Raw genomic sequence first — 40,743 nt, 5'->3', positions numbered from 1 at the left:
GGCCGGTGGGGGCCTGGGCGGGGTGGACGCGTTCGTGCTGTACGAGCGGGGACGCGTCGAGCAGCACGTGGTGCACGAGTTGGACCGTGTGGAGGCCCGAAGGACGGAGCGGGAGATGCAGCTGATGGCCCAGCGCTACGCCGTCTATGCGCAGAACACCGCTGCGCCGGTGCCGTTTGAGCAGTTCGTCGAGTACATGCGGAGGCTGACTGGTGGCCAGTGACCCGACATGCTGGTGGCAGCCGACCGTGGAATGTAGTCCCGAGCAGGCACTTGCCCTGGAGCGGGCGGCCGGGCAGCAGCAACGGTTCGCCGACATCGACGCCCTGGCGGCCAGACTGCTGGCCACAGGGCTCGCCGGACGGCCGGTGGCCATCGTCGTCCCCGGCCGAGGACGCCACACGCCGGACACCGCCAAGGTGACGGCCCTCACCCGGGAAGAGGAAGTCTTCTGCGCCAACGCTTTCGGGGTCCAGGAGCAGCAGCGGCTCGGGGCGTGGTACCTGCCCCAGAAACTCTCGGTCAAGGCAGGGGCAGTCAATCTGCCGTATCTGCTGCGTGAACGCCCTGGCCACGCTCTGACGCTGGCCGCCGATGACACCGCCCGCCTCACCGCTGTGGAGGACTGGGACACGGTGCTGCTGTGGGCGCTGCTGGTGCCGCTGTTCGAGACACTGCTTCAGCCCATCCGGCTGCGGGCGGCAGGAGAGATCTTCCCTCGCACAGAACAGCAGCGGTTCTGGACACTCATCGAGGAGCGTTACCGGCTGCTGGGCATCGACGAGAGCGCGCTGGAAGCCTTCCGCTTCGGCGGCGGCTGGCACCAGCTGGACCGTGCGGGACAGCAGCAGGCCCGCCTTCGTTTGCTGGACACCCTTGCCGCCGCCGACCTCGTGCAGCTCGCCGCACGCCACCGGATCCAGCGGTTGCAAGGGCTGATGGCTGGTTTCGCCAAGAAGGCCAGGACGGGAACAGCCCTGGCGCGCCGGGTGCTCACCAAAGAGCTGCAGCCGGTCGTCTCCGCGTACTTCGGGGGCGACTGGCTGGCTGTGCTGGATTACCTTCAGGCTCCCCCTCACCCGGATGAGGAGATCATCACCGCTCTGCCCGAGCCGCGTCTGTACGTCGGCATGGCCACGCAGACGGCCGGCATGGCTGCCGAGGCGGGCATCGCGGAAGACGAGGTCCATGCGATGCTCGCGGCCTTCCTCGGCGGCGGCAGTTCTCTGTCTCCGGTGGAGGAGCGGGCTGCGGCCCTGCGCGGCTGGTGGGCAGGCTTCGACCAGGCGCATGCCGGCCAGCCACGGGGAATGCCGTCGTTGTGGGGGCTGGTCGATCAGGATCTGATGAGTCTGAACCCAACCGAGCAGGGGCTGACCCCCCAGTTGTACCGGCAGCGTCTGCCCGCCGATGTCCTCGAACGGGTGGGGCGGCTGTGGGAGACGGTGACGCTTGCGCGGTATCCCGGCAGCATCGTCAGCAACCCGCGCCCGCACCAGACCATGGCCGAAGCTCTCGGTCCCGCGGCCGAGTTCTGGCACGGCGTGGGCCTGACCGCCTGGTTCGTGTGCGAAGGCCCCTACTCCCGCACCACCTTGGACCGCGTCGACCGCTACTACAGCAGGCCGCTGGCCGCCCTGCGCGCGGCCGGATGCCCGGTCGACACCGCCTTCTTCCGCGAACTGCAAGCCGCCGAACAACTCCTGGGGCCGGAGGAGGAGATCACGGACAGCGAGGACAGTACGGTCGAGACCCCGTACGGGCAGATGACGTTCACCTCCAGCATGAGTCACGGCGCCCGTCGGGACGGCTTCGAGCGGGTACGGGACCTCATCACACGGCACCGGCGGGCCTGGGCGGAGCAGTATCTCGGTGCCTTCGTGGAGGGCCGCTGGCGCTCCGAGTTGGAGGAGGTCGCCCACCAGCATCACCGCTTCGTCGCCGCCAAGGGGCGTCCCCCCACGCTGCCCCAGTTCGCCCGGTTCGCGACCACGGCAGCCAACCACTGGACGGGCGGCGACCTGGGGGCGCTGTACACGGCCATCGGAGAGCCGGCGTCTTCCCCGCAGGAGCGGCCCGCCCGCCTGCTGGCCGGCGACGGCTACGACTTCGCCCGCCGGGTGTACCAGGAGCTGGGCGGCAAGCCCGTCGACCACGACGCCTGGGTTAACAGCCCGGAGGAAACCCAACGGCAGTGGCAGCTCAGCCGCCTGGCCACCGAAAGCCTGCGCCACCTTCAACTACAGGAAGCACTCGGGCGGCCGCCGACCGCCAAGGAGTTCGGCGCTCAGCGACTGACCTGGCCCTGGCCTGGCGAGGAAACCGAAGGCTGGCCCATCCTCCAGCATGTCATCGCGGCTCTTACTGGTACCAGCCTGCCGCCGATCGCACCCCCCTCCCCCGCCGTCCCGGCCCGCAACGGGGAAAACGCTGCTGGGCAGTTGCTGGCCAAGGGTGCCAACACGGCCGTGGCCACGGAGCCGACGACGGTCCGCATCACCTGCACCGGCGCACCCGTCGATGTCTCCGCTGTACTCCTCGGCCGCAACGGCAAGGTACGCAACGACCACGACCTCGTCTTCTACAACCACCCCCACCACGACGGAGTCCGCGTCGGAGGAGACACCGTCACCGCCGATCTGAGCCTCATCCCCGACGACATCACCACCATCACCGTCATCGTCAGCATCGACCTCGACGCCCAGCCCACCACCGTCTTCGACCAGCACACCCAGTGGCAGGCAGACATCATCCAGGCCTCCGGCACCCAACTGGCCTTCGCGCCGGGGCCGTTCTCCTCAGGCGAGACCGTCACCATCGCAGTGGAGCTCTACCGCCATACGAACGGCTGGAAGGCCCGTGGCGTCGGACAGGGCTACAACACCGGCCTCGCGGGCCTGGCCACCGATTACGGCATCAACGTCGAAGCCTGACGCCCCCGATCTGGTACGCGAAGCCGTCGACGACCAGGTCGGTGCGGCCGCCGCCGTCGATCTCGCGTGCGAGAGCCGCTGCTGGTGCCCAACCTTCCAGGTGTTCCCGGGCCAGCTGGATCTTGCACACACGATCTCCCCTTGGGTTTCCGTTCCGTCCCGGTACGTCAGGGAGGTTAGGGTGACCGCGACGCGCACCATGGGGGGTGCCAAGTGAGCAAGGCACGCTGGAGGTGAGCATGGGGCTGCGCCCGACACACCTTGGCTACGCCTACCAGGACCTGCTCACCGCGCTGCGGCTGGTGGACCTGGCGGTGGGACGTGCGAATTCCCTGCTGGTCGACACGAAGATGTTCACCGGGGACCGATTCGATGACATCACGTGCGAGTGGGGCACCGGCAGCCGCGAGCGGCTGCAGATCAAGCACACGGATCACGACCGCGCGTTGTCGCTGGAGAGTTTCACGAAGGACAAGCGAGGCCTACGCCTGGATCTGCTCTTCTCCTCCATGGACCACGACTTCACCTCGGATCCGGATGCCTCGCACCGCCTCGTGGTGCGCGACACGGAGCCGGAGGATCCCGAGCTGACCCGGGTGCTGCGCCCGATCCACGCGAGCACCGATCCCGGGCCTGCACTGCACGGCTTGAGCAGCAAACGGTTCCGTTTCGACGCCGCTGCGCTGCGTGCACACGCTCCGTGGAAGGAGATACTCGCCCAGGTCAGTGATGACCTGCTCAACCGCGCTTGCGCGTCCCTGGTCGTCGACACGGATCTTCCGGCGTGTTCGCTCAACATTCGCGAGCCCGGGCCAGCCGAGGCGGCCTTGCTGCACCGCATCACCGAAGAACTCGGTGCCGGACGGCCGCCGAACCGGCACCGCACGCCCGAGGAAGTGGCGCTGGCCCTGATCGAGGCGGCCAAAGCGGCGCGCAGCCGGGCGGGGACCGTGATGGTCGAGGACCTGCTTCCTCGTCTGAGTCTGGAAGTCGACTTCGGAGCGGTCCGTGAGGGGCACCCCGTGGACCGTGCCACCGAGGTGAGACGTCCTACGGTGCTCACGGGCGTGGTCGCGGCTGTGAAGGACGCTGCTCAGCAGGGGGGTGTCGTGGTGGTCACCGGTGCTCCCGGTATCGGCAAGTCGTGGTTGTGTGAGCAGCTCGGGGATGCGCTGCGGGAGACCTGGCTGGCGGTGCGGCATCACTGCTGGCTCGGCGCTGCGGACATCGACCGTGAGCAGCGTGTGCTGACCGAGGTCGTGATCGGCAGCCTGCTGAAGCAGCTGGGGACGGCCGTTCCGGAGGCGCTGGCGCAGGTCAGGCCACGCTACGCGGCCACGCCGGAGACGCTCACGGCCGCGGTCACTGCCGCGCGCGGCCTGGCACCGGACCGGCCGATCGCGCTGATCGTGGACGGTATCGACCATGTCAGCCGGGTTCTTGGATCCACCACCGGCAGCGCCTTTCGTCCGCGGGTGGACCCGGCGGCCTCTCTGGTCGCGGACCTCTCTGCCCTGGAACTGCCGCACGGTGTCGTGATCGTCCTGGCCAGTCAGCCCGGCCCTCACCTCGAGGCCGTCGACGCCGGTGCCTCCCGTCTCACTGTTGCCCCGCTCAACTGCGCCGAACTGCATGCTCTGGCGGACCGTCTGGGCGTGTTGACGGCCCTGGCGTCTTCCCCTGTCGGTGAGGGGCTTGATCCCGCTGCGCGGGCGGAGGCCGCGGTCGCACTGATCGAGGAGCGCTCTCGAGGCAACGCCCTGTACGCCACGTATTTGTGCCGGCAGGCCGTTGGTCCTGCCCCGGGCCTGGGAGCGGCGCCGGCGCCGGATGGTGCCGGCAATCCTCTGGAGAGGTTGCGGACGGTGCCGTCGTCGGCGCACGACCTCGACGACTACTACGCCTATCTGCTGGCCGGTCTGACCCCCGGGCAGCGTTCTGCTGTCAGCATGCTTGCGGTCTGCGACTTCGCTGTGACCGCATCGGAGCTCGAGGAGATCTTCCCGCTGCCCGGAATGCAGCTCGGTGCCGCGCTGACCAGCGTGGCGCCGATCGTCGCGCAGCAGCCGGGCATCGGCGGACTGAAGATCCATCATGAGAGTTTCAGCCGCTTCATCCGGCGGATCGACGGTGACCACGGGTGGGTCGACCAGGTACGGGTCCGGGCTGCCGAGTGGCTCTCCGAGCGCGGGTTTTTCACGGACCCTCGCGCCTTCCGGCACCTGCCCGAACTTCTGTCCGCTCTGGGCCGCGACGACGAACTCGCTCTGCTGATCGGGCCCGATTTCCTCTCCCGCGCAATTGCCGGGCTGCAGCCCCCGCAGGCCGTCGTCCACACCCTGACCGTGGCCGCACGGCGGGCGGCGGCACGCAACGACTGGCCCACGCTGGTGCGTTGTATCGAACTGACCCGGGCGCGGGCGACCTACGAGGACGAGGGCCTGCCGGGCTCCCTGGTGCCGTATGCGGATGTGCTGGTGGCGCTGTCGGGAGCCGACCGCGTGGCGGCAAGCCTGATGTACGAGGGTGTGACCACGATGGCGGCGCGGTGGGGCCTGCAGCTGTGTGCGGCGGTCGACCGGGCGGGTTACGCCGCCCCATGGGAGGCGTACCTGACGGCCTGGGACGAGGCACGCAAGGATGAGAGTACCCACTACGGTTCCGACAGCGACGAGTCCGTCTTCCTTGCGGAGTTGCGCGGACGGATCCGGCTGCCGGACCGCGATACCGACCGTTCTGCCCCTGAACGCCCGCTCGCGCGGCGGGTGGCTGAATTCCTTGACCAGGAGAACCCGCCGCCGTTGGAGCCTGCGCTCGATGTGCTGCTGGACTGTCTCGGTTTCGTTCCGCTGGTGGAGAGCGTCGAGCTCATCGACCGTTCCGACCGGCGCACCGCACTTCTGCTGTATCTGGCCGATGCCCGCGACAGCGCCGGCGGCGAACTGCCGTCGGCGCGCACGCTGGCCACGGCGGCCTGGGCGAGCGGCCCGTGCGACCCGCGGCGTCTGCTCCGTCATGGTCTGACAACGGCGGACCTGGCCGAGGAGGTCTTTTCCGGAGATATCAGCGCTGTTCTCACTGAGGCAACTCGCGAGGTGCTGACCGACCGTGCCAGCGGCCTGTCGGAGCCGGTGAGCAGGTGGCTGGCACTGCTCACGGTGGCGCACGCAGCCGATCCGCAGGCGCCCGTCCGGCTGCTCCCCCTTCTGGACGGCGAAGGTTTCTACCGTGCCTGGCTGCGCTTCACTCTCGCCACTGTCGGCCTGCACCGTGATATCGAGGCGGGCGCCCTTTCGGCCGAAACCGCGTCCGCCACCGTGCGTGTAGCACTCGAGCAACTGGCCCAGCACGCGCACGCGTTCACGGGCCAGCCGCGGGCCTGCGATCTTGCGGACATCCATCGGCAGGTGCGGCAAGTGCTGCACGACGGTGTCGCGCTGCTGCGGGGCAACGACGTCGCGCTGGGCATCACCTCCTTGCAGACCGTCAGCCGCGGCACCACCACCTCCCTCATGGGCATGGCCGGAACTGGCCCTCTGGTCACCACGGAGCTGCTGTCCCTGCTCACGGCGAGCGTCGGCCAGGCCGGGGCCGATGTCGTGCGCGAGCTCATGGGCACGCTGCGCACAGCACAAGCCGAGAGCCGTGCGTTGTACGCGGAGGACGCCGACTTCGAGCTTGAGATGGCCCGCGTGAGTCTCGCCTGCGACGACCCACACGAGGCGCAACGCTGCTGGGAACGCGCCGCCCGCGACCTGGCCGCCTACGGCAGCCACAAGGACATCACGATCGAGGAGCTGCTCGATCCGCTGCCCCAGCTGGTGCAAGCCGATCCCGTCCAGGCGCGTGTGCGGCTGGCGCGTACGCAGCCTCTTGTCTATCTCGTCGCGGACCGCACCGACGGGCGGGGGACGGCGGGAACGCCTGCCGAGTGGTGGCGCTTGCTGACGCGCCTGGATCCGCAGGCTGCCGCGCAGTTGGGCGCCCAGGTACTGTTGACCGAGCCCGGACTGCCCGATAGCCGGGTGGACGCGGCCCACCACCAGCTGCTGACCACCCAGGCGGACAGGGCCGATCCCGTCGTCCTGGCCGCGCTCCGCATCGCGGCAGGGCCCGGAGGCCGCAGCATCGACCAGGACATCGCCCTGCTCACACGGCTCGCCGACCTGCCCGCCGACGACGCGGCACACACACTGCGTCTCCTGCCGGTGCTGGCCAACGCGATCACTTCCACCTACGACGACCAGACCCTGTTCGCCGTGTCGCACAATGCCGGAGCCGAGCCCACCGCTGCGCTGCGCACGGCGGCACAGCGCTGTGGCGGCGAAGGCGGCCCGCCCTGGACGCCCCGTCCCGTGCCCACCAACAATTCCCGCAACTGGTCGGGCCCCGAGAAGCGCCCCACCACAGGCGCCTACCTGCACGCCCAGCAGCGCCCGACGCTGCCGGAAGGTGCCGCCGGCGTACTTGCCGCAGTCCGCGACCGCAACAGCAAGGCATACGACGCCCCCTCGGGCCCGCGGTGGTCGAGGGACGCCCTGGCCAACGCGGTCGGCTGGCGGCTACTGGAGATCCTTGACGGCCAGGGAGCCGAAGCCGCCATCCAGCTCCTGCACCGCATCGCCGACGAGATGACCCCCTCCAGCCCCCTTGAGCTCTTGGCGGACCTCGCCTCGGGATTCCAGATGCGCCAGGACACCGACCCCAATGTCCTGGGCCCGCTCGCGGCCACGGCGGGCATGCTCGCCTACACCAAGACGCGCGGCGGCGGTGGCTGGCGCTCCTTCGCCGGCAACGACCGGCTGGATCTGTGGCGGCAGGCGCATGCCGCAGACGCCGACACCGCAGCCCACAATCTCGCAGACCAGGTGACCCACGCCGTTACCGAGGGGTCCTACCACCGCACAATCGGCGTCAGCCTGGCCCTGGTCTCGGCCTTCGCCGTTCAGCCCCCGCACGCTTCGCCCACGGCTGCCAGCGCCCTCGCCTGCTGGGACGCGGCATACGAGGTCATCGCCCACCGCCTGCCCGGCCGCGCCCGCCTCGACCACGGCGCCTACCTCCCTGTGCCCGAGCAGACCACCCAGCACGACATCGACACGGCGCTGTGCCGGCTTGCGTTGGCCACGCTCGCCCTGCCCGAACGCGGCGACAAACGCCGCGCCCTAATCGCAGCGACGGTTCTCCTGGCCGGCCGCCCCGGCCCGGCCCGGGCTGCACTCGCACACGTCCTCTCCTTCAGCCTCGGCGCTGGCCCCCTGACCTGGCTCCTGACCGTCCTGCACAGCCACCTGCCTGACGGGCCCCTGGATGCCGCCCTCCTCGACCAGCTCGTGACGCTGTGCGGCAGTGACATGCTGTCCGTCCGCGCCGAGGCCGCCGCCGTCCTGGCCCGCGCCGGCCACCAGCCGCCCTCACCGCCAGCGACTGCGGCCCATCCGATACTCGTACGCGCCGTTGCCGCCCTCTCCGACCCCAAGGAGAGCGCATGAACGACCCGCGGCAATACGCGGCCGACCTCGTCGACAACTATCTGGGTGATCGCCTCGATGCCGCCGGCAACCCACCCGGGCTTCGTGAGACCGTCATCGACCTCGTAGCCGATGCCTTCCCGGACGTCGAAACGCTGATGGGAACTCAGCTGAACCTGCTGACCAATGGACACCGCAGCCAACTTCCCGATGCCTACCTCGCCGACCACGCCTCCGCCGAAGACGCCCTGCAGCACGCCGCCGCCGGCCTGCGCGCCGCACTCGCCCAAGCCGGACAGCTCGGCAACGCCCAAAACTTCGAACATCACGCGGCCGCACGACTGCGTGACGACCCCCGGGCAGCCCTGCGGGCCGAACTCGCCCGCGTTCCCCGCCCCCTGACCCGTCCCGAGGCGCTGGTGTGCTCGCTCGATCCAGCACCCTGGTTCAGCGACAGCCATCAAGCGGACAAACCGTGGCCGACGCCCGGCTTCGCTTCGCTCACAGGCCTGCGCATCCTGCCGGGCGGCGCCGCAGCCCTTGCTCGCGTGGACGACGGCCCCCATGCAGGCTGGGTACAGATCGGCCTCTTCGAGCGGCAGCGCACCCCTGCACGCCGCCATCCAGATCGGCCCGCCCGCCAACTACAGATCATCGTCGGCCTGGAGGCCCTCAACGGCGATCCACCGCCTGACACGCTGCCCGTCTCCCAGGCCCCCCGGCAGCTGTGGACCCGTCCGTGGCGTCGGCTGGGACTCGGCTTCCCGCGGGCCGAGTCGGCAGCCGCGCACATCAGCGCCGCGGACCAGGCGCTCATGGCGCTCACCACCGCCGGCAGCACCAGCATGGTCGACGCGCCCCGCCGCCGAAGCGGCCTCGGCCTACCTCCTTACATACTTGCCCCCGCCGCCAGCGTCGTGGCCGCACTCGACCTTGAACCCACGAACGGCATCTGCGGGTTCAGCCTCAGCGACACCGCCGGTGAAGCACTGATCTGTCGTCAGTGGCACGGTCACCTCGTCCACGACGGAAGCTACGAGCCTCTCCTGCCCGTGGTCGCAGGAGCGGACCTGCTCATCCGTCCTGACCTATTTACCCGCTTGCAGGACACGATCGGTGCTTCCCGCTGCCGAACAGGCGTCAGCATCCACCACATGTCAGCAGCCGAAGGCGACGCCACCCACGACGACGAGGACTGAGCACCGCGTGGGCGGGGCCTACAGGAACACGCCGTGGGTGGACGAGGCAATGACTGACGACCCCGCCACCCCTGGCCCCCACCCGCTACAGATCCCCGTGCGGATCCACGCGGTGGGGCCGGGCTGGCGGGGCTGCTGGAGCGTCTGCAAGAACAGATCAACGAGGCCTTCCCCAGCTACCGCCTCCCCGGCCTCAAAACAGGGCGTCTGGATGCACCAACCACCTGGCTGGCACGCCGCAGGTGTCTGCGGCCCGGCCAGTGCGCACATCGTGTGCGTGGTGCCGGATGCTGCTCATCCGCGTCGGCGGCCGGGCTGCGCCTGGGAACCGATGGTGTGGTCGGCCAGGTGGTCCAGGACTGCGTGATTGGCCTCCCAGCCGTCAGCGACTTTGGAAGCGGCTCCGGGGTGTGCGGGGGCGTTGAAGGGGTGGGCGTCCAGGAGTTCGGCGATGCCGGCGCGGGCCACGACGATGCAGGCGTGGCGATGGCGTGAGGTGAGGACGCACAGGCGGCCGGCTTCCAGGTGGAAGGCGGAGGCGTCGCCACGGCCGGAGAGGGGGTGCAGGGCGATGGTGACGCGGAATTCGCAGCCTTGGAGCCGGTTGGCGGTGTCGACGGTGATGCCGTGGAGCCGGGGGTAGTGGCGGGCCAGGAGCGCGCGGATGTCGTGGGTCTGGCTGCGGTGGGCGGTGCCGATGGCGATGTCGCCGGGCTGCAGGGTGTGGCCTTCGGGGTTTTCCTCGCAGATGGTGATGGCGCGCCGGGTCAGCATCCGCTCGGCGATGCCGAGGGTGGCGTGGAAGGCTTCGGCGTCGTGCCGGCCGGCGATGCGGGCCGGTAGTTCGAACAGTGCCCATCCGGTTCGGGCGGCGTGTTCGATGGCCTCGTCGGTGGGGGTGCGGATGTCGAGGGGGGAGAACGTGAGGGTGCGGTCGGCTTCGCAGCTTGCGGCGTGGAAGGGCGTAAAGGGGTAGAAGGCGTTGCTGATCGGGAGGACGGCCGAGGGCGGCAGGCGCCAGGACACGGGCAGGCAGTGGACGGGCAGGTCGGGATTGTTGGCGAGCAGGACGGCGATCGCACTGTTCACGGGGTCGTGAGGCAGGCCGTGGAAGCGGTCGGTGTCGGCTTCGGAGAAGGGGTCGAGCTGGCCGGGGTCTCCGACGAAGAGGGCCCGGTCGAAGAGGCCTGCGGTCAGCAAGAGCGTGTCGGAGCGCATCTGGTAGGCCTCGTCGATGATCGCCCACGGCCATTGGCGGCCTCTGACCGTGGCCCATTTCATAGCGGTTCCCACGATGACGTCGGCCGTCGTCTCGAGGGGTTCGATGCGGGTGGCGATCCGGATGCTGGGATGTGTCTGCAGGTCGTGTGGGAGGGTGTGATCCGTTGCGGTGAGCCGGGCGGTCCGCAGGTGCGGGTGGTGCCGGGTGAATCGCCGCACGAGGTGGTCAACCTGGCTGTTGGTCTGGGCGATGACGACGCAGGGGGCGCCGGGTCGCGTGAGGGCGTCGGCGGCCTGGGCGACCAGGGTGGATTTCCCGGCGCCGGGCGGGGAGTCCACGACGAGTGCGCGGTGGGTGAGGGTGGGCAGCTGCTCCAGGACGGTGCGGGCGGTCTGGGCCGTCTGCTGCTGCGGGTGGGGCGGTGTCACTGTTTCTCCTCGTCCCCGTCGCCGTCGCTGTGGTCCGGCGGGTCGGCAGGAGGCCCGCCGTGGGTCCAGGGCGTCTGGTCTCGTGTAGGGAATTCCGGCATCCGGTAGGGGGCGGGTGCGAGGGTGAACACGAGGAAGACACCGGCTTCGGGCAGGACGGCGTGGTTGGGGCGGGCCACGGTGCCCATGCCGGCGGTGATCTCGAGTTCGACGAGGGTGTCGCCGTCGCCGGGCGTGACCTCGCAGATCTTGTAGAGGGCGTTGGGGTGGGTGTGGCAGGCAAGGAGCTGGCCTAGTTCCATGGGCACGGGGTCCGCGGTGGACACGGTGAGCCGGGGCCGCCATAGGGTCCGTCCGGTGGGTCCGCGCAGGGTGTGCTCCGGGTCGACGGTGGCGACGGGACCGCCGAAGGCTTCGCCGGTGGTGCGCAGTTCGGCCCGTACGAAGGGGTCGTCGGTGGCGCGGTCGGCGGCGAAGGCGGCGGCTGCGTGTTCCATGCGGGTCAGGCGGACGGCGGCGGCAACGGCGTGGTCGCGGGCTGGCCGGGGGCGTCCGTCTTGGGCCAGGTGGAGGCATTCGTCGGTGAAGGCGGTGCGTTCGTGGCCCCAGCGGCGTGCGGTGCCCCTGGCTTCGGGAAGGGCCTGCAGGAGCGTGTAGGCCTGCCACATGAGCTCCCAGGTGGGGTGCAGGTGGGCGCTCAGCAGGTGGTCGAGTTCTTGCAGGGTGCGGGTCTGCTCCTGGCCCGAGTCCCGTCGCCGGGCACGGGCGTAGGCGTCGAACAGGGGTGCCAGGTGGTCGTTGTCGAAGGCGGCGTCGGTGGCTGGTCCTGCCGGGCGGTGGGTGGCGGGGTCTTCTGCCGTGCGTGCGGCGTCGCGTCCCGAGACGGCATGGCGGGGCGGGTCGATCCAGGCCAGCAGGGTGGCCAGGTCTTCGTCTTCCTGGGGGCTCTGGCCGCTGGCCCAGTGCATGGTGAGGAAGCCGGTCATGGGGATGAGGGCGGCTGAGCCGGCCAGGTCGGCGCGGTCGGTGAGATAGGTGAGCCAGTGTCCCAGCCGCTGGACGGCTTGGGAGCCGGGAGTCTGGTCGTCGACGCTGCGGAACCTCAGGTCGTCTCCGAGGTCTTTCAGGTGCTGCACGGTCTGGGGGTTGGGGACGAGGATCTGGGGGGCGTCGGTGTAGCGCCGGCGGGCCGGTCTGCTGGAGGTGGCGGGCAGGTGTTCGCTGTGCCGCTGGCAGGCTTCGATGTAGGCGGTGACGGCGTCTGCCAGGGCGGCGAGCATGGGGGCGGTGCTGCCCGAGGGTGGCGCGAGCAGGAGCTGGGGGCGGTGCGGGTCGGTGCCGAGCATGACGGCCAGCGGACGTGCAGCGGGGCCGGTGCGTTTCAGCGCCAGCAGCATCAGCGGCTGGTCGCTGAGGTGGAGGTGGCGCAGCTGGCTGGTGCGTTGGGCGTGGCCGGTGTGGGCGGCGCGCATCCGCAGGAGTGAGGTGAGCCGGATCATGCGGTGTCCGTCCGGAGGTCTGCGTGGACGCGCTGTGCGTGGCGCAGGGCCCGGGTGATGTCGTGCTGGTCCTGCGAGGGGTGCAGGTGCCCGTCGGTGAGGGCCAGGGCCGTGGCGATGGTGTCGATTCCCGCGAGGTCGTCGCGGACTGCGGTGCCCAGGGCGGCGGTCCTGCTCTGGTTTCGGGCTTCGGTGCGGCAGTGGAAGGCCAGGTCGCAGTGGTTGCGGCAGCCGGGGGTGTAGTGCGGCCGCGCGGTGGCGAGCGCGTCCGCGAGTTCGTCGCGGGGCCGGGTCGGTCTCTGGTCGGGGCCGGGCGCCAGGTCGAAGGTGGTGTTGGGGGGAAGCCTGTCCAGCAGTTCGGGCAGGCGCCTCAGTCTGCCGAGGTGGCGGCTGAGGTTCTTGATCTGTTTGTGGGCGCTGAAGGGCGTGGCGGTGGGGTGGCGGGTGAAGTTGCGCGGGTTGACCAGGATCACGGTGTCGGAAACGCGGTCTGGCGGGAGGCCGTCGTCGGCGAGGAGTTCTCGCAGGGCCAGGACGTAGGCGGCGGCCTGGGTCAGTGCTGCGTTGGCCTTGATGGGGTCGGGCTGTCCGTGGATGACGGGGAAGGATTTGATCTCCACGATGTGGAAGAGGCCATCGCGCTGGAAGGCGATGACGTCCGGCTCGAGGTAGACCTGGTGGCCGGCGACGGTCAGACGCAGTACGGGGTGGTCGAGCAGGGTGCGAGGGGTGTCTGACCTGCGGTGTGCTGTGCTGAGGATGCGGGAGCGGGTGTGGGCGCGGCGCAGTGCCAGGGGGGACCTGTCGTCGTCGCTGCCGACGCTGTTGACGTCCTCGTAGGACACCTCGGACGGGGTCAGGCCCAAGGCGTGGCGGAGTAGCGGTACCAGGGGGGCTCCTGCTTGGGCGGTGACCTTGTGTTCGAAGGCGAGGCCGTAGTCGAGGGCGAGCCGGGATTTCCTCAATGGCCGCGGCAGGCCCAGGTGGGCGGCGAGGGCGTCTTTGTCGATGCCGGCCGCGTCCAGCAGGGAGCGGCGGTCGCAGCTCGGATTGGTGGTTAGCGCTGCCAGGGTGCGTGCGTTGTGCGGGAGGGGCGGTGCGGTTCCGCGTAATGCGCCCAGTCGTGCGTCGAGCGAGGTCACTTGGTTCCTTGGAGGGCAGAGCACAGCCGTGCGGGTTGCGGGGCTGTTAAGCGGTGCGGCGCATGCGGGTGACGTTGCGCAGGGTGTTGCCGAAGAGCTGCTCCGCGTCGCCGAGTTGCTGGCGTGCTCGCCGGGCGGCTTCGGCGCGGGTGTCAGCGTCGTCGTCGGCGTGGATTTCCAGTTCGGCTGCGGCTGCCTGGCGCAGCGCGTCCAGATCGAGCGGGCCGCGGGTGGTGTAGCCGTGGATGTTGCGGCTGTAGTGCTGGAGGAGTTGCTGGACGTGCGGCGACGGTTGGGGTTCGCCGGGGCGGTGTTCGGCGGCGTCGGCGAGCCGCAGAGCCGAGGTGAGGAAGTGGACTCGCTGGGTGAGCGGCCCCACCAGGCGCTGTTCCAGCGGCCAGGTGCTCAGGGCGAGCAGGGCGCGGGCTGGTGAGAGCAGGTCGGAGGTCACAGCGGCGCAGATGTAGTAGGGGCGTGCGTAGGGAGCGGATCGGAAGGAGCGTTCCTCGTCGCGGCGCAGGGTGGTCAGGCGTGCCGTGTTCAGCGGGCCGGAGAAGAACGCCTGGTGGACCTGGCTGAGCAGTTTGGGTGCGGCGGGGACGGTGAGGAGAGTGAGCGCCTGCTGGATCTGGTCGCGCACCGGCAGGGCGCTGTCATCGTGCTCTGAGGATGCCGGTGCTGCGGGCTCGGCCTCTGTCTTGTCCGGGCCGTCGTCCAGACCGCACAGCACGTCCCAGGCGCGTTGAGTGCGCGTCAGCTCCTTGCTCAGGAGGCTCGCTTGGGTTTTGTCGTGCTCCGCGAGCGCTTGCCGGATCGCTTCCTGCAGCTGCTGCATGCGTTTCTCGAGAGCGACCAGATGCTCGTCCATGCCTGCATGCTAGCAGTGACCCATGACGACCAGATTTCTTCCTGTGTTTTTGGTGTAGTGTTCCGGGCTCGTAAGGCACCACCGGTGCCCTCCTACGCCTCGCTTCCCAGAAGGGCGCACGGGCATGAGACTGCTCCACACCTCCGACTGGCATTTAGGCCACGTCTTTCACGGGCATCCACGCGACGAGGACTTCGACGCCGTCCTGGCCGAGATCGTGGCCATCGCCCAGGAGAGCCGGCCGGACCTGATCGTCCACAGCGGCGATCTGTTCCACCACTCCCGTCCCGGCATCCGGGCGATGACGCGCGCCATGGGCACGCTGAGCGAACTCGCCGCCGTCGCCCCCACTGTGGTCCTGGCCGGCAACCACGACTCCCCCGCGTACTTCGAGTTCTTCGGTTCCATGACCGGCCCCTCCCGAGGCCGGGGCCTGTTCTTCGCCGACCAGTTCCGCCCGGCGCACGAGGGCGGCGTCCTCACCTTCGACGCCTGCGGTGGTGAGCAGCGAATCCGCCTGGCGGTCCTGCCGTTCGTGCATCCGAACCGGTTCTGGCAGCGTTCCGCGACCGACACGTCGTACGCCGACTACGCCGAGGGAATGCGCGGGCTGCAGGCGGAGCTGATGACGGCCATGCACGAGGGGTACGACCCAGACCGGGACATCCTGCTGTTCGCAGCCCATGTGTACGTCACCGGCGCCACACGCTCCCCGGGCGAACGGGCCGTGGACGACGACTTCGAGACCGGCCCCGAGAATCTTCCGGAGGTCTCCTACGCCGCTCTCGGACACATCCACCGCCCGCAACCGGTGCGGGGCGCCAAGTACACCGCCCGCTACGCCGGCAGTCCGCTCGCAATCGACTTCGGTGAAGCCGACCAGTTCAAGAGCGTCGTGATCGTCGACGCCGAACCCGGACGGCCGGTGCGGGCCCTGCCTCGCCGGCTCTCGAGCGGACGGCGCCTGACGCAATTCACCGGAACCCTCGACGAACTCAGGGCGTCAGCTGCCCAGTACGACGGGACCTTCCTCAAACCGGTGATCGTCGGCGAGGAACCAGACATGCTCGTCAGCCACAAGATCGCCGAGGTCGTCCCGCACGCGATCCTCATCAACCCCGCACCGGCACGCGAAGCGGACGACGACACGGTCATGGACAGTGACCCCGGCGAAGAGCCGGAGCTCCCCGACTCCTTCCGCGCCTATCTGGCACGCGAGGGGCTGAGCGGCACCGTTGCGGAATCCACCGTCACCGCATTCACCCACCTTCTCAACGAGCTCGACGACGAGACGCTGCCCCCGGTACACGCCGAGGAAATGCTCCGCGCTGCGCTGGAAGACACCTGGACGGAGGCCTCGTGAAGCCCAGCCGGCTCATCGTCAGCGGAATGCGCAGTTACCCCGGTACCTGCACCATCGACTTCACCGGGAAGCGTCTGCTCGCCATCCTGGGCCCCACCGGGGCCGGCAAGTCCACTCTCCTCGAAGCGATCATCTTCGCCTTGTACGGGGCGAACTCGTGGTCGAACAAACCCGAGGAAGCCTACGAACTGATCAGCAACGGCTGCCCCAGCATGCACGTGACGTTCGAGTTCTCGGCGAACGGCCGCCCGTGGCGGGTGCGGCGCACTCTGTATGCGAACCGAAAAAAGCCGCAGGCCCTCCTGGAGTCCATGGCCGAAGACGGCACCGACCTGCGGGTCGACAACATGCGCGCGGTGACGGAAGCCGTCACCCAGCTCATCGGGCTGGACTGGAAGGGCTTTGTCAGTACGGTCCTGCTGCCTCAGGGGAAGTTCGACACCCTGCTCAAGGCGAACAGGGGCGACCGTGCCGGCATCCTGCGGCACGTCTTCGGCATCAACGAACTGGAACGTGTCCGCAAGCACGCCGGCGTACGGCTGGATCGCCTGAGCACGAGCATCCTCGACGCCAGGAGCGCCCGGGCGGAGCTCCTGCGGAATCCCCATGCTGTCGCCACACAAGCGGCGCTGGATGTGGAGCGTACGCGTGGCATCGCGGCCAGCCGGCGCGAGCGGCTGGCCGCTCTGCGCGCGGCACAGGGGCGGGCCGTCGGGCACAAGCACCGCAAAGCCGGTCTGGACAAGGCCGCGCGGCTGCTGCGTGAGCGCAGCGTTCCGGATGCGGTTGTCACACTGGCCACGCTGGCCAAGGTGACGACGGAACTCGATGCCGAAGCCGCAGTGCAGGAAGCGGCCGGGCGCGATCTGAGCATGGAGCTCGACGCTGCACAGGCCGCCCTGGACAAGGCCGCGCAGGCCGGTGACACGGTCCGATCCCTGTCCGGCGCGGTGACTGTGCTGTCCGGCCTGCCGGGCCGCACAGCTGGGTTGGACGCCGTCGCGCAGCAGCTTGAACTGGAGCAGCTACAGCACAGCGAACAAGAGCAGGAGCACGAGCAAGCACAGCAGGAGCTGGCCGAACGCGAGGAGCGCTTGGCGGCCCTCGTCGAGGACGCCGGCCTGGCGCAGCACACCGTGACTCAGGCCCGCGCGCACACCGACCAGGTCCAAGAAGCCGTCCGGGGTGCGCTGCAGGAAGCCGCCGCTGCGGCGACACATCTGCAGTCGGCCAACACGACGCTCGCAGCGGCCGAGGAGCAACGCGGCCGCGTCGACAGGCTGGAAGCCGAGCTGTGTGAACTGCGCGGGGCACGGGACGCGGCCCAGGACGACCTAGCCGCGCTGGAGCGCGGCGATGCCGCCCACATGGCAGGTTCGGCTCTGGTGCCGGGGGATGCCTGCACGGTCTGCACCCGGCCCGTCCCGAGCAACTTCACTCCCCCGTCTCCGTTGGACGGCAAGGCCCTTGGGAAGGTCAAACGTGAGGTCACCAAATACTCCAAGGCCGTGAACACGGCTGTGACCGCCGCGGCGGAGGCAACAGCCCAGCTGAGCACGGCCGGACACACGGCTCAGAAGCATCAGCGTGCGCACCTGGCCGCTCTCGAACGCATGGACGCTGCACTGCTCCAGCTGCAGGAGCTGGTAGACGCGATGCGACCGGACGTCGTGCCCGGCGCGGCCACCGCTCTGGACACGCTGAGCCGGCAGACGGCCGCGCAGGCGCGTGTCCTCACGGGCGGCGACCCCAAGAGCCGGGCCCACATCACCCGTGCGGTCAAAGCACTCGTGCAGCCCTTGCGCGACGCCGAAGCAGAAGCGCTCGCCGCCCACACGGGCGCCCAGGCAGGGTTGGCGACGGCACAGGCCGAGAAGGAGGCGGCCCAGGCCGGCCTCAATCGCCAGCGCGGCCGCTTGCAGCGTGAACGCAGACGGCTGGAGAAGGCCCGACTGCAGTACGAGAGCGACCTGCAGACCCTGCTGACCGAGGTCACCAGCCTCCCGGCCTCGATCCGGCCCGCCCAGGAAACGCCGCAGGCCCTGCCCTCCTCGACGGACATCGCCTCATCGCTGGAGACAGCCGGCCAGCGCCTCGCACGGCTCGAACAGACGGCACAGGCTCACGACGAAGCACAGCAGGCCCTCACCGAGCACGCCGAGCACCGGCAGGCCCTGGAGGGACGGCGCCAGCGCAAGGTTGAGATTCCCGTCCGGAATCTCCTCAAGAAACTGGAGCGTTGGGCGGACACCGCCACCGATACCGAAAGCCTCCTCGGCGGCGAGACGTCCAACGAACTGCCTCCGACCCCGGACGGGGCCGACCTGGCCATGGTCGACGCCTACCATCTGGCCCTGTCCTCGCTGAGCCAGCAACTGACAGGCGCACTGAAGCAAGCCCGGCAGCGGGCCGCCGACGAGATCCACGCGTTCGGGAAGGAACTCACCCTCCAAGCCGACGCCGCCCACAACGAAACCGACCCTGACCCGGGCTTCCCCGTACCGGAGAAGAGCGACCTGCTGGCACCTGCCGTTCTCGACCCGCTCAGCCGCAAGACGAGCGATGCGGAAGCGGCGCACGACAAGGCCAAGTCCGACCTGCGTACCGCGCAGTCCCAAATCCCCTACGCCGAGGCTCTGGACGCTGCCATCACCGCTGCGGACGAGCAGGCCGTGGTGTGGCTGAGGGTGAGCGAACAGCTCACCGACACGAAGTTCCTCACCTATCTGACCAAACAGCGCACCCATTCGCTGCTCCGCCACGGCAGCCGCATCCTCCAGCAGATCTCCACCGGGCTCTATGCGTTCACCGAGGACTTCAAGATCGTGGAGTCAGCCACGAATCTCACGCGCGGCCCGGAGACTCTCTCCGGCGGGGAGAAATTCCAGACCTCCCTCGCGCTGGCGCTGGCCCTCGTGGAACTGCACAGCCGCAGCAACAGCAAGCTGGAAAGCCTGTTCCTGGACGAAGGGTTCGGCTCGCTGGACTCCGACCGCCTGGACGACACCCTTTCCGTGCTGCGCAGCAGTGTCACCCGGGACAAGATGGTCACGGTCATCAGCCACCTGTATCCGGTGGCCGAAGCCGTCGATGACGTGCTGTTCGTCGACAAGACCGCCCAGGGTTCCACGGCCGACTGGCTGACGGAGCAGGAGCGCACCGCAGTCATCCGTGACGGGGTCCGGCGCCTGCTGGAACACACCTGATCAGTTACCGGGCCGGCCACCACAGTTGCCGAGGAGCCCGTCTCCCGGCCCCGGACGTCCTCTTCGGACGCCGGTGACTGCGCGTGCGGCGACCGGCAGGCCCGGTACTTCCTTCCCGCCCCGCCACAGGGGCGCCTCTGCATGGCGGCCCGGCGCTGACTAGAGCTGGCTCGGCGCCGACCGCAACCGTCCACCCGACGGAACGGCGGGCGCCGCTCCTCCCCGGTAGCCCGGCGCAGAGGTGCTCCTAGGGGGCAGTCGGGCCGTCGACGGACACGCCTCTTCCCAGCGAAGTTGCTGACGCCCGCACCCGGCGCGGGCTCACGGCTCCGCCGTGCCCGCCCTGCTGGCATGACGGCGCGTCACGGCTCTGACGGCGCCCCGCGGACCGCCCGCGCCGTCCTTTCCGAGCGGTCGCCAATACCCCGCAGAAGCAGGGCACTTGTGCCCTCCTCTGCGCTTCGTATCCATGTAAGGAGCAGACCGCATGAGTGACTCTTCTAACGGCACGCAGGATGCTGGCACTGCGGTTTTCACCGCCCGCTCGGGGCGGCTGGCCGCGCTGCCGCGGCTGCTGTCGCTGGACCGGAGCGGCGAGCTGACCAGTGCGCATGTGCGGCTGGTCGCCACAGCCGTGGGCCGTTCGGAGCGGGCGGTGTGGCGGTGGGTCGCCACGGCGCGCGCAACCGGCCGCGTTGGCGCAGCGTCCCGGACGCGGTTCAGTGTCACCCCGGAGCTGCGGCGGCTGCTGGTGCTGTGGGGAGGCAACGCCTCCGCCGTGCACCGCGAGCTGCAGCAGCGGACCCTGGCCGATCCCCAGTTGCCACCGGCTCCGTCGCTGTCGACGATCCACCGGGCGCTGCGCCGGGACCTGTCGCCCGGGCAGCGGGCCGGGCTCGCCAAGGGCGAGGCCGCCCGGCGGGCGTTCGATGTGTTCGGGCAGCGCCCGGCCACGCACCGTAACGTCGCCTGGGAGGGCGACCACAAGTGTGTGCCGGTGCGGGTGTTGCTCGAGGACCAGCTTGTGCAGCCCTGGGTGACCTGGTTCATCGACTGTCACACCAAAGTCGTCACGGGAGTGGCCGTGACGCCTCATGCGCCCAGCGCAGATGCGGTGCTGGCGGCCCTGCGGATGGCCCTGGACCGGGCCGAGCCCTTCGGCCCGGCCGGCGGTCTGCCGGGTCTGATCCGGGTGGACCGCGGCAAGGAGTTCCTGTGTGCCACCGTGGCCTCCGCCCTGGGCGCCTTCGCCGTGCCCGTCGTCGATCTCCCGGCCTACAGCCCGTATCTGAAAGGCACCATCGAGGCGCTCAACGGCGCGGTGGAGGACATGCTGTTCGTCTCCATGCCGCGCTACGTGCACCGGCAGACGCTCGTCGGCGGGCGTACCGCGGATTCGGACGAACCCGCCCTGTCTTTCGAGGCGTTCGTGGAACTGCTGCTGAAGTGGGTGCGCTGGTGGAACACCGAGCACCGGCCCAGGGCGCTGGGCGGCCGCACCCCGATGGAGGCGTGGCGCTGCGACGCCACTCCCCTGCACGACGTGCCCGCCGGGCAGCTGGCCCATTTCGGGCTCGAGGACGACGGACGCACCCGCACCATCACCACGCAGGGCGTGCAGTGGCGCAACCGCCACTACATCGCCCCCTGGATGGTCGGCCAGGCAGGCGTCCGTGTCGCGGTGCGCCACCTGCCCCACCACGACATGACCATCGAGGTCTTCGGCCTGGACGGCGTGCACCTGGGCAGCGCTGTTCTGGCCGAGGCGGCCAGTGAGGAGCAGGTCCGCAAGGTTCGCAATGCCCGCACCGCCAAGGCGCGGCAGCTTCGCGCGGACATGAAGGCCGCGGCGCGGCTGCGCCGTGAGCGCTTCGAGGCCGTCACCACAGCTGTCCCGCCCGAGCGTCTGGGGACACTGACCGAGGCGGAGGCCGAGGCGGAACTTGCCGAATCGGCCACTGCGGACCTGCGGCGGGCCGATCCCGACTACATCCCGCACCAGCCCGTCCCGGACGGCTGGGCCCGTCCGATCCCACCGACCGTAGACGCGCTGGAGGACGACACCCCTGAGGAGAGCCCGTGAGCGGCGGCATGGACTACGGCAGGCTGCCCGGAGAGGGCGAGGACCACTTCCATCGTCTCGATGCGCACCTGGTGGCCACCGACACGCTCATGACGACGCTGGACGACGTCCAGGCGACGATCGACGCCAAGGCCATGATGGTCGCCTACGGAGCGGCCGGGTATGGCAAGACGATGTCGGTGAACTCGGCGCTGCGCAAGATCGCCCCCGACTACACCTACCGGCTGGAGCTGCGCTCGGGGCCGACACCCCGCGACATCCGCCACGGGCTGTTCAACGCCCTGGGGCTGCCCGGGGAACCGCCGACCCGGCCGATCGAATTCGACACGCTCCTGAAGGAGACGCTGTCGCAGACGTTCCGTGTGCTGGTGTGCGACGAGGCGCAGTGGATGGGCCGCAGTTCGTTCGAGTACTGGCGCCACCTGTGGGACGACCGCGACACCGATATCGCGGTGATCTTCGCCGGCGGCGATGGCTGCTTCAGGGTCCTCAAGCGCGAACCGATGCTGGCGTCGCGGATCTTCATCTGGCAGAAGTTCACGCGCATGCCCGAGGCGGAGGTCGTCGCCACCTTGCCGGCGTTCCACTCCCTGTGGGCCGGGGTGGACCCGCAGATGATCCGCGGCATCGACCGGGCCGCGGCGCACGGCAACTTCCGCAACTGGGCCACCATCACCAAGCACCTGCTCAACGGCATGCAGAAGAAAGGGCTGACCGAGATCAGCCAGGACCTCGTCAACTGGGTGTACAGCAAGCTGGGCGGCATGTAGCAACGGCCGCACATGCGCGGCGGCCCGGCGAACCCGGGCCGCCGCCGACAACCTCGCACGCCGCACAGACCGGCCCTGGCATCTCCGCGTCCGGGGCCGGTGTGTGGTGCGCGGCCGGAAGGGAGGCGGTGGCGCTGATCTACGGCGACGTGACGATCGTGGTGGATGAGCGGGACGACCTGTTCTACACGCGGGCGGCGCTGCAGGCCCACCGGCCCGCAGAAGGCCGCATCACCGTGCAGCCGACGCCGGCCAGCGGCAGCCCGGCCGCGCTGGCGCACGACATGCTGTATGCGCTAGGCAAGCGGCTGGCGCCCGGGCCGCACTCCCCCGATGTGTGGCTGGACTCGGTGAACGCGGCCTGGCTCGCCGCGGCTGCCTGGGGCATCGCGATGGGGGTACGGCACGTTGTGGTCCCCCGGGCCCACCTGCTGACCACCCGGCGCATCGACCAACTGCTCGCCTGGCGTGAGTCGACGGGGGCTCAGCTGACGCTGCTGTGGCAGAAGGCCTCGCGTGGGCTGCCGCCGGTGCTTGCTCGCGTGGAGCGCCGTATCAGCGGCCGGGACCAGTTCGAGGCGCTGCTCGCCGAGCCGGGACCGATAGCCGCGCGCCCATCCTTTCCTCCCGCTACGCCAGCGATGACGGGAGCGGCGGAGGTGGAGATGGGGCACTCCCCCACCCGGCAGCCGCCGGATGCCCTGCCGCAGTCGATGAAGCCGCGACGGCAGGCTCACCCCTGCATCGGCACGATGGCGACAGCGCAGCTGTCCCAACCCGCCCCTGCCCTCGAGCTCTCGTCCGAAGACACCACCGCTCTGGCCACTCTCGCGCACCCGCTCATCGCAGGAGCGCTCAGCGTGCTGGCCTTCACCTGGGTCGGCCTGGGCAGCCTGCGCTTCACCCGCGACCTCGACATCACCGGCGCCGTCTCCGCCATCAAGCTCCACGGGGTCGGCCATCGCAGCTGCCCGCTGTACGCGGTCCCTGCCTGGGCACGCCAGCTGCTGGCCGGCGCCCGCGCCCACCACCGCCTGACGGGCCAGCCCGGGGACAGCGTGTTCGCCCCCGTGCTGGTCGCCGAGGCACGCCATCTGCGTGCACACGCCGGGCGTCTGCCCCGACTCGACTTGACCCGGCCCGCCAGCATGCTTGTCCCGTGAGCTGGGGTGCCGACCGTCCGCACTGCGCGCCACACGGCACAGCTGAGGTTGCCGTTCGAGGCCGCCACCGCCCACGGTGGGAGGGCGAGGAGCGGTGGAAGACAGTCCCAACCGCCCCGCTCTGTCGTGTGCCGGAAGGTCAGCAGTTGTCGGGCACCGGCACGGCTTTCAGCAGGCCCGGGAGTGCGGGCAGGACATCGTCGTAGAGGGTCTCCTGCTCGCAGCCGTGCCCGCCGGTTCGGGCGATCTCGTCGGCCAGATCGCGCAGGGCCTCGATGGCCTGGTGCGCGAGCCGGGCGGCGAGCTTGCGGTTCTCCTCCAGTTTCGCGGGCTCCTGGTGGTATTTGGTGCCGGCACGGTAGAGGTCGACGGTCATAGCGACGGGGGCAACGGGCCGCCCGATGCGGTCGGCGAGGTTCCCGATGATGCGGATGCCGTGGGCGTCGAGGTCGCCCCATGCCGCAACGGGCAGGCCTTCGAGGCCGCGGAGGAACTCGGCCAGCCCGTCGGTTGCGTAGCCCTTGCCCCAGATACACAGCCAGGTATCGGCGATCTCCGGGATCTTGCAGACCTGTTCGAAGGTGTCCTCGTTCTCGATCAGGAAGATGCCCTGGGCGTCACAGGAGATCATGCCGAGGGCGCGGACACCGCGGGCGGGAAGGGCGAGCCAGGGGTTGCAGGCTGCCGCATCGGCGATGACGGTTCCGACGCGCCACTGCAGGGGGCCGCGGATGCGTAGTTCGGTGTCGGCCTTGTCGACGGCCTGGTCGAAGGGGATGCCGATCAGGTTGGAGAAGGCCTGTTGCCTGGCTGGGGTCCAGGCGCTCTTGGTGTTGCGCAGGCTGCGTCCGGCGAGTTCCTTGGCGGTGATCTTGCGGGGGGTGTCCTGGGCGGGCCACCAGATGCCAGCCGCCCGGATGGCGACCTCGTACACGCGCCAGTCCTCGGCTCGTGTGGCGGTGCCTTCGGGGATTTTCAGGACGCGCCCGGGTGGTGTCTTGGCCAGCAGCGCGTGTTCATGGGCGAGTTGAGGGATGTCGGACATGACGTCGAGGAGCTCGCGGTGCAGGTCTTCGGGGTGCTGGCGGCCTTGGAGTTCGGCGAGTTTGTCCTCGGCGAGTTCGGCGCACGACTGGGTCAGGGTCCAGGACCGCGGGCTGTAGGCGGTGCCGTTGACGACGTCGCAGCGCAGGATGACGGCGCCGCAGCGGATGAGGTCGACCACGACCTGCCAGGCGTTGTCGCCGAGGTCGGCTTGGATGGTGGGCCAGCGCTTGGTGGTCTTGGTCCGCAGGACCTTCATCAGTTGTCGGGTGGTCAGGGCGGGCGGCGGCTCATAGGGGCTGACGGGGTGATCGGCGACGAGGTCGACCTGCCGGGGACTGACCCGCCGTCGCTGGTCCCTGGGGACGCTTACGTGGATGGTGTCGTCGGCGTCCTTGGTGATGCGCGGCAGGGTGACGGCGGTGATGCCCGGCGGCAGGTTACGCAAGGGGACGGTCTCGCGGCCGTGTGCCTCGCCGATGAGGAGTGGCGGCCTGGGAGTGGGATCAGGCATGGGCGCGTCCTGCGGTGATCCAGTCTTCGGTGAGTTGGGTACGGTCACCGTTGCTGTCGAAGGCCCAGATGTTGGTGGGCTGGTTGATGATGTCGGCCGCTGATGCGTGGACGAACCACAACAGCTCCCCGCAGACATCGGCGGCGTCGGCGAGGACGCTGTCCTGGCAGGTGCCGAGGATGGTCAGGTGTTGGTCACGGGCGACGTCGCGCAGGGCGGCGAGCATGTCCTTGCGATTGACCTCCCCGAGGCTGTTGCCGAGTTCGTCCAGGATCAGGACTCTGCCCTGGGTCTGGGAGTCGGCCAGGAGTGCCGCGAGGACCAGCAGGATGGCATGCACCTTGACCTGGGCGCTGTTGGCGTTTTCTCGGTAGGAGACATATCCGCCGCTGCGGGAGCGTTTCCACCGCGGGATGACTTGCCACTGCCAGTCACCGGCGCCCTGGGGGCGGACGCTGATGTGCTCGAGCTTGGCTCCGTGGCCGTCGCCACGCAGATCGAGGTCGTTGAAGGCGTCGCTGATCTGGGCGAAGAGGCCGTCAAGGTGCTTTTCGATCATGTCCTGGAGGGTTTCCAGGTTGCGGACGCAGGTGGCGACCCCGGTGGTGAGTTCTGCGATCGCCTGTTGCCGGGCTTGCTGGTCGCGGGTAATGCGCGTTGCGGCCACCTCGTCCTGGTCGCGGTGGCCGGCGAGGCGGTTGTCCAGCGGTGCTGCCACGTCGGTGAAGGTGAGGGTGGGCAGGACCGTAGGGTCGGTGTCGGAGAAGGCCCGCATCGTCTCCTCTCCGGCGCGGAGGTCTTCGCCGACGTCTGCGCCTGGGGTGCCGTCCAGCCCGTAGTACTCGTAGGCCTTGCGTAGTTCGTCCTGCGCCTGTCGGTGCAGGGTCGCCGGCCGGGGTGAACGAGCCTGGTCCGATGCCGGATCCAAGAGGCGGACGGCGTCTTCGAGGGTGCCGTCCCACTGCAGCTGCCACTGAGCTGCTGCGACTTGGCTGCGCTGGCGTTCAAGAGCCGCCAGGGTGCGGTGCCGTTCCTTGAGCGCCTTGCTGACCGCTTCCAGTTTGAGTTTTGCATTGGCGAGGAGCTGCTCGTGGGAGGCGTGCCGGGCTACGGCTTCCTTCCAGGTCTGCTGGAGCTTCTGTTCGTCGTGCGCGGCCTTGTTGACGCGGCCGGTCAGTTCGTCGATCTGGGTCTGAAGGTCGTTCTCTCGGGTGCGGAGGCGTGCGAGTTCTTCAGCGGCCTCGGCGGCCACGTGCTGGGTCGTGGCCAGGGTGAGGGCAGCGGCAGCAACGGTCACTGCCTCGGCGGCCTCAGCAATGCCCTGCTCGGCGGCTGCGAGATCGTCGCGGGCTTGTCGGAGCCGGGCTTCGCGCCCGGCCAGCGGGGTCGTGAAGCCACCCGTCACGGTCAGCGCCAGCGCCTGGTCATGGACGGCAGCGCCGTCGGCCGAGGGGATCAGACGTTCTTGAAGGGTGCCGAGGAACCGTGCCACGTTCAGGGTACTGTGCATGCCCTCGGGCAGGCGTTCTTGCCCTTCGCCGGACGAGATGATCTGCGCGCCGGGCAGAGCGGCATGCAGAAGGCGGCGGGCCTCTTCTTCATGCTCGGGTTCGACGACGATCGCGTCCTGCCAGGCCGCCAGACGCGGTTCCCACGCGGGGCGGGCGGCCTCGTCCACGTTGAGCTGGTCGAGCAGGCCGTGCGCGGGGATGCGGTGTTCGCTCAGCAGATCGATGGCGTGGCCGGCCTTCCCACTGCGGCCCCGTTCGACGTTGTGCAGGTGCGTGCGGGCTCGGGTGGCGATGTCTTCGGCATCCAGGCGTTGCAGCTCAGCCTTGGCGTGATCGCGTTGGCATCGTTCCAGGCGGGCGGCCGCGGTGGCGCAGTCGCTGCCGTCCCAGCCTTGTGCCTGGGGCAGGAGCGTGGTCCGCTGACTGTGCAGCAGCGCCTGCTGGGTGGTCAACTCCGTCATCTTGCTGGACAGTTCGCGTGCATGTGCTTGGGCGTCGGACCACGTCTGGCGGGCTTCGCTCTCCTGGGTGGCGAGGTCCGCGGCGGAACCGAACGAGGTCACATGGTCCTCGGCTTCCTGCACCAAGTCTGCGACTGTCGCGGCCGCCTGCCTCTCCTCCTCCATGGCCGCGGCGATGCGCTGGTCGCTGTCGTGGGCGTCGCGGAAGGAGGCGGCAAGGTAGCGGCGCCATGCCTCGTGACCGCGCTGGAGGGCGAGGCGGGCGGCCTCGCGGGCTTGCACGCCTCTCATCACGTCGTCTTCTGCGAGCAGCGCCTGGGCGTGCTCCGTCTGGGCCTTGTCGAGGTTGATCTGGTGTTCCAGGGCCTGGCCGCGCAGGTCCTCTTCCTCCTCCAGCAGGTGTGTCATGCCCGACAGAGCGATCAGGGACCGGCCGATGTCGTGGGGCTCCATCTCGGTCAGCTGCTGGCTGAGCAGCGAGGGAACGGGGGGGCGCAGGGCGGTGTCGAGGTAGGTGAGGCAGCGCGGGGCGGTGCCGTAGAGCTTCTCGGCCATGGCCCGGGCGGAAAGGATCTGGCGTGTGCCCAGCTCGCGCCACAGGGCGTCGGCCTGGATGCTGCGCTCGTGATCGGTGGGGGCGTCGGCGAGGTGCAGGCCCTCGGTCCAATTGGCTTGCAGGTAGGGGGCGGTAGTGGCGATGCGGACCCACACGGTCAACGAGCTGGTGGCGGGGTCCGCGGGGTGAGCGAAGACGCCGACGATGTAGCCGTGGGTGACCGGCGAGGCATGGTGAGCTTGGTCGACGCCGGCTGCGTCGGGACGGAACAGGATACCGCTGGCGTGCCGACCCCCGTTGGCCTCCAGGCGCCACTGCGGGTCGGCCAGCAGCAGGGAGACGGCGATGAGGAAGCTGGTCTTGCCGGAGCCGTTCGAGTCGTCCTTGGGACCGAGGCCGGAGACGGCGATGAAGGTCTCCGGGAGGATCGGAACAGCGTGTGACGTAAGGCGGGCGATGTCGAAGGTCTGGACACCGACGAGTTGGCGGTCGCCGACAATGCCCCGGGACGGATCGGACGCGGGCGGAGTAGTCATGGTGTGTCGGGCACCTCGTGGTCGGGAGCGGCAGCCGGGGGCACGGCGCGGAGGGCGCGGCGGCGACGGATCGATTCGGCGAGGGGACCGTCGGGGTCGGCGAGCAGGATCAGCTGTTCGAACAGCTCGGCGCCCACGGCCGGTGTCAGGCGCAGGAACTGGTTGCCCAGGACGTAGCCGGGTTTGGTCCGGCGGACCAGATCGGCGTCGGTCAGGCGCTGCAACGCGCCGGTGAGGGCCACGTCGGACACCTGGCAGTCCTTGAGCTGATCCCTGGGCACGGGGGTGCCCTGGGTCCACAGCTGCTCAGGCAGGGTGATGCCGGACGCTCGTGGAATGGCGACGCTGAACAGCAGGATTAGAGTGAGGACGGCGCGGTCGTCACGCGGCAGAATCCCGATTCCTTCGTGCGCCAGACGTTGTCTGATCTCGTCGGTGTAGCCGGTGAGGTAGCCGCCGCCGACCGCGAGCAGAGTGCGTCCGGATGCGGCCAGGACCTGTTCCACCACGACCCGCAGCGGGGTCTCCGCGAGGGCGCGGTAGTGGGCCGGCCGCACAGGGAGCATGGCGGTCTCCACGGCGCAGACCGCCGCTCGGACGTCCGCCCGCCGGTTATGGGACAGGGCTTGCAGGGCCGGTGCGTCCACCGGTTCAGCCCTTCCTCGGGGCGGGCAGGACGTCGTATCCGCCGCGGAGTTCGGCCACATCACGCTCGGACCACAGCGCGACCATGGGTCCGAGGCGGATCATGCCGTCGCCGACGTCCGCCGAGAGGTGGCCGCAGGCGCGCAGGAACCGCAGGGCCGTCAGGAAGTGTGCGCTCTGGCCCAGTGCGGCCACGCCTTCCCGGGGAGTGAGGGCGTCCTGGAGGGGAGCCAGAGAGGCGATGACGTCCTCCTGCGCGGCGAGCTGTCCCGGGTACAGCGGCTGGCTGGGGTCGGGCCAGCAGTGGCGGATGCAGCAGGCCAGTGTGACCAGGCGGACGGCCGAGGCAGTGCGGTGGGCGTCGCTGTCGCCCAGGGCGCCGCTGGCCGGTTCCACGTCGAGGGCCCAGCCGGCCATCAGCTCCTGGATACCGTCGGGTGTGACGGTATCCACCAGACGGCGCTCCACATCGTCGACGACGCGGCGCAGCCCGCTGAGTTCGGCGCGGTCCGCGGGGACGGGAACCGTGCGCAGGGCCCGGGCGCGTGCCAGCAGGTAGGGGTCACTCATGGGGGCTCTGCGGTGCGGCTTCGGTGTCGTCGTCCATGCCTTGGGGGCTGTCGGGGATGCGGTACGCGGTCACCGGTGAGGCGTAGGTGACCGGGCCTGCACCATCCACGATGACCTCGCGGGAGATGTCGAGCATGAACGGGATGGCCGGGTCCGCTGCGGCGCGCAGCAGCTCGATCAGATGCTTGACCGCTGCCTGCCAGGGCAGGGCCCGCAGGGCGGCGGTGACGTCGGCTTCGTCCTTGCCGGCCATGAGCAGGGTCACGGTGGCCTCCCGTCGCTGGCGGGCGAGCGCGGCCTTGGCGCGTGCGGCCTTGACCGGGTCCGGGCCGGGCGGCCGCGACGGGGGGCGGGGCAGGCGCTGCCGTGGTGGTGGGGGCTGGTGGTCGGCTGCGGCGGTAAGGATCTGGCCCGTGGTGATCTGGACGTGCGGCGGATCGAAGACGGTCGTGGCGAACACCTGGGCAAGCGCGTCGGCGGAGGACCGCCGGGCCGCGGTCACGTACTGCTCGGGAAGGAGCATGCTGAAGTTGCGGCGGGTGGTGGCTTGTTGCATGAGCCGGTCGTGGAACTCGTTGACGGCTGCCGTGTAGCGCAGGGCTTCCTGGATCAGGCGGGTACCGGCAGGACGCAGCGCGGGGTACTGCTCGGCGACGGCGTGGACCAGGTGTTTTGCCTCCTCGAGCGAGGTGGTGTGGGCATGGTGGTGGCGCTGGCCAAGCAGTTCTTCGATGGGCCTGGTCCGCACGAGCCGCAGCAGGTGGTTGGTGTAGTTCGCCAAGCTGCGCCGGGCCTGCGCAATCTTGGCGGCTAGTTGCTCCTCGGTCAGGGAGCCGTTCAGGAGGCCTTCGCGGGTCCGGTCCAGCAGCATGGTGATCTCCTGGACCCCTCCGGCCTCCCCGAGCCGCTCATAGACCAACAAGGCTGCGCCGCTGGTCGGGTTGAACACATACCGCTGGTCGTGGGCCTTGCCGCGCAGCGACTCCAGCAGACGAAGCTTGATGAAGATCCTGAATCTCGCATCGAACTCGTCGGCGGAGGCCACCGCAGCACACGCTTGAGCTATCTCCCCGCGGCTCAGGCCGTGTTCGGAGCCGAAGTCGCCGAACACGTCCCGGACGGCCTCGGCGATGCGCAGTGCCACCGGATCGCGTGTCACTGCGCTCGGTGCAGCAGCGACCGGTGCCACGAATGGCGGTATGTGCTCTAGACCCTCCGGGTCGTCCTCCTGCTGCACGGAGAACAAGTCAGGCTGATCCGGCAAGTCCCCCTCCACCTCCGCATCACATGCGTCCCTGGACCAGCATGACCGCTACCGGGCTCAAAGGGCCTGGAAACCACAAAACTTGTCTTTGTCCATCCCCAGCCCCAGTCGCAGCAGTGAGCGCGTGTCAGGTGCATCGGGATAGCCGAGGTTTCCATCGTCCGTCGTGCTGGAGCGGGGCCTCGCGTCGGGCCTGGCCGTCCCGGAAGGGGTGCGGGCCGGCTGGCAGGCCGATCTGGCGGGCACCTGGCTTCATGTCCTGGCAGCGGCAGGAGGCTGTGGCAGCGCCGGTGGACGGGCGCGGTCGTCGCCGACCGGGGGACCGTCGGATGGTCGTGGATCCAGGACAGTCCGCCCAGGTCGAGGCGTTGGCGGGTGCGGGTGACCGCTACATAGGCCAGGCGGGCTTCGGCGTCGTCGATGGGATCGGGTGTCGACGGGGGGCCTGTCTGCTCGTCGGGCGTGTTGTCCTTGGGACGGGCGAAGTCGTCCGCGATGAGCATGCAGGACCATTCACGCCCTTTTCGCCTTGTGGGCGGTGGAGACGGTGACCTGGGCGTGCGGCTCAGGGGCAAGGTGGGCGACGGCCGTAAGGATGGCCTCGGTGCCGTGGGTGTCAACAAGGTTGACCAGCGGCTGCAGATCGCGACCGGCCGTGTCGTGGGCGGCGTAATCCTGCAGATCGCCCCATGAGGAGTAGATCGAATGCGGGCTCACAGCCGCCCCGGGGCGGCCCGCGTCATGTAGGGCATCTCGGCATCCCCGGCGTGCAACACGCTCCGTCAACCCCAGGCCAACCGATCAACATGGCGCAGAGAGCGATCAACTGCACTGCGCAGGAGCCAGAACAGGTCATGCGGGGGGCCTTGCGGCACTCTCTGTGAGGCTCAACTGCCGCTGCGTGCAGCAGTGTTCGCCCCGGCGACCGTCTCCGTGCGGTCCGGCCCTCGAGGCGCACCTGTCTGCACCTGCCCTGATGGCCTTACGCGGTGGTGGTGCGCACGATGAGGTCGGCGAGCGACTGCTTCTCGAGGTAGCGCACGGCAGTATGCGGATCAGTGATGCCGTTGCGGACGAGTTCGTCACGGACGGCCGGAGCGACGGCCGCCAGTCCGCTCTGGGCGACCAGGTCACCGGCGGCGTGGAGGTTCAGCCAGTCGATGCCGTCGGGTAGTTCGAGGGCGCCATCCTGGCCCAGCGAATGACGGATGGTGGGCCAGGCCAGGGGGGATCCGCAGGTGACGAGTGCGGTCAGGCCGTCGGGGCCGGGGCCGGTGTCCTCGCGGGTGAGCATGTCGAAGGCGATGACGCTGCCCAGGGAGTGCGCGATGGCCAAGCGGGGCCCGGGGCGGTGCAGTTCGGTGCGGACCTCGGCGCGGATGCGCTCACCGATGTCGTGGTGCAGGTAGCGGTAGACCTGGCGGACGAAGCCGAGCAGGCGCCGCCCCATGTCACGGCCGATCTTGTGATCGACGGCGATCACGGCCTGGGCGACGGGGCGGGGGATGTAGGGGATGCCCGGGCCGAGGGTTTCGGTCTGGAGCTGCTCGGGATCGAGGCCGGGTGGGGCGTACAGGGCGAGGGTGTCGAGGACGAACGCCTCTTCCTGGTCGGTAAAGGGATCGGCGCCATCGACGAGCGGGGTGGCGTCCTGTGCGCCCAGGCGTTTGCTCGGGGTGCGGAAGAGGTTGCCGTAGTAGGCCACTGTCAGCGGGGGGATGGGGCAGGCGGGCCCGTGGTGGGTGCGCAGGCCCTTGGTCAGGGCGCCGGCCCAGTCGGCCGAGAGTTTCACGGCGTTGGTGTTGCCCTGCCAGATGCCGTGGATACCGACGATGTGCACGCTGATCTTCCCCCTGGGCCTACTGTCCCGCAGATGCGGGAGTGGTGGCTGCCGGGATCCTATCCGGCCGAGGCCGCGGCCGTGTCGCGGCCTCGGTCTGGCCGGGGTGGTTAGAGTGCTGGGCAACGTGTGTGTGAGGGGGCGTAGTTGAACGGGGTGGAGCCGTGGCCTCGTCGGCTGGTGGTCGTGGCGGTCGACGAGTACTTCACCGAGGATGAGGTCTTCACCGCGGGGATCCAGCAGCAGGTGGAAACGATCACCGGCTGGCTGGCCGATCCCGCGATAGGCGAGGAGCGACGGTTCGAGGTCGCACAGCCCAAGGAGCTGGCGCAGCCGGAGGATTTGCGGCTGTTTTTGACCGAGCAGGAACTCGCGCAGGCGCAGTGGGACCAGGCGCTGGTCATCTACGTCACCGGGCACGGTCTGCGGGGCCAGTCCCGGCGCCATTACCTGACCTTCGGCCACACCTCCCCCGACCGGCTGCTGGGTACCGCGTTCCCCACCAGCGAGCTGATCACGCAGGTCATGGACAGCGAGGCGGAGCACGTGCTGGTGCTCGTCGACTCGTGCTTCGCCGGCAGCCTCAAAAGCGAACTGAGCGCGCTATTCGAAGATTTGTGCACACAGCGCCGTGATCTGAAGACCCTCGCCGTGATCACCAGCGGTAACTTCGAGCAGGAGCCGCACCGGGGCGAGTTCACGCGGCTGCTGAAGCTGGCGCTGGACAAGGCCAGGGATGAGTCGGCCGGCTTCACCGCGTCCCATCTGTCGTTCGAGGAATGGGAGAAGCTCCTCAACACGGTCGGGGATGAGAACCCCGCCCTGTTGCGGGCGCTGTGGGTGTGGCCGGACTCGCGCCGCGACGAGCCGAGTCTGTGCCTGCCCAACCCGCACTATCAGCCGCAGGAACAGGTCGTGGAGGCGTCCCGGCAGCCGGTGTCGCTGTCGGCATCCACCTTGGCGCAGTACTGGCTGGCCCGCGCCTCGGGCCGTACCGATGACGATGATCCGGGCTGGTATTTCAGCGGGCGCCAGACGCTGATGCAGGCGCTGGTGGAGTTCGTTCATGCCGGGGCGGGGGTGCTGGTGGTGACCGGGGCGGCCGGCTCGGGCAAGTCGGCGCTGCTGGCCCGGCTGGTCACGCTGAGCGATCCGCTGTTCGTTACCCGGTTCGCGGACATTGTGGATGCGGTTCCCACACCGCTGCGGCCGCGGCCGCGTGCGGTGGACGCGGCCGTGCTGGCGCGGGGAAAGTCGTCGCTGGCGTTGGTCGAGGATCTGCTGGCCGCCCTCGGCACCGAGAGAGTCGGGGGCGAGCCGCACTTGCAGGCACTGCTGGACCGGGTGGCCGCAGTCTGCGCGGGGGTGCGGGAACCGGTAACACTCGTGGTCGACGGTCTGGATGAGGCACAGGAACCGACCGCCTGCCTGTCCGATGTGATCGCCCCGCTGGCCCGGCTGCGGAGTGCAGACGGGGAACCGGCGGTGCGGTTAGTACTGGGAATGCGTAGTTCGGCCCAGGATGTCGAGGGCGGCAAGCTGCAGGATACGGCGGCCGACCAGCTGCTGGGTTTCCTGTACACCGTGCTGCAGGCGGGGATGGGCGAGAGCAGCGTGCCGCTGGACCTGCTGCGCACGGACGGGGGCCAGACCGTCGCCGACATCACCGCCTATGTGGAGATGGTTCTGCAAGCGAGCGAGAGCAGCCCGTATGCCGGTCATGATGCGGCGGCGGCCGAGGTGGCGGCGGTGATCGCGCAGGCGGTGACACCGTCGTTCCTCGACGCCCGGCTGGCCGCCACCCAGCTGAGGTCCGCGATCGGCCGGCAGGACGTGCACGATCCCCTCTGGCACGACCGGTTGCAGGCCGGAACGACAGCGCTGCTCAGCAACGACCTGCGGCAGGTAGCCATGGACCAGCACATCAGCCTGCGGCTGCTGCTGGCGGTGCTGCGGGCCACCGCCTTCGCCCAAGGCGCAGGCCTACCGTGGGCGGAAGTGTGGCCGACGGTGGCTGCCGCGGTTCTCGGCCCGGCGGCACCGCCCGCCGACGAGATCGACGCGGTGATCCGCACAGTGCGCCACAGCCGCCTGGTCGGTTACCTAGCCGCCGGTGAAGAGGACGGCCGGGTCGCCTACCGGCCCGCCCACCAGCGGGTGGCCGAGGTGCTGTTGACCGAGCCCGGATCGCTGGCCGTGGATCCCCTTGCGGGCATTCCTGAGGCATGGGCTGCCGAAATGGAAGACATGCAGCCCGTGCAGCAGGTCCACCGTGCCATCGCCGAGGCTTGTGCCCGCCTGGCCGAGCAGGGCGGCCGCCTGGCGCCCCATCCCTATGTGCGCCGCAACACGGTGGCCCACGCCGAACTGGGCCACGCCCTGGACGATTCGATCATGCCGGTGGAACTGGCGGTCTGGGAGAGCTCGGGCTCGCTGCGCGGACGGCTGGGCCTGCCTCTGCCGGTGGGCCACACCCAGCGCAGGGTTCTCACGGCGGCTGGGCTCATCGAGCCCTACCTGGATGCATCCGTCGATGTCCCGTCGCGCCTGAGCAGCATCGCCTTCCATCTGGCGGCGAACGATGCACCGGACTGGGACAACAGCCCGGTGCCGTCGCCTCCTTCTTGCGCCCGCGTCGTCGGCGCGGCCTTGGAGACGCAGTGGGGGCGCTGGCAGGGGCGTGCCAACGTGGTGGCCTCCCCCTCCGGCCGAGTGCATGCTCTGTGCGCGTTCAGGACGCTGGACGGTCGGCAGCTGCTCGCCGCCAGCACCCGCGGCGGCATCGGCGTCTGGGACAGCGCGACGGGCCAGCAGCTCACTCACATCGATACGGGTGTGGCACACGCCCTGACCATCGCGAGGGGCACCAGCGGACGTTCCTTCCTGGTGGCGGCCCATCCTCGCAGCGCAGCGGTGTTCGACCCGCTCTCGGGCCGCCAGTTGGCGGGCCTGGAGCGGGACAGCGTGCGCATGGTGACCGTGGCACGCGATGGTGATGCCCGGTGGACGATGGTGGTGGCCAGCAGGCGGAACGAGCTGCTCCTGTGGCAGCCCTCGGAAGACACGGTCCGCCCGGTACGCCTGCCTGACGGTGCCCGCCTCCCGGAGCGGCTGACCTGGGTCCGTGACCCGCAAGGCCGCGGCTACCACCTCCTCAAGCTGTATCGCGCCGGGTGGGTGCTCTTCGATCCCCTGACGCAGGACGTGCTCCCCTTGGATGTACCGTTCTCCACGGACCTGTCCATCGCGGCCGTACGGGGTCCATCCGGAGGCGACCTGTTGGCAGTAGTACTCGGCCAGAACCAGCCGGTGGCTCTGTTCGACCCCTTCCGGGACGGCATCTTCCCCACCCACTTCTGGAGCGACAAGGCGGGCCGCCCGACCGACTCAACCCAGCGCATGGTGAGCGTGACCGATGCAGACGGTGCCCACCTGGCGGGCGTCGTCACGGACGAGTCCATCGAAGTATGGGATGTGTCTCGGTCCGAGGCACGACGGGTGGGAACGTATCCGGCACAGCCACGGGCAATGTTCGCCGCTGTCTCAGCCCCGAACGGAAACTGGAAGCTTGCGGTGAGCGGCGACGAGGGCATCCTGCTGCATCGGGCCGGACAGAGCACGTTTCCCATCCACCGAACTGCGGTGAACAAGCCGCCGCGTGCTTTGGCCACAGCACGCATGATGACCGCGCTGCCACCGGCCGACGGCGTGCAGCGGCTCGCCGTCCCCACTGCGTACATCGTGGATATCCTCGACACTGCGACCGGCCAACGCTTGGAGTACTACGAGCACCCCAAGCCCGTGACGTTCCTGGAGGCAGTACCCGGCCCGGATGACGAGACCGCCGTGGTGGTGGGCGACGAAAAGACCATCCATCTGTGGCACGTCGGGCGTGATGCCGCCAAGCCGATCGCAAGCGGCTCGTTCAAGGAGAACCGCTGCTGCGCCGTGCGGCTTCCGGACGACCGGATCGCTGTCGTGGTGGCTGGCAACACAGGAGCGGTCGTCGTCGATGCCACCACCGGCGAGGTGGCAGGACTACCCGACGGCGGGCGGCGCATCACCGCGCTGCTGGCCCTGCCCTCCCCCACCGGCCGCTGCCTGGTGATGGGGGCCGCGCGCTCCCGGCTGCTGGTGTGGGACGTGGCCAGTGGCGAACTCGTCGAGGACGGCACGCTGCCCCACCGCCCCGCAGTCACTTCGCTATCTCTCGTCCCTCTGCCCGATGGCCGTGTCGCGGTGGCCGTCGCCACGCCCCACGAGATCGTGATCTGGGACCCTCGAGACCGGAGTCCGATCAGCCGGATGGACACCCCGTACACCGCCGCCATGACCCCGCTCCCCCACGTCCGGGGAACCTGTCTGCTGGCAGCAGGCAACGGCACCGGCATGCGGCTGTGGGAGCCCCTCACCGGGCGTCTCGTGCATTCCCTGCTCACCGCGGCACCGGTCACCAACATCGTCCACACCCCCGGCCGCACGCAGTACGTGCACATCGGCGGTCCAACGGGGCTTGCCACTCTGGACTGGCCGCTCCAGGCAGAGCCGTCGTAGGAACACCACCGCCCGACAATGCCCACTGCCGGAGCACAGCTTCACACCTGCAGGGAGCCTCTGACCAGCACCAACTCGCACCTGTCTATAGCAGTCGGCATGAGAATGACTTGGGCTATCGTCACGCATGTCAGCAACAGGTCGGCACTACCCGTCAGTTCCAACCAGCAGGTCACTGAGGCTGTGTCACTGACACTCAGGCAACAATGCCCAACTGACTCTCTCCCGCAGACCATCAATGGGCTTTGCCATAGCCATATGCCGGTTGCGGCGTTGACTGGTGGGCGGCCCCCAACCGCCTGTGCAGAGTGCCAAGTTGTTGACCGAACAACCAAGGAGTCATGATGGCAGGATTCTTCACGAGCGGCCTGGACGCTGTTGCGTTCCACGACGACCAGGGTTTCTGGTTCTTCAAGGACGACGAGTGTGTGAAGACCAACGGTGGCGGCACGGAGATCTTGGGCGGCGGCAGGCAGAAGATCACCACCGCGTTTCCCATCCTCAAGAACACCATCTTCGCGAGCCACCTCGACGCGGTCGTTTTCCACAACGGCGGTTTCTGGTTCTTCAAGGGTGACCAGTGCGTGAAGACCAACGGTGGTGGCACCAGCACCGACCCGAACCAGGAGTCGATCATTGAGCCCAGCGCGTTCCCGGCCCTGGACGAGGTGTAATCGCCCGGGCCAGTAGCGCGTGACGAGTGGTTCCTGCGCACATCCGCGCAGGAACCACTCAGCTACCGCAACAAGCCCAATCGGTCGCGTTGGCCATTGCCTATTCGAGGCAATGCAAACGCCGGAGCCCGGGCGAGCGGTGGCCGACATGCGCCGTGGGTGGCCCGTGCCGGGCGCGCCGCGTACCTCATACGCGGAGGGGCGCGCTCGTGCGCATGCCGACAATGGGTCGGCCCTTCCGGGGGCTCAGCCGCGGACCTGAGCAGCGCACCGACAAGAAGCACCTAGTCTCCGACCTGCGCGAGTCCGGCTCCATCGAGCAGGGCGCCGTGCTCCACCGCGAGGACGCCCACGAGAAGTAGCGGCACACATCCGCACGGGCCCTCTGGTTCAGGAACGGACACCTCCTGAACCCGGGGCAACCAGTGAGGGGTGCAGCATCAGCGGATGGGGCCCTCGTTGGGGAACTGCGCGCTTCCCTCGAATCGGTTCGGGTCGAAGGTGATGGTGCCGTTGCCGTGCTCGCTCTGCCAGCTGAACGTGGTGCCGTCCCCGTTCGCGAGCGTGCTGAAGTCGTCCGCGTGAGCGGTCCCCACGGTGGACAAGGCCGCCCCGGCCAGCACCACAACAGCGAACATGTACCTGCTCTTCGTCATCATGCCCGCGCTAACGATCTACACCGCCAACCGTCACTGATCACCCGCAGGGACGCCACCGGCTGACGGGGAGAGCGCTCCGTGCGCCCGGGGCTTCTGGCGGATGCTCGGACCTGCCATGGCCGGTGGACTCACCAGACGCTATGGCCGTGCAACGTCGTGTCGGGGATGATCTTTGGATGACGATTGATGAGCCCCGGCGCGGAGTGTCCGGGCCGCTGCCGGTGATCGCCCCGCACGGCGACTTCGACGAAGACACCCTCCCCCCGCTCGAAGTACGGATACGGGAAACGGCTGAGGCACACGGCGGGCTGATCCTGGACGCGAGCCTCATCACCTTCGGCGACTCCACCTTCCTCCGCCTCCTCCTGACCATCCACCAGGCAGCCGACCTCCGCATCGCCAACCCCTCCCCCGCCATCACCCGCCTCATCAACCTCATCGGCGCGGACCAGGTCCTCCACATCCACCCCACCGTCGAAGACGCCCAGACCGCCTGACCCGGGCACGTCCTGCGGGGGCTGGCACATGCTGGCTGCGGATCCATGGGCACCCTCTCTCCTGCGCCGGTACGGCGAGCAGCAGGCTGGGGTGGGTCAGGCGGTGGGCCATGGGAGGGCACCGGCTCGGTCGCTCTCACCCGCGGGAGCGACCGAGCCACGGGGGCACGGTCCGGGGCGGCTGGCACCACCGTCGCCCGTCCCGGGCAGGGCGGCGGTGATCTGGGCTAGCGGGCCTGTGCCCGGCAGCCGGCGCACTGGTAGCCGGTGCGGGTACGGACGGGGCAGGTGTACTCGCCGTGGCCCGGGCACAGCGGCCAGCCCAAATGCAGGGCGCACCGGGTCTCGCCCACCACGGCCAGGGTCGGGCAGAGCCCGTCGTCGGCTTCGCAGCCGAGGTTGCGGTCCGCGCCGCGGCGGATCTGTTCGTGCTGCTGTTCCAGCTCCGCCCACGCGGGCGGGGTCGGCGTCGGCACTATGAGGCCCTGGTCGCGGAGCGTCGGCCCGGTGAGCAGCAGTTCGGGGTGCGCCGCGCCGATTGCGCCCAGCAGGTCGACTCCGGGCGAGGAGTCGACCCGCCGGCCGGGGCACCCCCGCCGTTGCTGCAGTCTTTGCCTTCGGCGGGAATCAGGGGTAACGCCACCCCCCTCCCTGCCGCCCCCGGCCGACGGGCCACATGCTCGCTGAGGGCATCAGTAGGACAGGTCGCCCTGCTCCTGGATCACTCGGCCCGCGATGTACAGGTCTCCGGCGGAGTCGAGGATCGCGAGGATCTTCTTCTCCGTGCCGTGGAAGGTACTGATGACGACCCTGTCCCCTTCCTGGTTGGTGGAGTGGTTCGTGTTCACCGTCAGCTCGATACCGAGCGGTGAGCTGACGACCACGTCCTGCTTTCCGGGGTCCGAGAACTTCGGACTCGGGCGCAGAGCGATCCGGCCGTGCGTGTCCCCCTCGTCCCAGTCCGACGCCACACCGAGATCCACATCAGGCATAAAGTCCCCCTCTTTCCTGGCGATCGGCAGCTTTACCACGGCCCATAATCCGGTAGCGCAATCACGCAACGATCACGGAGCCGTGTTCTCCGCCCCCATTATTCGGAATAGCCCGGCTGCGCGGCAGGTGAAGCAAAAGCGACGTGGACCGGGCTCGACAGGCAACTTATGCCAGACGCGGGGAATATGTCACTAGCAGGTTGATGTGGGCTCCTTGCGCGGCCGGATAACACCTGCCCGCACGTTCCTTTTCTGGGAAACACATGGGCCCCAGTCACACCAACAAGCAGATGAGCCAGGCGATACTGCGGCCCGGCCCTTCGTTCCACCCGACGGAACACGGGGAACTCCGGTCGAGAATGACCGGAAGGCGTACCGGAGCCGGTCATGGTGGCGCCGCGCCCCTGCTGGCCGCGGGAGGGCCCGGCACCGCTACGGCCCCGGAGGCGCCGGGCTCCTGGCAGGGGGCATGCGGTGGCTACTGCTGCTGGTGGGCGGCGTGTTCCTGGTCTATGGCGCGTTGGAGGTGCCAGAGGGTGACTGCGGGGAGGAGGCCGCCGAGACGGCGGGCGGCCCGCAGGAGGTCGGCGAGTTCGGTGATGCCGGGGCTTTCGGGGGGAAACTGGCCGGGTAGCTGCCGGCCGCTACCCGGCCGTTCGATGGTCGACTGAGCCATGCACGGCAGGGTCCGCCGGGAGCAGTACGGAGCTTCTCAGGGGTCATCGCTGGGATCAGGTACCACCTTCATGGCAGTGAGCCAGCTCAGGCGTCTGCTCCGGGATCCAGGAAGACCGGGGTGCCACGCCCCTGTTCGTCCCTTCTCCGTGTCAGCCGGTCCCAGTCCCGGCCCATCGCGGACGCGAGGGACAGGTACCCGCGGTCCTGGAGCCCGCGGTCGGCGGCCTCCAGGCCGACGGCCGTGAAGAAGTCGCGGACCACGCCTGGCTCCTGGAGGAGGCTGACGTGCCAGCCGCCGCCGGAGGCGGGGTAGGCAACCGCGTACCAGGGCGCCGGAGTCGCCCGCACCGCCTCCAGCACCTCCAGCCCCCAAGACCCGGCGGGCACGGGCAGGGCGGGCA

27 protein-coding genes and 3 pseudogenes are annotated in these 40,743 nt (G+C 69.4%); 13 read left to right on the top strand and 17 right to left on the bottom strand.

The features are described from left to right. Together HET64_RS09445 and HET64_RS09440 are read left to right on the top strand one after the other, a co-directional pair. A pseudogene (locus HET64_RS09445) lies at positions 1-223 on the top strand (restriction endonuclease subunit R); the annotation flags it as partial. After that, a complete protein-coding gene (locus tag HET64_RS09440) occupies positions 213-2,933 on the top strand; it encodes a TerD family protein (protein ID WP_215103708.1) in 2,721 nt (906 codons plus the stop codon). The pseudogene HET64_RS09445 and the gene HET64_RS09440, both read left to right, overlap by 11 nt. On the opposite strand, the gene HET64_RS09435 is transcribed toward HET64_RS09440, so the two are convergent. Continuing rightward, positions 2,917-3,063, bottom strand: coding sequence for a hypothetical protein (locus HET64_RS09435; protein ID WP_215103706.1), 147 nt, complete (start codon positions 3,061-3,063; stop codon positions 2,917-2,919). The two genes, HET64_RS09440 and HET64_RS09435, sit on opposite strands and share 17 nt — an antisense overlap. Positions 3,064-3,172: 109 nt before the next feature. On the opposite strand from HET64_RS09435, the gene HET64_RS09430 reads away from it, so the two are divergent. Both HET64_RS09430 and HET64_RS09425 read left to right on the top strand, forming a co-directional pair. Next, the gene (locus HET64_RS09430; RefSeq protein WP_215103704.1) at positions 3,173-8,425 is read left to right on the top strand and encodes an ATP-binding protein; all 5,253 of its coding nucleotides are present in this window, start codon (positions 3,173-3,175) and stop codon (positions 8,423-8,425) included. Beyond that, entirely contained in the window at positions 8,422-9,603 is a 1,182-nt protein-coding gene (locus tag HET64_RS09425; RefSeq protein WP_215103702.1) for a hypothetical protein, read from the top strand. The genes HET64_RS09430 and HET64_RS09425 overlap by 4 nt, the downstream gene beginning before the upstream one ends. Before the next feature lie 294 nt (positions 9,604-9,897). On the opposite strand, the gene HET64_RS09420 is transcribed toward HET64_RS09425, so the two are convergent. The 4 genes from HET64_RS09420 to HET64_RS09405 are packed head-to-tail and all read right to left on the bottom strand — an operon-like array spanning position 9,898 to position 14,762. After that, the gene (locus tag HET64_RS09420; RefSeq protein ID WP_215103700.1) at positions 9,898-11,253 is read right to left on the bottom strand and encodes an AAA family ATPase; all 1,356 of its coding nucleotides are present in this window, start codon (positions 11,251-11,253) and stop codon (positions 9,898-9,900) included. Next, positions 11,250-12,752, bottom strand: coding sequence for a hypothetical protein (locus tag HET64_RS09415; RefSeq protein WP_215103698.1), 1,503 nt, complete (start codon positions 12,750-12,752; stop codon positions 11,250-11,252). Before HET64_RS09415 ends, HET64_RS09420 begins: the two co-directional genes overlap by 4 nt. Then, positions 12,749-13,894, bottom strand: coding sequence for a hypothetical protein (locus tag HET64_RS09410; RefSeq protein ID WP_215103690.1), 1,146 nt, complete (start codon positions 13,892-13,894; stop codon positions 12,749-12,751). The genes HET64_RS09415 and HET64_RS09410 overlap by 4 nt, the downstream gene beginning before the upstream one ends. 46 nt (positions 13,895-13,940) lie before the next feature. Next, on the bottom strand, positions 13,941-14,762 hold the full coding sequence (locus HET64_RS09405; RefSeq protein WP_215103682.1) for a hypothetical protein: 822 nt from the start codon (positions 14,760-14,762) through the stop codon (positions 13,941-13,943). 124 nt (positions 14,763-14,886) lie between these two features. Here HET64_RS09405 and HET64_RS09400 point away from each other — a divergent pair, with 124 nt between their 5' ends. The 5 genes from HET64_RS09400 (at position 14,887) to HET64_RS09380 (ending at position 23,347) form a co-directional block, all read left to right on the top strand. Next, complete coding sequence (locus tag HET64_RS09400; RefSeq protein WP_215103680.1) at positions 14,887-16,125, top strand: DNA repair exonuclease; 1,239 nt, start codon at positions 14,887-14,889, stop codon at positions 16,123-16,125. Continuing rightward, on the top strand, positions 16,122-19,331 hold the full coding sequence (locus HET64_RS09395; protein ID WP_215103678.1) for an AAA family ATPase: 3,210 nt from the start codon (positions 16,122-16,124) through the stop codon (positions 19,329-19,331). The genes HET64_RS09400 and HET64_RS09395 overlap by 4 nt, the downstream gene beginning before the upstream one ends. 562 nt (positions 19,332-19,893) lie before the next feature. Next, positions 19,894-21,414: a Mu transposase C-terminal domain-containing protein gene (locus HET64_RS09390; protein WP_374105549.1), complete on the top strand. Its 1,521-nt coding sequence runs from the start codon at positions 19,894-19,896 to the stop codon at positions 21,412-21,414. Continuing rightward, positions 21,411-22,184, top strand: coding sequence for an ATP-binding protein (locus tag HET64_RS09385; RefSeq protein WP_215103674.1), 774 nt, complete (start codon positions 21,411-21,413; stop codon positions 22,182-22,184). The genes HET64_RS09390 and HET64_RS09385 overlap by 4 nt, the downstream gene beginning before the upstream one ends. 128 nt (positions 22,185-22,312) lie before the next feature. Then, positions 22,313-23,347 carry a hypothetical protein gene (locus tag HET64_RS09380; protein WP_215103672.1) on the top strand — a complete coding sequence of 345 codons (1,035 nt, stop codon included), beginning with the start codon at positions 22,313-22,315 and terminating at the stop codon, positions 23,345-23,347. A 139-nt stretch (positions 23,348-23,486) separates the two neighbouring features. Here the strand turns inward: HET64_RS09380 and HET64_RS09375 are convergent, their stop codons facing one another. The 7 genes and pseudogenes from HET64_RS09375 to HET64_RS09345 form a co-directional block, all read right to left on the bottom strand. Further along, positions 23,487-24,905, bottom strand: a complete 1,419-nt coding sequence (locus HET64_RS09375) for a Wadjet anti-phage system protein JetD domain-containing protein (RefSeq protein WP_215103670.1) — start codon at positions 24,903-24,905, stop codon at positions 23,487-23,489. Continuing rightward, positions 24,898-27,969 carry a hypothetical protein gene (locus HET64_RS09370; protein ID WP_215103668.1) on the bottom strand — a complete coding sequence of 1,024 codons (3,072 nt, stop codon included), beginning with the start codon at positions 27,967-27,969 and terminating at the stop codon, positions 24,898-24,900. Before HET64_RS09370 ends, HET64_RS09375 begins: the two co-directional genes overlap by 8 nt. Beyond that, positions 27,966-28,535: a hypothetical protein gene (locus tag HET64_RS09365; RefSeq protein WP_251145046.1), complete on the bottom strand. Its 570-nt coding sequence runs from the start codon at positions 28,533-28,535 to the stop codon at positions 27,966-27,968. Before HET64_RS09365 ends, HET64_RS09370 begins: the two co-directional genes overlap by 4 nt. Positions 28,536-28,620: 85 nt before the next feature. Next, entirely contained in the window at positions 28,621-29,184 is a 564-nt protein-coding gene (locus tag HET64_RS09360; protein WP_215103666.1) for a hypothetical protein, read from the bottom strand. Continuing rightward, complete coding sequence (locus HET64_RS09355; protein WP_251145045.1) at positions 29,177-30,448, bottom strand: hypothetical protein; 1,272 nt, start codon at positions 30,446-30,448, stop codon at positions 29,177-29,179. The genes HET64_RS09360 and HET64_RS09355 overlap by 8 nt, the downstream gene beginning before the upstream one ends. A gap of 326 nt (positions 30,449-30,774) precedes the next feature. After that, positions 30,775-31,150: pseudogene (locus tag HET64_RS09350) on the bottom strand (3'-5' exonuclease); the annotation flags it as partial. A 280-nt stretch (positions 31,151-31,430) separates the two neighbouring features. After that, positions 31,431-32,288: a hypothetical protein gene (locus HET64_RS09345; RefSeq protein WP_215103657.1), complete on the bottom strand. Its 858-nt coding sequence runs from the start codon at positions 32,286-32,288 to the stop codon at positions 31,431-31,433. Positions 32,289-32,474: 186 nt separating this feature from the next. On the opposite strand from HET64_RS09345, the gene HET64_RS09340 reads away from it, so the two are divergent. From HET64_RS09340 to HET64_RS09330, 3 genes and pseudogenes are all read left to right on the top strand, one after another. Then, the gene (locus tag HET64_RS09340; protein ID WP_215103656.1) at positions 32,475-36,842 is read left to right on the top strand and encodes an AAA family ATPase; all 4,368 of its coding nucleotides are present in this window, start codon (positions 32,475-32,477) and stop codon (positions 36,840-36,842) included. A 344-nt stretch (positions 36,843-37,186) separates the two neighbouring features. After that, the gene (locus HET64_RS09335) at positions 37,187-37,516 is read left to right on the top strand and encodes a hypothetical protein (protein ID WP_215103654.1); all 330 of its coding nucleotides are present in this window, start codon (positions 37,187-37,189) and stop codon (positions 37,514-37,516) included. A gap of 245 nt (positions 37,517-37,761) precedes the next feature. Then, positions 37,762-37,875, top strand: a pseudogene (locus HET64_RS09330) (DnaB-like helicase C-terminal domain-containing protein); the annotation flags it as partial. An 81-nt stretch (positions 37,876-37,956) separates the two neighbouring features. On the opposite strand, the gene HET64_RS09325 reads toward HET64_RS09330, so the two are convergent. Next, positions 37,957-38,154: a DUF1964 domain-containing protein gene (locus HET64_RS09325; RefSeq protein WP_215103652.1), complete on the bottom strand. Its 198-nt coding sequence runs from the start codon at positions 38,152-38,154 to the stop codon at positions 37,957-37,959. A gap of 197 nt (positions 38,155-38,351) precedes the next feature. Between HET64_RS09325 and HET64_RS09320 the strand changes: the two genes are divergently transcribed. After that, on the top strand, positions 38,352-38,672 hold the full coding sequence (locus tag HET64_RS09320) for an STAS domain-containing protein (RefSeq protein WP_215103650.1): 321 nt from the start codon (positions 38,352-38,354) through the stop codon (positions 38,670-38,672). 227 nt (positions 38,673-38,899) lie between these two features. On the opposite strand, the gene HET64_RS09315 is transcribed toward HET64_RS09320, so the two are convergent. The 4 genes from HET64_RS09315 to HET64_RS09300 form a co-directional block, all read right to left on the bottom strand. Next, the gene (locus HET64_RS09315; RefSeq protein WP_215103649.1) at positions 38,900-39,148 is read right to left on the bottom strand and encodes a hypothetical protein; all 249 of its coding nucleotides are present in this window, start codon (positions 39,146-39,148) and stop codon (positions 38,900-38,902) included. A gap of 216 nt (positions 39,149-39,364) precedes the next feature. Next, complete coding sequence (locus HET64_RS09310; RefSeq protein WP_215103647.1) at positions 39,365-39,664, bottom strand: DUF6342 family protein; 300 nt, start codon at positions 39,662-39,664, stop codon at positions 39,365-39,367. 478 nt (positions 39,665-40,142) lie between these two features. Then, positions 40,143-40,340: a hypothetical protein gene (locus HET64_RS09305; RefSeq protein WP_215103714.1), complete on the bottom strand. Its 198-nt coding sequence runs from the start codon at positions 40,338-40,340 to the stop codon at positions 40,143-40,145. Between the two features lie 86 nt (positions 40,341-40,426). Next, on the bottom strand, positions 40,427-40,743 hold a 317-nt coding region (locus tag HET64_RS09300), incomplete at its 5' end, for a hypothetical protein (RefSeq protein WP_251145044.1).

This window comes from Streptomyces sp. McG3 (assembly GCF_018619185.1).
In the GTDB taxonomy this organism is placed as follows: Bacteria; Actinomycetota; Actinomycetes; order Streptomycetales; family Streptomycetaceae; genus Streptomyces.
This window is presented reverse-complemented; position numbering and strand designations above follow the sequence as displayed.

What these genes read in the sequence shown, in the direction of transcription:
- HET64_RS09430 (WP_215103704.1), top strand. Translation starts at nt 3,173, where the DNA reads ATGGGGCTGCGCCCGACACACCTTGGCTACGCCTACCAGGACCTGCTC.
- HET64_RS09425 (WP_215103702.1), top strand. Translation starts at nt 8,422, where the DNA reads ATGAACGACCCGCGGCAATACGCGGCCGACCTCGTCGACAACTATCTG.
- HET64_RS09415 (WP_215103698.1), bottom strand. Translation starts at nt 12,752, where the DNA reads ATGATCCGGCTCACCTCACTCCTGCGGATGCGCGCCGCCCACACCGGC.
- HET64_RS09405 (WP_215103682.1), bottom strand. Translation starts at nt 14,762, where the DNA reads ATGGACGAGCATCTGGTCGCTCTCGAGAAACGCATGCAGCAGCTGCAG.
- HET64_RS09400 (WP_215103680.1), top strand. Translation starts at nt 14,887, where the DNA reads ATGAGACTGCTCCACACCTCCGACTGGCATTTAGGCCACGTCTTTCAC.
- HET64_RS09375 (WP_215103670.1), bottom strand. Translation starts at nt 24,905, where the DNA reads ATGCCTGATCCCACTCCCAGGCCGCCACTCCTCATCGGCGAGGCACAC.
- HET64_RS09370 (WP_215103668.1), bottom strand. Translation starts at nt 27,969, where the DNA reads ATGACTACTCCGCCCGCGTCCGATCCGTCCCGGGGCATTGTCGGCGAC.
- HET64_RS09365 (WP_251145046.1), bottom strand. Translation starts at nt 28,535, where the DNA reads ATGCTCCCTGTGCGGCCGGCCCACTACCGCGCCCTCGCGGAGACCCCG.
- HET64_RS09360 (WP_215103666.1), bottom strand. Translation starts at nt 29,184, where the DNA reads ATGAGTGACCCCTACCTGCTGGCACGCGCCCGGGCCCTGCGCACGGTT.
- HET64_RS09335 (WP_215103654.1), top strand. Translation starts at nt 37,187, where the DNA reads ATGGCAGGATTCTTCACGAGCGGCCTGGACGCTGTTGCGTTCCACGAC.
- HET64_RS09325 (WP_215103652.1), bottom strand. Translation starts at nt 38,154, where the DNA reads ATGTTCGCTGTTGTGGTGCTGGCCGGGGCGGCCTTGTCCACCGTGGGG.
- HET64_RS09320 (WP_215103650.1), top strand. Translation starts at nt 38,352, where the DNA reads ATGACGATTGATGAGCCCCGGCGCGGAGTGTCCGGGCCGCTGCCGGTG.
- HET64_RS09310 (WP_215103647.1), bottom strand. Translation starts at nt 39,664, where the DNA reads ATGCCTGATGTGGATCTCGGTGTGGCGTCGGACTGGGACGAGGGGGAC.
- HET64_RS09305 (WP_215103714.1), bottom strand. Translation starts at nt 40,340, where the DNA reads ATGGCTCAGTCGACCATCGAACGGCCGGGTAGCGGCCGGCAGCTACCC.